52 protein-coding genes and 1 riboswitch (1 of these 53 only partly in view) are annotated in these 55,581 nt (G+C 71.4%); of the genes, 34 read left to right on the forward strand and 18 right to left on the reverse strand.

All coding sequences use genetic code 11. The features are described 5' to 3' along the window. Positions 1-168: 168 nt before the first annotated feature. Positions 169-597 carry a gamma-glutamylcyclotransferase family protein gene (locus tag FFT10_RS09615; protein ID WP_137732602.1) on the reverse strand — a complete coding sequence of 143 codons (429 nt, stop codon included), beginning with the start codon at positions 595-597 and terminating at the stop codon, positions 169-171. A gap of 56 nt (positions 598-653) precedes the next feature. Continuing rightward, positions 654-1,421, reverse strand: a complete 768-nt coding sequence (locus FFT10_RS09620) for a DeoR/GlpR family DNA-binding transcription regulator (RefSeq protein ID WP_137732603.1) — start codon at positions 1,419-1,421, stop codon at positions 654-656. Between the two features lie 124 nt (positions 1,422-1,545). On the opposite strand from FFT10_RS09620, the gene FFT10_RS09625 reads away from it, so the two are divergent. Beyond that, the gene (locus FFT10_RS09625) at positions 1,546-1,923 is read left to right on the forward strand and encodes a DUF4406 domain-containing protein (protein ID WP_137732604.1); all 378 of its coding nucleotides are present in this window, start codon (positions 1,546-1,548) and stop codon (positions 1,921-1,923) included. A 28-nt stretch (positions 1,924-1,951) separates the two neighbouring features. On the opposite strand, the gene gshA is transcribed toward FFT10_RS09625, so the two are convergent. From gshA to FFT10_RS09645, 4 genes are all read right to left on the reverse strand, one after another. Further along, the gene (gene gshA / locus FFT10_RS09630) at positions 1,952-3,511 is read right to left on the reverse strand and encodes a glutamate--cysteine ligase (RefSeq protein ID WP_162854854.1); all 1,560 of its coding nucleotides are present in this window, start codon (positions 3,509-3,511) and stop codon (positions 1,952-1,954) included. Positions 3,512-3,595: 84 nt separating this feature from the next. Continuing rightward, positions 3,596-4,489, reverse strand: a complete 894-nt coding sequence (locus FFT10_RS09635; RefSeq protein WP_137732605.1) for a DMT family transporter — start codon at positions 4,487-4,489, stop codon at positions 3,596-3,598. An 84-nt stretch (positions 4,490-4,573) separates the two neighbouring features. After that, entirely contained in the window at positions 4,574-5,005 is a 432-nt protein-coding gene (locus FFT10_RS09640; RefSeq protein ID WP_162520734.1) for a response regulator, read from the reverse strand. Between the two features lie 14 nt (positions 5,006-5,019). Beyond that, a complete protein-coding gene (locus FFT10_RS09645) occupies positions 5,020-6,096 on the reverse strand; it encodes an AraC family transcriptional regulator (RefSeq protein ID WP_137732607.1) in 1,077 nt (358 codons plus the stop codon). 204 nt (positions 6,097-6,300) lie between these two features. Here FFT10_RS09645 and FFT10_RS09650 point away from each other — a divergent pair, with 204 nt between their 5' ends. Further along, on the forward strand, positions 6,301-6,897 hold the full coding sequence (locus FFT10_RS09650) for an MOSC domain-containing protein (RefSeq protein ID WP_137732608.1): 597 nt from the start codon (positions 6,301-6,303) through the stop codon (positions 6,895-6,897). Here the strand turns inward: FFT10_RS09650 and FFT10_RS09655 are convergent. Beyond that, complete coding sequence (locus FFT10_RS09655) at positions 6,876-7,982, reverse strand: alkene reductase (protein ID WP_137732609.1); 1,107 nt, start codon at positions 7,980-7,982, stop codon at positions 6,876-6,878. The genes FFT10_RS09650 and FFT10_RS09655 overlap by 22 nt on opposite strands. Before the next feature lie 222 nt (positions 7,983-8,204). Between FFT10_RS09655 and FFT10_RS09660 the strand changes: the two genes are divergently transcribed. From FFT10_RS09660 to FFT10_RS09700, 9 genes are read left to right on the forward strand one after another with little or no spacing between them, the layout of a single operon-like run. Next, positions 8,205-9,263, forward strand: a complete 1,059-nt coding sequence (locus tag FFT10_RS09660; protein WP_162520735.1) for a methyl-accepting chemotaxis protein — start codon at positions 8,205-8,207, stop codon at positions 9,261-9,263. A gap of 22 nt (positions 9,264-9,285) precedes the next feature. Then, positions 9,286-9,657: a response regulator gene (locus FFT10_RS09665; protein WP_137732611.1), complete on the forward strand. Its 372-nt coding sequence runs from the start codon at positions 9,286-9,288 to the stop codon at positions 9,655-9,657. An 8-nt stretch (positions 9,658-9,665) separates the two neighbouring features. Further along, positions 9,666-10,037 (forward strand): STAS domain-containing protein, encoded by a 372-nt coding sequence (locus FFT10_RS09670; RefSeq protein WP_137732612.1) that lies wholly within the window; start codon positions 9,666-9,668, stop codon positions 10,035-10,037. Then, entirely contained in the window at positions 10,034-12,124 is a 2,091-nt protein-coding gene (locus FFT10_RS09675) for a chemotaxis protein CheA (RefSeq protein ID WP_228027040.1), read from the forward strand. Before FFT10_RS09670 ends, FFT10_RS09675 begins: the two co-directional genes overlap by 4 nt. A 24-nt stretch (positions 12,125-12,148) precedes the next feature. Beyond that, complete coding sequence (locus FFT10_RS09680; RefSeq protein WP_137732613.1) at positions 12,149-14,440, forward strand: methyl-accepting chemotaxis protein; 2,292 nt, start codon at positions 12,149-12,151, stop codon at positions 14,438-14,440. Positions 14,441-14,442: 2 nt separating this feature from the next. Further along, positions 14,443-14,961, forward strand: a complete 519-nt coding sequence (locus FFT10_RS09685; RefSeq protein ID WP_137732614.1) for a chemotaxis protein CheW — start codon at positions 14,443-14,445, stop codon at positions 14,959-14,961. Between the two features lie 11 nt (positions 14,962-14,972). Further along, complete coding sequence (locus FFT10_RS09690; protein ID WP_137732615.1) at positions 14,973-15,803, forward strand: CheR family methyltransferase; 831 nt, start codon at positions 14,973-14,975, stop codon at positions 15,801-15,803. Positions 15,804-15,817: 14 nt separating this feature from the next. After that, positions 15,818-16,894, forward strand: a complete 1,077-nt coding sequence (locus FFT10_RS09695; protein ID WP_137732616.1) for a protein-glutamate methylesterase/protein-glutamine glutaminase — start codon at positions 15,818-15,820, stop codon at positions 16,892-16,894. Positions 16,895-16,943: 49 nt separating this feature from the next. Next, positions 16,944-17,756 carry a DUF3047 domain-containing protein gene (locus tag FFT10_RS09700; RefSeq protein WP_162520736.1) on the forward strand — a complete coding sequence of 271 codons (813 nt, stop codon included), beginning with the start codon at positions 16,944-16,946 and terminating at the stop codon, positions 17,754-17,756. Here the strand turns inward: FFT10_RS09700 and FFT10_RS09705 are convergent. Next, positions 17,746-20,286 (reverse strand): ATP-binding protein, encoded by a 2,541-nt coding sequence (locus FFT10_RS09705; RefSeq protein WP_137732618.1) that lies wholly within the window; start codon positions 20,284-20,286, stop codon positions 17,746-17,748. The two genes, FFT10_RS09700 and FFT10_RS09705, sit on opposite strands and share 11 nt — an antisense overlap. Before the next feature lie 251 nt (positions 20,287-20,537). On the opposite strand from FFT10_RS09705, the gene FFT10_RS09710 reads away from it, so the two are divergent. Beyond that, positions 20,538-22,151 (forward strand): AMP-binding protein, encoded by a 1,614-nt coding sequence (locus FFT10_RS09710; RefSeq protein ID WP_137732619.1) that lies wholly within the window; start codon positions 20,538-20,540, stop codon positions 22,149-22,151. A 12-nt stretch (positions 22,152-22,163) separates the two neighbouring features. On the opposite strand, the gene FFT10_RS09715 is transcribed toward FFT10_RS09710, so the two are convergent. The 3 genes from FFT10_RS09715 to FFT10_RS09725 all read right to left on the reverse strand — a co-directional run bounded on the left by FFT10_RS09715 (position 22,164) and on the right by FFT10_RS09725 (position 25,261). Then, a complete protein-coding gene (locus FFT10_RS09715; RefSeq protein WP_137732620.1) occupies positions 22,164-22,652 on the reverse strand; it encodes a 6,7-dimethyl-8-ribityllumazine synthase in 489 nt (162 codons plus the stop codon). A 121-nt stretch (positions 22,653-22,773) separates the two neighbouring features. Continuing rightward, positions 22,774-22,941, reverse strand: a riboswitch (FMN riboswitch). Between the two features lie 219 nt (positions 22,942-23,160). Then, positions 23,161-23,925 (reverse strand): hypothetical protein, encoded by a 765-nt coding sequence (locus tag FFT10_RS09720; RefSeq protein WP_137732621.1) that lies wholly within the window; start codon positions 23,923-23,925, stop codon positions 23,161-23,163. A 181-nt stretch (positions 23,926-24,106) separates the two neighbouring features. Beyond that, positions 24,107-25,261: an NAD(P)/FAD-dependent oxidoreductase gene (locus FFT10_RS09725; RefSeq protein ID WP_137732622.1), complete on the reverse strand. Its 1,155-nt coding sequence runs from the start codon at positions 25,259-25,261 to the stop codon at positions 24,107-24,109. A gap of 76 nt (positions 25,262-25,337) precedes the next feature. On the opposite strand from FFT10_RS09725, the gene FFT10_RS09730 reads away from it, so the two are divergent. Beyond that, the gene (locus tag FFT10_RS09730; protein WP_137732623.1) at positions 25,338-25,661 is read left to right on the forward strand and encodes a 2Fe-2S iron-sulfur cluster-binding protein; all 324 of its coding nucleotides are present in this window, start codon (positions 25,338-25,340) and stop codon (positions 25,659-25,661) included. A gap of 25 nt (positions 25,662-25,686) precedes the next feature. Further along, the gene (locus FFT10_RS09735; RefSeq protein WP_137732624.1) at positions 25,687-26,931 is read left to right on the forward strand and encodes an NAD(P)/FAD-dependent oxidoreductase; all 1,245 of its coding nucleotides are present in this window, start codon (positions 25,687-25,689) and stop codon (positions 26,929-26,931) included. An 18-nt stretch (positions 26,932-26,949) separates the two neighbouring features. Here the strand turns inward: FFT10_RS09735 and FFT10_RS09740 are convergent, their stop codons facing one another. Further along, positions 26,950-27,687: a TetR family transcriptional regulator gene (locus FFT10_RS09740; protein ID WP_137732625.1), complete on the reverse strand. Its 738-nt coding sequence runs from the start codon at positions 27,685-27,687 to the stop codon at positions 26,950-26,952. A 122-nt stretch (positions 27,688-27,809) separates the two neighbouring features. Between FFT10_RS09740 and FFT10_RS09745 the strand changes: the two genes are divergently transcribed. From FFT10_RS09745 to FFT10_RS09765, 5 genes are read left to right on the forward strand one after another with little or no spacing between them, the layout of a single operon-like run. Next, positions 27,810-28,310: a TRAP transporter small permease gene (locus tag FFT10_RS09745; protein WP_137732626.1), complete on the forward strand. Its 501-nt coding sequence runs from the start codon at positions 27,810-27,812 to the stop codon at positions 28,308-28,310. A 1-nt stretch (position 28,311) separates the two neighbouring features. After that, positions 28,312-29,595 (forward strand): TRAP transporter large permease, encoded by a 1,284-nt coding sequence (locus tag FFT10_RS09750; protein WP_137732627.1) that lies wholly within the window; start codon positions 28,312-28,314, stop codon positions 29,593-29,595. A 44-nt stretch (positions 29,596-29,639) separates the two neighbouring features. Continuing rightward, positions 29,640-30,653: a TRAP transporter substrate-binding protein gene (locus FFT10_RS09755; protein ID WP_137732628.1), complete on the forward strand. Its 1,014-nt coding sequence runs from the start codon at positions 29,640-29,642 to the stop codon at positions 30,651-30,653. Beyond that, the gene (locus FFT10_RS09760; RefSeq protein ID WP_137732629.1) at positions 30,650-31,627 is read left to right on the forward strand and encodes an alpha/beta hydrolase; all 978 of its coding nucleotides are present in this window, start codon (positions 30,650-30,652) and stop codon (positions 31,625-31,627) included. Before FFT10_RS09755 ends, FFT10_RS09760 begins: the two co-directional genes overlap by 4 nt. A 7-nt stretch (positions 31,628-31,634) precedes the next feature. Further along, positions 31,635-32,111, forward strand: coding sequence for a DUF3237 domain-containing protein (locus FFT10_RS09765; protein WP_137732630.1), 477 nt, complete (start codon positions 31,635-31,637; stop codon positions 32,109-32,111). Here FFT10_RS09765 and FFT10_RS09770 read toward each other — a convergent pair. Continuing rightward, the gene (locus FFT10_RS09770; RefSeq protein ID WP_137732631.1) at positions 32,096-33,028 is read right to left on the reverse strand and encodes a LysR family transcriptional regulator; all 933 of its coding nucleotides are present in this window, start codon (positions 33,026-33,028) and stop codon (positions 32,096-32,098) included. The two genes, FFT10_RS09765 and FFT10_RS09770, sit on opposite strands and share 16 nt — an antisense overlap. A gap of 128 nt (positions 33,029-33,156) precedes the next feature. Here FFT10_RS09770 and FFT10_RS09775 point away from each other — a divergent pair, with 128 nt between their 5' ends. From FFT10_RS09775 to FFT10_RS09835, 13 genes are all read left to right on the forward strand, one after another. Beyond that, a complete protein-coding gene (locus FFT10_RS09775) occupies positions 33,157-34,131 on the forward strand; it encodes an MBL fold metallo-hydrolase (RefSeq protein WP_228027041.1) in 975 nt (324 codons plus the stop codon). 2 nt (positions 34,132-34,133) lie between these two features. Then, on the forward strand, positions 34,134-35,570 hold the full coding sequence (locus tag FFT10_RS09780; protein ID WP_137732632.1) for an FAD-binding oxidoreductase: 1,437 nt from the start codon (positions 34,134-34,136) through the stop codon (positions 35,568-35,570). Next, the gene (locus FFT10_RS09785) at positions 35,567-36,553 is read left to right on the forward strand and encodes a Bug family tripartite tricarboxylate transporter substrate binding protein (protein ID WP_137732633.1); all 987 of its coding nucleotides are present in this window, start codon (positions 35,567-35,569) and stop codon (positions 36,551-36,553) included. Before FFT10_RS09780 ends, FFT10_RS09785 begins: the two co-directional genes overlap by 4 nt. A 1-nt stretch (position 36,554) precedes the next feature. After that, complete coding sequence (locus tag FFT10_RS09790) at positions 36,555-38,030, forward strand: aldehyde dehydrogenase family protein (protein WP_137732634.1); 1,476 nt, start codon at positions 36,555-36,557, stop codon at positions 38,028-38,030. Positions 38,031-38,044: 14 nt separating this feature from the next. Continuing rightward, positions 38,045-38,986 (forward strand): DODA-type extradiol aromatic ring-opening family dioxygenase, encoded by a 942-nt coding sequence (locus FFT10_RS09795; RefSeq protein ID WP_137732635.1) that lies wholly within the window; start codon positions 38,045-38,047, stop codon positions 38,984-38,986. Beyond that, the gene (locus FFT10_RS09800) at positions 38,983-39,915 is read left to right on the forward strand and encodes a fumarylacetoacetate hydrolase family protein (RefSeq protein WP_137732636.1); all 933 of its coding nucleotides are present in this window, start codon (positions 38,983-38,985) and stop codon (positions 39,913-39,915) included. The genes FFT10_RS09795 and FFT10_RS09800 overlap by 4 nt, the downstream gene beginning before the upstream one ends. A 61-nt stretch (positions 39,916-39,976) precedes the next feature. Continuing rightward, the gene (locus FFT10_RS09805) at positions 39,977-41,371 is read left to right on the forward strand and encodes an MBL fold metallo-hydrolase (RefSeq protein WP_162520737.1); all 1,395 of its coding nucleotides are present in this window, start codon (positions 39,977-39,979) and stop codon (positions 41,369-41,371) included. Between the two features lie 14 nt (positions 41,372-41,385). Beyond that, complete coding sequence (locus FFT10_RS09810) at positions 41,386-42,123, forward strand: hypothetical protein (protein WP_137732638.1); 738 nt, start codon at positions 41,386-41,388, stop codon at positions 42,121-42,123. 57 nt (positions 42,124-42,180) lie between these two features. Then, positions 42,181-43,632, forward strand: a complete 1,452-nt coding sequence (locus FFT10_RS09815; RefSeq protein ID WP_137732639.1) for an aldehyde dehydrogenase family protein — start codon at positions 42,181-42,183, stop codon at positions 43,630-43,632. A 33-nt stretch (positions 43,633-43,665) separates the two neighbouring features. Next, positions 43,666-44,778, forward strand: a complete 1,113-nt coding sequence (locus tag FFT10_RS09820; RefSeq protein WP_137732640.1) for an ABC transporter substrate-binding protein — start codon at positions 43,666-43,668, stop codon at positions 44,776-44,778. Between the two features lie 103 nt (positions 44,779-44,881). Beyond that, positions 44,882-45,685 carry a 2-oxo-hept-4-ene-1,7-dioate hydratase gene (gene hpaH / locus FFT10_RS09825; protein ID WP_137732641.1) on the forward strand — a complete coding sequence of 268 codons (804 nt, stop codon included), beginning with the start codon at positions 44,882-44,884 and terminating at the stop codon, positions 45,683-45,685. Next, a complete protein-coding gene (hpaI, locus tag FFT10_RS09830) occupies positions 45,685-46,467 on the forward strand; it encodes a 4-hydroxy-2-oxoheptanedioate aldolase (RefSeq protein ID WP_137732642.1) in 783 nt (260 codons plus the stop codon). Before hpaH ends, hpaI begins: the two co-directional genes overlap by 1 nt. A gap of 91 nt (positions 46,468-46,558) precedes the next feature. Beyond that, positions 46,559-47,398, forward strand: coding sequence for a GNAT family N-acetyltransferase (locus tag FFT10_RS09835; protein WP_373282491.1), 840 nt, complete (start codon positions 46,559-46,561; stop codon positions 47,396-47,398). 37 nt (positions 47,399-47,435) lie between these two features. Here FFT10_RS09835 and FFT10_RS09840 read toward each other — a convergent pair whose 3' ends face one another. The 4 genes from FFT10_RS09840 to FFT10_RS09855 form a co-directional block, all read right to left on the reverse strand. After that, the gene (locus FFT10_RS09840) at positions 47,436-48,695 is read right to left on the reverse strand and encodes a glycerophosphodiester phosphodiesterase family protein (RefSeq protein ID WP_137732644.1); all 1,260 of its coding nucleotides are present in this window, start codon (positions 48,693-48,695) and stop codon (positions 47,436-47,438) included. Positions 48,696-48,723: 28 nt separating this feature from the next. Beyond that, a complete protein-coding gene (locus FFT10_RS09845; RefSeq protein WP_137732645.1) occupies positions 48,724-50,079 on the reverse strand; it encodes an esterase-like activity of phytase family protein in 1,356 nt (451 codons plus the stop codon). Positions 50,080-50,182: 103 nt separating this feature from the next. Then, positions 50,183-51,076, reverse strand: coding sequence for a UDP-2,3-diacylglucosamine diphosphatase (locus tag FFT10_RS09850; protein ID WP_137732646.1), 894 nt, complete (start codon positions 51,074-51,076; stop codon positions 50,183-50,185). Beyond that, entirely contained in the window at positions 51,033-52,301 is a 1,269-nt protein-coding gene (locus FFT10_RS09855; RefSeq protein WP_228027043.1) for a glycosyltransferase family 4 protein, read from the reverse strand. Before FFT10_RS09855 ends, FFT10_RS09850 begins: the two co-directional genes overlap by 44 nt. A 202-nt stretch (positions 52,302-52,503) precedes the next feature. Between FFT10_RS09855 and FFT10_RS09860 the strand changes: the two genes are divergently transcribed. Beyond that, positions 52,504-53,121 (forward strand): hypothetical protein, encoded by a 618-nt coding sequence (locus tag FFT10_RS09860; RefSeq protein WP_137732648.1) that lies wholly within the window; start codon positions 52,504-52,506, stop codon positions 53,119-53,121. Positions 53,122-53,127: 6 nt separating this feature from the next. Here FFT10_RS09860 and FFT10_RS09865 read toward each other — a convergent pair whose 3' ends face one another. Then, on the reverse strand, positions 53,128-54,777 hold the full coding sequence (locus tag FFT10_RS09865; protein ID WP_137732649.1) for an aminotransferase class III-fold pyridoxal phosphate-dependent enzyme: 1,650 nt from the start codon (positions 54,775-54,777) through the stop codon (positions 53,128-53,130). Between the two features lie 55 nt (positions 54,778-54,832). Between FFT10_RS09865 and asd the strand changes: the two genes are divergently transcribed. Next, positions 54,833-55,581 carry the 5' portion of an archaetidylserine decarboxylase gene (gene asd / locus FFT10_RS09870; RefSeq protein ID WP_137732650.1) on the forward strand. 130 nt of this gene lie beyond the right edge of the window, so only the first 749 of its 879 coding nucleotides appear in the window; it begins with the start codon at positions 54,833-54,835; the stop codon falls past the right edge of the window.

The raw sequence follows: 55,581 nt of genomic DNA on the forward strand, positions 1-55,581 counted from the left end.
GCGCTGCATGCGGTGATGGTGGCTGGACGAGGACAGTGGGTGACTGGCCGACGCAGGTAAGAGGAAGGAGGGCCGGCAGGCCCGGGGGGACACGGAGTCGGCCAGTTGCCCGCTGGCCTCGGCCTCGCGCAGATCAATGCATGTCCGCAGAGAGCCCAAACCGGCAGCTCAAGGCATGCGCAGCGGATGCTGGGCGGCCACGCTCAGCGAGTACTGGTCGATCGGGCCGGCGTGCACCGGCTGGTCGGCGAAACCGGCCTCGCTGCCGAAGTAGACCCACACCGTCTCGGCAGGGGCGTCGTCCGGACCGGGATGCGGGCGCACCTGGATCTGACGGCGCTCGTACCACAGCGGGTCGTCCAGGCGCTCCAGCCGGTCCATGTCGGCCAGGGTGGCATCGTCCACTTCGTAGAGCTGGCCGATCACCTGCACGCCCTGGCCCGGGCGGTTCAGCAGCCAGGGCAGGCGGTAGCGGCCGATCACGTACAGCGGGTGCGGCTGGGCGGTGATCCAGTGGTCGCCCACCCGCGTGCCGCGGTTGACGTGGAAGTTGCGGTGGCCGGCCTGCAGGGTGCCGAAGACGAAGATGCGGTGCATGGTGGTGGTGCGGATGGTGTGGCGGCTGACAGCGGCGGCATCTTAGGCCGGCAGGCTCAGCCGCGCCGGCCGGCCACCACCACCTGGGTGCCGGCGGCCTGCAGCGCCTGCACCGCGGCCGATGGCGCACCCGGTGTCACCACCAGCCGGCCCAGCTCGGCCAGTGGGGCGATCAGGAAGGGCGAGGCCGCGCCCAGCTTCTCGGCCGACGCCAGCACCACCGTCTCGGCGGCAGCCTGGTGCAGCGCCCGCTTGACGGCGGCCTCTTCATGGTCGCCGGTGGTCAGGCCGGCCTGGGCATGCACGCCGGTCACGCCCATCAGGTACAGGTCGGCGCGCAGCCGCGCCGCGGCCTCGAACAGCGCCGCGCCCATGTTCACCATCGAATGGCGGAACAACAGACCACCCAGCATCAGCACCTGCAGCCGCGGGTGCACCGCCAGCGCCACCGCCACCGTGGGGCTGTGGGTGACGATGGTGGCGGCCAGGTCGTCGCCGAGGTGGTGGGCCACCTGCAATGCCGTGGTGCCGCCGTCCAGGATCACCACCTGCCCCGGCTGCACCAGCGCCGCGCCGGCGCGGCCCAGCAGCTGCTTGTCGGCCGGAGCGATCTGCGCCCGCACCGCCATGTCGCCCACCGCGGGCGATGCCGGCAATGCGCCGCCGTGCACACGCTGCAGCTTGCCCTCCTGCGCCAGCTCGCGCAGGTCACGGCGGATGGTGTCCTCCGACAGGCCCAGCTCGGCGCTGAGCGACTTGGCCACCAGCTGGCCGTCCTGCGCCAGCCGGGCCAGCAGCAGTTGCTTGCGTTGGGAAGTGAGCATGCGGCGACTGTAGGAGATCACGGCGGGCCGGCCGGCGCAGGCTTGTCGAATGCATGAGTCTGCACCACAATGCACGACATTACCCGTTTCAGCGTGAATCCGCACATCTTCAAGGAGCCCGGCCATGTCCCAAGCCCCCCGCCCGCTGCTGGTGCTGATCGCCGGCCCGTACATGTCCGGCACCGATGGTGACCCCGCCAAGGTGGCCGCCAACCGCGCCCGGCTGGAGAGCTTCGCCCTGCCGATCTACCAGCGCGGCCACCTGCCGATGGTGGGTGAATGGCTGGTGCACCCGATCGTGGAAGCCGCCGGCAGCCAGGCCAGCGGCGATGCCGTGTTCAACGCCTACCAGTACCCGGTGGCCGAGCGTCTGCTGCAGCGCTGCGACGCGGTGCTGCGCATTCCCGGCGACTCCCGCGGGGCCGACATGGACGTGGCCCGGGCGCAGGCCCTGGGCCTGCCGGTCTATAACCGGGTGGAGGATCTGCCGGCCGCGGCCTGAACCACCGCGCGCCAGGCCTGGCGGCCGTTCAGGCCGGCGCCACCACCACCCGCTTGGGCTGCAGCCGCTCGGGCGACAGGTAGGCCTGGCGGTATTGCTCGAAGGGCATGGTGTCGGCCGCCTCGATGCGCTGCTGCTCGGCCAGCGAGTCCAGCGCCATGGCGGCATAACGCGCCGCCTGCGCGTCCGACCAGGGCAGGCCCAGCAGGTGGCTGCGGGTGGCGGCCGATTGCGCGCGGATGAACTGCACGTAGCTGCCGTTGAAGTCCTGCTGCATCGCCGCCAGCACCCGGGCCGACGGCAACCGCTCGGGCGTGTCCACCAGCGCGCGGGCGGCGGCCAGCGCGGCGGCGTTGGCCTCGCCGCCCTGGGCGGCGTCCAGCGCCTCGGCAATCGGCACGCACTCGTCCAGCAGGTGGCGGGCCCAGTCGGTCAGGGTGATGGTGTGCTCACCCTGCTCCAGCAGCAGGCCGGGCTCGCGCCCGCGCGCGGCCACGCGGTGCTGGTTGCGGCCCAGCGCGGCCACCTCGGCCGGCGTGTCGGGCGGGCTGTCGGCCAGCAGGCAGTGCAGCAGGAAGATGTCGATGAAGCGCATCGTCGGCGTGGCGATGCCCACCGGCTCGAACGGGTCGAGGTCCATGCAGCGCACCTCGATGTACTCCACGCCGCGCTCGCGCAGCGCATGCAGCGGCCGCTCGCCGGGGAAGATCACCCGCTTGGGGCGGATCAGCCCGTAGAACTCGTTCTCGATCTGCAGCAGCGTGGTGGCCAGCTGGTTGTAGTCGCCGCCCGGGTTGCGGATGCCCACCTTCTCATAGGCCGGGTAGGGCTTGGTCAGCGCCTCGTGCAGCGAGTTGGCGTAACTTTCCAGGCTGTTGCAGCTGACGTTCAGCGAGGCCTGCGCCTCGCTCTGGTAGCCCAGCCGGCCCATGCGCAGCGTGGTGCCGTGGGGCATGTGCAGCGTGCCATGGCTGCCCGGCACCGGCAGCAGCTGGTGGTCGCGCCCGGCCACGAAGCTGCCGCACACCGCCGGGCTGGCGCCGAACAGGTACAGCAGCACGAAGGCATGGCGGCGGAAGTTGCGGATCAGCGCGAAGTGCTGGTCGTTGTCCAGCCCCGGCAGGCTCCAGTTGTAGTGGATGCCGCTGATGGTCTGCATGCGGCGGCCGTAGCGGTGGCCCAGGCCCATGCGGTAGACGCTCTTGGCGCGGCCCACGTTGCTGCTGCCGTAGCGGCCCAGCGGGATGGTTTCATCGGTGGGCAGGCCGCAGGGCATGCTGCCCACCCACAACTGCTCGTCGCCGGACTCGGTGCCCATGGCGCGGTAGGTGGCCTGGTGGATCTCGGTCAGCTCGGCCAGCGCGGCGTCCACCGTGGGGTGCACGCCGGTGATCAGCTCAAGCTGGCTCTCGCTGTAGTCGGTGGTGATGTGCGGGTGCGTCAGGGCCGAGCCCAGGGCCGCCGGATGCGGCGTCAGCGCCAGGCCGCCACCGGGCAGTGCGCGCAGGCTTTCCTTCTCGATGCCGCGGCGGATGCCCGCCAGCCGTGCCAGCGGCAGGGCACGCAGGCGGTCGTGCAATGCTGTCACTGGCCGTCTCCTCGTTTTGAATCGGGTTGCCACCCTACCAGAGCCCGATGACCGGCGTGGGCCACCGGGTCAGGCCGGTTTGTGCTACGCCTTGCCCGGCGCCAAGGCCAGGCGCAGGGCGGCGGCGCAGCAGGCCATCGCCGCCCACTGGCTGGCGCCCAGCGGCTCGCCGTGCACCAGCGCGCCCACCACCATGGCCACCACCGGCACCAGGATGGCCGACAGCCCGGCCACGCTGGCCGGCAGCAGCCCCACTACCGCAAACCAGGCGGCATTGCCGATGGCCATCGGCACCAGGGCGATGTAGAGGATCAACGCCAGCGTGAAGGGCGACGGCAGCACCCAAGGCCCGGGTGGCGCCAGCCACAACGCGCCCACGGCGGTGGGCACGGCGGTGACCAGCAGCTGCCAGCCCGACAGCACCAGCGGGTGCACATCCACCTTGCCGCGCTTGAGGATCAGCGTGCCCACCGCCCAGCCGATGCCGGCGATCAGCCCCAGCGCCACGCCCAGCGGCGCCTGCGCATACACGCCCAGGCTGCGCCAGGCCAGCAGGGTGACGGCCGCCGCCCCCAGCGCCAGCGCCAGCAGCAGGCGGCGGCCCAGGCGCTCGCCCAGCACCGCCCAGCTGATCAGCGCCGCCCACAGCGGCATGGTGAAGCCCAGCACCGCCGCCTGGCCCGAGGGGATCATCACCGCCGCATAGGTGCTGGCGATGTTCCACAGCAGCAAGTAGCAGGCGGTGGCCAGGCCCACCATCAGCCAGTGCCGGCGCGGGATCACCAGCGACAGGCCGCGCCAGCGCGCCACGCCCAGCAGCACCAGACCGGCGATGAACACGCCCACCGCGCGGAAGGTCCACACCGACACCTCGCGCACCACCAGCGGAAACAGCGACCAGTTGGTGCCCCAGACCAGGGTGATGATGGCCAGCAGCACCAGGGCGCGCGGCGGGATGCGATCGGCAGGTGCGGACATGGGGCGCGGGCAGGCCCCGGCAGGGCCGCAGGCGGGATGGAGGGAGCGCTGGAGTATCCGCCGCGCTGTCGGCGGCACGGCCACTCAGCCGCGGCGGCCGTCCTGCAGCCAGCGCAGCACCGTGGCGAACAGCTGCGCCGGCTCCACCGGCTTGGCCAGGTAGTCGTCCATGCCCGCGGCCAGGCAGAGGCGGCGGTCGTCGGCGAAGGCCATGGCCGTCAGCGCCACCACCGGCAACTGGTCGGTGCCAGGCAGCGCCCGCAGGGCCCGGGTGGTGTCGAGACCGTCCAGGCCAGGCAGGCGCACGTCCATCAGCACCAGCGCATACGGCCGGGACGCCAGGCAGTGCAGGGCCTGCAAACCGTCGTCGGCCAGGTCCACCTGCAGGCCGGCCAGGCGCAGCAGTTCGGCCACCACCTCGGCGTTGGCCGGGTCGTCCTCGACCAGCAGCACCCGGGCACCATGGTGCCGGCCCTGCAGCACGGCTTCCAGGGAATCGGGCGCTGGTGTGTGCATGGCCCGCCAACACATCAGACCGGTCGGTCGTCCGCGGTGCCGCTGTCGGCAGCCAGCCGCGCGCAGGCCCGCATCTCCGTCGGCGGCACCCCGGTCCAGCGGCGGAAGGCCCGGCCGAAGGCATTGGTGTCGGCAAAGCCGGTGCGCTCGGCCACCTGCTTGAGCGGCAGGTCATCCTGCAGGACCAGGGCCAGCGCCAGCGATTGCCGGCAGGCATCGACCAGGCCGCGGTACTGCAGGCCGGCGCTGGCCAGCTTGCGGCGCAGGCTGCGTTCGCTCATGTGCAGCGACGCCGCCACCGCTGCGGGCGGCGGCACCGCGGGCATGGCCCGGCGGATCGCCTGCTCCACCGCCGCGCCGATGGCGGCGCGCTGCTGCGCGGGCTGCTGGCCGCCTTGCAGCAAGCGCGCCGCCAGGCGGCTGGCCATGGTGCTGGCTTGCGGCAGCACCGCGGCCAGCCAGCCGGCATCCGACACCAGCCGGTCGGCTGCACAGCCGAACTGCACCGGGCAGCCGAAGTGCTGGGCGTAGACCGCGTCGTCGGCCGGCCGGGCCCGGGTCAGCTGCACCAGCATCGGTGAATAGGCACCATCGGTCACCCGGCGCAGCAGGGTCACCAGGCCGGCGAACTGCAGGTCGACCAGGAAGCCCTGCACATCGTCTTCGCCGGCGTGCGGCTGCACCTGCAGGATGTGCTGGCGCTCGCCGTGCAGGGCCTGCATGTCCAGCAGGAAGCCGGCCCAGTGGGGGTACTGCAGCGCCAGCGCCAGCGCATCGCCCAGCGTCAGCGCGGCCAGCATGGCCAGGCCCAGCGCACCGCGGTCGGTCAGCCGGCTGAGGCGGCCGATCTGCAGGCCGGCGGCTGGGTCGGGCAGGATGCGCAACACGCGGCGCACCAGCGTCAGGGCCACGGCCCGGCTGACCAGGCCGCCGGGCTCGTCGACCACCTCGGCACGGGTGCCGAGGTTCTGGAACAGCGCCGCTGCCGACACGCCCTGCCCGGCCACCTGCACCAGCATCGGCTGCAGATCGGCCAGGGCGACCCAACTGGGTCGCCCGTCCTGGGCTTCGCCATCGGCCCGCTGGTCCACGTGATCTCCTCATCCGCGCCGCCAGAGGGCGCAGCCGGCATTGCAGCGCCCCGCGGCCGCGCGGAGGCGGCCGGCACGGCCAGCCAGCCGGCTGCGCCGGCCAGGTGGCCCTGAAAGCGCAACCATGGTGGACGCCAGGGATGCCCGCGTCGGTGCGCTGCGCCACGTGAGGCCCTATGCTGCGCGGCCCGCACCGAGCACCCCATGCCCCCCGTGCCCCTCCTGCCCGATCGACCTGCCACCGAGACCGACCTGCGCGCGCTGAGCCGCCGCTTCGCCAGCGCCGGCGCGCTGCAGGCCATCCTGCTGCGGCCGGGCCGCGGCCGGCCGGCGGTGGCGGTGCCGCGGGCCGAGGCCCATGCCGGCCAGGGCCTGGTGGGCGACCGCTCCTACCGCGTCGCCGGGCCGGGCAGCGGCAAGCGCCAGGTCACGCTGATCCAGGCCGAGCACCTGCCGGTGATCGCCGCGCTGGCCGGCGGCCGCTGGGCCGGCCAGGGCCTGGATGCGCTGCTGCTGCGCCGCAACCTGGTGGTTGCAGGGCTGAACCTGCTGGCGGCGCGCAGCCTGTTCAAGGACCAGCCGCTGGTGCTGCAGCTGGGCGAGGCCGTGCTGCTGGAGGTCACCGGCCCCTGCGAGCCCTGCAGCAAGATGGAGGCGCTGCTGGGCGCCGGTGGCTACAACGCGATGCGCGGCCACGGCGGCATCACCGCCCGGGTGCTGCAGGGCGGCTGGCTGGCGGTTGGTGATGCGGTGCGCTGCGTGCCGGCGCCGGCTGCAGATCAGCCCGTCAGCGCCGGGTAATCGGTGTAGCCCGCCGGGCCCGGCGTGTAGAACGTGGGCCGGTGGTAGGGCGTGAGCGCCGCGCCGCGGCGGATGCGCTCGGGCAGGTCGGGGTTGCTGATGAAGAAGCGGCCGAAGGCCACCGCATCGATCTGGCCGCCAGCCACCGCCTGCAGCGCGCCGGCGGGCTCGTAGCCGCCGGCATCGATCAGCACGCCCGGCCACAGCGGCCGGAAGAGGGCCGCCACGGCCGGCTGGCCGTCGCGCACGATGTCGGCCTTGCCGGTGCCGCTGGCGCGCGGCTCGATCAGGTGCAGGTAGACCAGGTTCAGCCGCGCCAGCCCGGTGATCAGGTGGGTGTAGAGCGGCAGCGGGTCGTCCTCGCCGCTGTCGTTGGCCACGCCCCAGGGCGACAGGCGGATGCCGGTGCGCGCCGCGCCCACTTCGTCGGCCACCGCGCTGGCGATCTCCAGGTGCAGCCGGCAGCGGTTGGCGATGGACCCGCCCCAGTCGTCGCCACGCTGGTTGCTGCGCGACTGCAGGAACTGCTCCAGCAGGTAGCCGTTGGCGCCGTGGATCTCCACGCCGTCGAAGCCGGCCGCCATCGCATTGGCCGCCGCCTGGCGGAAGCTGTCGACCAGGCCCGGCATCTCGTCGGCACGCAGCGCGCGCGGCACTTCATAAGGCACGGCGCGGCCGTCGCGGTCCATCGCCATGCCGCCCTGGGCGGCGATGGCCGATGGCGCCACCGGCGCACCGCCATCGGGCTGGTGGCTGCTGTGCGACACCCGGCCGGTGTGCCACAGCTGCAGGTAGATGATGCCGCCGCGGGCATGCACCGCGTCGGTCACCAGGCGCCAGCCGGCGACCTGCGCGGCCGTGTGGATGCCCGGCACCCGCGGATGGCCGTGGCCCTGCCAGGACACCGGCGTGGCCTCGGCGATCAGCAGGCCGCCGGGCGTGGCGCGCTGGGCGTAGTAGCTGGCATTCAGCGCGGTGGGGGCGTGGCCCTCACCGGCGCGCATGCGCGTCAGCGGGGCCATCACCACCCGGTGCTGCAACGTGGCGGCGCCCAGGGCGAGCGGGGTGAACAGGGCATCGGTCATCGGCATCGGCGCAGGGGTGGGTGGATCGGATGGCAGGGTGCCCGCCAGTGTCGCAGGCGGTGGCGCAGAGAGCTCCCCACAGGCGGACACCGGGGAACCTGGATCCGGCCTGTGGGGACAGCATGACACTTTTATCATTTTTTTACGTCTGACCCTCATGTTGGCCGTCACCGGCACCGATAGAAGATGCATCAATCGCCGATCAAACCGCCCGGCCGGACCATGACAACAACCACAAGCCCGCAGATCGCACCGGACGCGGATGTCCGCCCGGACACCGCGCCCCTTGGCTGGTGGCGCCGCTGGCGCGGCGGCAGTGCCGGCGCGGCGCTGGACGCGGCAGCGATGGCGGCGATGCAGCAGCGCCTGCAGGAAGCCGCCCAGCACTGGACCGCCCATGTCGGCCTGGCGCAGCAGCAGATGCAGGCGGCCACCGGCCAGCTGCTGGAGGGCTTCAACCAGATCCTGTCGGAACTGGACCACCTGGTGCTGCAGCCCGAGCAGAGCTGTACCGACGACGAGATGACGGCGCGCGCCAACATGCTGGCAGAGTGCGAGCAGAGGCTGCTGGGCCTGCTGAAGACGCTGGACGGCTTCGTGCAGTCGCGCAACGACATGCTGGGCTCGGTGCGGGCGCTGTCGCAGGCCTCGGGCAGCCTGGGCGACATGGCCGAGGACGTGGGCAAGCTGGCCCGCCAGACCAACCTGCTGTCGATCAACGCCGCCATCGAGGCGGCCCGTGCCGGCGAAAGCGGCCGCGGCTTCGCGGTGGTGGCCACCGAGGTGCGTCGCCTGTCCACCGCCTCGGGCGAGACCGGCCAGCGCATCAGCAGCCAGGTGCAGCAGTTCAGCAGCCACATGCAGGCCGCGCTGGCCGAGGCCGACGCGCAGGCCGTGCGCGGCAGCACCGCCATCAACTCCTCGGAGGAGACCATCCGCGGCGTGGTGGCCGATGTCGATGGCGCGGTGGCCCAGCTGCACGACCGCGCGGTGGAGCTGCGGCAGCACGGCGAGGTGGTGAGGACCCAGGTGCAGCAGCTGATGTTGGCCTTCCAGTTCCAGGACCGGGTGCACCAGATCCTGGACCAGGTGAACAGCTCGATCGCCAGCGCCGTGGGCCGGCTGCAGACCGCACTGGCCGACGGCCGCGTGCCCGATGCCGCCGAGTGGGCCGCGCTGCTGGGCGCCGGCTACACCACGCTGGAGCAGCAGGCGGTGTCCAGCAACGCCGACATCACCCCCCTGGCTGCCACCCGCAGCACCGAAACCACGTTCTTCTGACCGGCCCGTTGCGCCAACCACCATGCCCAAGACCATCCTCATCGTCGACGACTCGAGTTCCCTGCGCACCGTGGTGAAGATCGCCCTGGGGCGTGCCGGCTACGACGTGCTCGAGGCCGGTGACGGCAAGGAGGGGCTGACCCAGCTGGACAAGGCCGGCAAGGTGCACCTGATCGTCAGCGACGTGAACATGCCGAACATGGACGGCATCAGCTTCGTCACCGAGGTGAAGAAGCATCCGCGCCACCGTTTCACGCCGGTGATCATGCTGACCACCGAAGGTGCCGAGGGCAAGAAGGAGCAGGGCCGCGCCGCCGGCGCCAAGGCCTGGATCACCAAGCCCTTCAACCCGCCGCAGCTGCTGGACGCGGTCTCCAAGCTGATCCTGCCCTAGGAGGGCCCATGTCCATCGATGCCCCTGAGACCCTGGTGGACGACGCCGCCAGGCCGGCAGCGCTGTGCCTGCCGGGCGAGCTGACCATCTACACCGCCAGCGAGACCCGCGCCGCCTGGCTGTCCTGGCTGGCCACCGATGCCGCCGCCGGCCAGGGCGAGCCGCTGTGCCCGGTCGACGCCAGCGGCTGCGACGAGATCGACGCCGCCGGCGCCCAGCTGCTGGTGGCGCTGGCCCACAGCCTGGCCCGGCAGCAGCGCCAGCTGCAACTGCAGCAGCCCAGCTCGCCGGTGCGCAACGCCTGCCAGGACCTGGGCCTGGCTGCCCTGCTGCTGGCGGATGCCCACGGCGACGCCGGCCCCGACGGAGTGCGGACATGAAGCCGATGGACATGGACCTGCAGTTCGTCGCCGAAGCGCTGCCCGCCTTCCTCAGCGAGGCGCGCGAGCAGATCACCGCCATCGAGCAGCTGCTGCTGCAGCTGGAAGACGCACCCGAAGACCGCGAGCTGCTGGACGCGCTGTTCCGCTGCGCCCACACCGTCAAGGGCTCGGCCGGCATCTTCGGGCTGGATGCGGTGGTGGACTTCACCCACCATGTCGAGAGCCTGCTCGACCGGCTGCGCGACGGCCAGCTGCTGCTGACGCCCGTGCTGAGCACCCTGCTGCTGCGCTGCAACGACCAGATCCGCGCCCTGGTGGACGCCGCCACCCAGGCCGATGGCGGCAACGACCCCGACGGCGAGGCCGCACGCCAGGCCCTGGTGCAGCAGCTGCAGGCCGCCGGCGCCGGCCCGGCTGCCGCACCCGCGCCGGCGCCGGTGGCCGCAGCACCAGCCGCACCGAGCGGCGGCTGCTGGCAGATCGGCGCCAGCTTCGGCGCCGAGACCTTCCGCAACGGCATGGACCCGCTGACTATCCTGCGCTACGTGGCCGGTCTGGGCGCGGTGTCGCAGGTGCAGTGCGACACCGCCGCCGTACCCACGCTGGAGGCGCTGGACCCGGAGTGCTGCCACCTGGACCTGCGCTTCGCGCTGGACACACCGGCGCCGGCCAGCGACATCGAGGCCGCCTTCAGCTTCGTGCGTGACGACTGCCAGCTGCAGTTGCAGCCGCCGGCCCCGGCCCCGACCCCTGTGCACGACAGCGCACCGCCCGAGGCCGCCGCCGTCGACATCGCCCCGTTGGCCAGCCGCCTGGGCGAGCTGCTGGTGCAGGACGGCGCCGCCACCGCCGATGCGGTGCAGGCCGCGCTGCAGAAGCAGGCCCGCCAGCGCGGCGCCGGCACGCCGGCGCCGGCCGACGACAACCGCTTCATCCGTGTGCAGGCCGACCGGCTGGACGCGGTGATCAACCTGCTGGGCGAACTGGTGATCGCCGGCGCCGGCGCCCAGCTGCTGGCGCGGCAGACCAAGCAGCGCAACCTGATCGAGGCCAACACCCAGATCGGCCGGCTGATCGAGGAGATCCGCAACGGCACGCTGAAGCTGCGCATGGTGCCCATCGGCGAGACCTTCTCGCGCTTTCGCCGCGTGGTGCGCGACACCGCCGCCGAGCTGGGCAAGGACGTGGCGCTGGAGATCGTGGGTGGCGACACCGAGCTGGACAAGTCGGTGGTCGAGCGCATTGCCGACCCGCTGATGCACCTGGTGCGCAACGGCCTGGACCATGGCCTGGAGCCGCCGGCCGAGCGCACCGCCGCCGGCAAGCCGGCCCAGGGCCGGCTGGTGCTGTCGGCCTGCCACGAGGCCGGCGGCATCCTGATCCGCATCCAGGACGACGGCCGCGGCATCCACCGCGAGCGAGTGCTGGCCCGTGCCTGGGACCGCGGCATCGTCGAACGCGGCGTGACACCGCCCGACGACGCCATCCTGCAGCTGATCTTCGAACCCGGCTTCTCCACCGCCGAGAAGGTGACCAACCTCTCCGGCCGTGGCGTGGGCATGGACGTGGTGCGCCGCAACATCGAGGCCCTGCGCGGCACGGTGACGGTGCGCAGCACCGAAGGCGCCGGCAGCACCATCGACATCCGCCTGCCGCTGACCTTGGCCATCATCGACGGCTTCCTGATCGGCGTGGGCAGCACCAAGTTCATCTTCCCGCTGGATGCGGTGGTGGAGGTGATCGAGCAGCGCAGTGCCGCGCTGCAGCCCGACAGCCGCGGCCGCGCCTGCGTGGAACTGCGCGGCCGCGTGCTGCCGGTGGTGGACCTGCGCAGCCTCTACCAGCTCGACGGCACGCCGCCGCCGCGGGTGAGCGTGGTGGTGATCCAGTCGCAGGGCCGCGCCTTCGGCGTGGTGGTCGATGCCCTGCTGGGCCAGCACCAGACGGTGATCAAGCCCCTGTCCCCGATGTTCCGCAGCCTGCGCGGCATCTCCGGCTCGTCCATCCTGGGCAGCGGCGAGGTGGCGCTGATCTTCGACGCCGCGTCCCTGTCCCAGCTGGCCGCCCAACCCGCCCTGACCTGACCCCCTGCCCCGAAAGAACACACCATGAACCACTCCGAACTCTCGTGGATCACCCGCCTGGTGGCAGGTGCCGAACTGGACCAGGCCAACACCGCCCTGGATGCCGCGCAGCAGCAGCTGCAGCAGACGCGCAGCGCGCTGGCGGCGCAGGAAGCCGCCCGGGCCGAAGCGGAACGCGCGCGCGCTGATTCCGAACGCGCCCGTGCCGAGGCCGAACGCACCATCGCCGATGTCGACCGCGCCCGCGCCAACGCGGAGGCCGAGCGCGCCGACACCGCGGCCACGCTGGCCCAGCTGCAGGCCCGGCTGGAGGCCGCCGAGGCCGAGCTGAAGGTGCGCACCGACATCATGAACCTCACCAGCATCGTCTCCGAGGCCGACAAGAAGGGCGACATCCTGTCGGTCAACGAGAAGTTCCTGGAGGTCTCCAAGTACCCCAAGCATGAGCTGATCGGCCACGGCCACAACACCACCCGGCATCCCGACATGCCCAAGGCCGTGTTCAAGGAGATGTGGCAGACCATCGGCCGCGGCGACATCTTCCGCGGCGTGGTGAAGAACCGCGCCAAGGACGGCACGCCGTACTACGTGGACGCGGTGATCGCCCCGATCCTGGGCGAGAACGGCAAGCCGATGAAGTACCTGGGCGTGCGCTACGACATCACCGATGTCGAGCTGGAGCGTCAGAACGCACGCGGTGTGCTGACGGCCATCGACACCAACTACGCCTACATCGAGTTCGATCTCGGCGGCCATGTGCTGACGGCGAACCGCAACTTCCAGCAGGCGCTGGGCTACGCGCTCGACGAGATCCGCGGCAAGCACCACCGCATGTTCGTGGACCCGGGCTACGGCATGTCGCCGGCCTATGCCCAGTTCTGGCGCGACCTGAACGACGGCAAGCCGTTCAGCGATGTCTTCAAGCGCTTCACCAAGACCGGGCAGGCCATCTGGATCCAGGCGGTCTACGCCCCGGTCAAGGACGAGATGGGCCGGGTCTACAAGGTGGTGAAGATCGCCACCGACGTGACCGCCCAGGTCAACGCCAGCAACATGCTGAAGGAGGCGGTCGACCAGGCCCAGGGCGTGACTACCGCGGCCAGCCGCGGCGACCTGTCGCAGCGCATCCCGCTGGACGGCAAGGAAGGCCCGATCCGCACCCTGTGCGAGGGCGTGAACCTGCTGATGGAGACCACCTCGGTGATCTTCAACGATGTGGGCCGGGTGTTCGGCGCGCTGTCCGCCGGCGACCTGACGCAGCGCATCACCGCCGACTACACCGGCGTCTTCGGCAGCGTCAAGGACGACGCCAACGCCACCAGCGAGAAGCTCGCGGCCATCATCGCCGACGTGGGCCGCGTCTTCGGCGCGCTGGCCGCCGGCGACCTCAGCCAGCGCATCACCCGCGTCGCCGAAGGCACCTTCGACCAGGTCAAGACCGATGCCAACAGCACCAGCGAGAAGCTGGCGTCCATCATCGAGGAGGTGCGCGCCGCCGCCGATGCGCTGACCGGCGCGGCCAGCCAGGTCAGCGCCACCGCGCAGAGCCTGTCGCAGGCGGCCAGCGAGCAGGCCAGCTCGGTGGAGGAGACCACCGCCTCGATCGACCTGATGAGCGCCAGCATCTCGCAGAACAGCGACAACGCCCGCGTCACCGACGGCATGGCCACCAAGGCCAGCCGCGAGGCCGCCGACGGCGGCACCGCGGTGACCCAGACCGTGGCCGCGATGAAGCAGATCGCCGCCAAGATCAGCATCGTCGACGACATCGCCTACCAGACCAACCTGCTGGCGCTGAACGCCGCCATCGAGGCCGCCCGGGCCGGCGAGCACGGCAAGGGCTTCGCGGTGGTGGCCGCCGAAGTGCGCAAGCTGGCCGAACGCAGCCAGGAGGCCGCGCAGGAGATCGGCGACCTGGCCGCCAACAGCGTGAGCACGGCGGAACGCGCCGGCAAGCTGCTCGACGAGATCGTGCCCAGCATCCAGAAGACCAGCGAGCTGGTGCAGGAGATCGCCGCCGCCTCGGCCGAGCAGAGCCAGAGCGTGGGCCAGATCGGCAGTGCCATGGGCCAGCTGAGCAAGGCCACCTCGCAGAACGCCTCGGCGTCGGAGGAACTGGCCGCCACCTCGGAAGAGCTGTCGGGCCAGGCCGAGCAGCTGCAGGAATCGGTGGCCTTCTTCCACCTGGGCACGCCGGCGGCCGCGCCGCGCGGCCGCAACGAGCCACCGGCCCGCGGCCGCCCGGCCAGCACCCCGGCACGCAGCACGGCCGCCGCACCGCGCGCCGCGGGCCAGGGCAACTTCCGCCCGTACTGACCATGGCTGCCGCGCACCCCGCCACCGAGGCCGCACCGGCCGGCGACGGTGGCCACTTCCTCACCTTCCTGCTGGGCGAGGGCATGTTCGCCACCGACATCCGCATCGTGCGCGAGATCATCCAGCACGGCCCGATGACCGCCATGCCGCTGATGCCGCACTTCGTGCGCGGCGTCATCAACCTGCGCGGCGCGGTGGTGCCGGTGATCGACCTGCATGCCCGCTTCGGCCACGGCCCGGCGGCGCTGGGCAAGAAGAGCTGCATCGTGATGGTGGAGGTGCAGCGCGCCGGTGAACGCCAGGAGCTGGGCCTGCTGGTCGACGCGGTGAGCGCCGTGGTGGAGATCCCTGCCACCGCCATCGAGCCGCCGCCGGGCTTCGGCGCGCCGGTGCGGCGCGAGTTCATCCAGGCCATGGGCCGGATGGGCCAGCGCTTCGTCGTCATCCTGGCGCCGGACAAGGCCTTCGACATCGACGAGATGGCCCAGCTCTGCGAGGCCGCACTGGCCGAGGCAGCCTGAGGCGCACCACGATGGACACCTTGCAGGACCGCACCTTCCAGGCCTTCAGCCGCCTGATGCACGAGGCCATCGGCGTGCACTTCACCGCCGCCAAGAAGCCGCTGGTGGCCTCGCGCCTGGCCCCGCGCATCCAGAAGCTGGGCCTGGGCGGCTACGAGGACTACCTGGCGCTGATCAGCGGCCACACGGCCGGCGACGCGGGCGATGGGGCGACCGGCGGCGAGTTCCAGATGGCGGTGGACCTGCTGACCACCAACGAGACCTACTTCTTCCGCGAGCCGGCGCACTACACGCTGATCGAGCAGGAGATCACCCGCACCAAGCCGCTGAGCCTGGCGGTGTGGAGCGCGGCCTCGTCGTTCGGCGACGAGGCCTACAGCACGGCGATGCTGCTGGCCGACCTGCAGCTGCGCGGCACCCTGGGCAGCGACTGGCGGGTGCTGGGCACCGACATCAGCGACCGCGTGCTGCGCAGCGCCATCGAGGCCGTCTACCCCGAGGACCGGCTGCGCAACGTCACGCCCGAGCGGCTGCGCCGGCACTGCCTGCGCGGCAGCGGCGAGGCCGCCGGCATGGTGCAGGTCCACCCCAAGCTGCGCGAGCGGGTGCGCTTCGGGCAGCTGAACCTGTGCCAGCCGATCGAAGACATCGGGCCCTTCGACATCGTGCTGCTGCGCAACGTGCTGATCTATTTCGACGCCGCCACCAAGTCGGCGGTGGTCGACCGGGTGCTGACCCAGCTGCGCCCCGGCGGGCTGTTCTTCATCGGCACGGCCGAAGGCCGGGTGGCCTGCACCACACCCTTGCAGCCGATCGCCCCCGGGGCGTTCCGCAAGACCTGAACTGAAGGCAGACCATGGCGATCCAGGTGTATGTGGTGGACGACTCGGCGGTGGTGCGGCAGACGCTGCAGCACCTGCTGGCGGGCGATCCGGAGATCGTGTTGATGGGCAGTGCGCCCAACCCGCTGATCGCCGGCCCGGTGATCCGCAAGAACCGGCCCGACGTGCTGCTGCTGGACATCGAGATGCCCGGCATGGACGGCCTGACCTTCCTGCGCCAGGTGATGGACGAGGCCCCCATCCCCACGGTGATCTGCTCCACGCTGACCACCAGCGGCAGCCAGGTGGCGCTGGAGGCGCTGGCCGCCGGCGCGGTGGCCATCGTGGCCAAGCCGCGGCTGGGCCTCAAGCAGTTCCTGGAGGACTCGCGCCGCGAGCTGTTGCAGACGCTGAAGACCGCCGCCCGCGCCCGGCCCCGCGCCAGCGCCGCCGCCGGCCCGCGGCTGGCCAGCAGCCAGGCCGTGCGGCCGGCGGCCGGCCCGGCGCGCGCGCCTGTGGCCGGCCTGCATGCGCTGGCCATGAACAAGCCGGTGCTGATCGGCAGCAGCACCGGTGGCACCCAGGCCCTGGAGCTGGTGCTGACCGCCCTGCCCGGCGACGCGCCCGGCATCGCCATCACCCAGCACATGCCGGAGAAGTTCACCGCCATGTATGCCGAGCGGCTGAACAGCCTGTGCGCGGTGCAGGTGCGCGAGGCCCGCGACGGCGACCGGCTGGAGCGCGGCGTGGTGCTGATCGCTCCGGGCGGCCGCCACCTCAAGCTGCGCAAGGCCGGCGGCCAGTACTTCGCGGTGGTGCTCGACGGCCCGCCGGTGAACCGCCACAAGCCGTCGGTGGACGTGCTGTTCCGCAGTGCCGCCGAATGCGCCGGCCGCGATGCGCTGGCCATCATGCTCACCGGCATGGGCGACGACGGCGCCCGCGCGATGAAGGCGCTGCACGACCTGGGCGCCCGCACCATCGCCCAGGACGAAGCCAGCTGCGTGGTCTTCGGCATGCCCAAGGAGGCCATCGCCCTGGGTGCGGTGGACGAGGTCATGCCGATCGGCCAGGTGGCGCGTGCCATCCTGGCATTTGACGCACGCGGATGACGCAGCAGGGGGGATGACGTGTCACGTCGGCCTGATAACCTCGCGCCGCATGGGCCGCATCCAAACCCGCCTCCGCACATCGCCTGACACCCCCCTGCCCGGCCGCCGCGACCTGCTGCGCCTGGGCCCGGCCGCACTCGGCCTGGCCGCCACTGGCGGCAGCCTGCTGACGGCGGGCTGTGCCAGCACCGCGCCCGACGGCCCGGCGCGCAGCGATGTGGTGCCGTTCTCCACCAGCGACCGTGTCGGCGCCCTGCCCGAGGGCTGGCGCCTGCATGTCACCCGGCCCGACCGGCCAGTCACCGGCTACGGCCTGGCCCGCATCGACGGCCGCATGGCCCTGCATGCGCAGGGCACGGCCTCCACCTCCGGCGTGCGCTGCGATGTCGACATCGACCTGGCCGAGCGGCCCTGGCTGCGCTGGGAATGGCGGGTCGACCAGATCCCCGCCGACGCCACCGTGGCCGACGACGACCAGGACGACAGCCCGGCCCGCCTGGTGCTGGGCTTTGCCGGCGACAGCGGCCGGCTGTCGCTGCGCGACCGGCTGTTCGCCGACCAGGTGGAGCTGTTCACCGGCGGTACGCTGCCGTTTGCCACGCTGTGCTACGTGTGGGATGGCCAGGCCGCGCGCGACACGGTGCTGCCCTATGCCCGCAGCGGCCGCATCCGCTACCTGGTGGTGGAAAGCGGCCAGGGCAGCACCGGCCAGTGGCATGCCTACCGCCGCAACGTGGCGGCCGACTACCAGCGCGTCTACGGCGAGCCGCCGGGCCGGCTGATCGGCGTGGGCGTGCTGACCGACAGCGACGACCTGAAGGGCCGCGCCGAAGCCTGGTACGGCGATCTGGTCATCGAGTGAGCACCGGCGCGTCGGCGGCCGGCAGCCACTGCAGCACCAGCGCGAACAGCAGATCGGGGTCGATCGGCTTGGCGATGAAGTCGTCCATGCCGCCAGCCAGGCACTCGGCGCGGTTCTCGGCATAGGCGTTGGCCGTCAGCGCGATGATCGGCAGCCGTGCCCCGCCGGGCAGCAGGCGGATGCGGCGCGTGGCCGCGACGCCGTCGAGATGGGGCATCTGCATGTCCATCAGCACCAGGTCGGGCAGCCGCGATGCGGCCAGCTCGACGGCCTGCAGCCCGTCCACGGCCTGCACCACCTCCAGTCCGGCCGACTGCAGCAGGATGGACACCACCTCGCGGTTGATCGGCTCGTCCTCCACCAGCAGCACCATCCGTCCGGCGTGGTGGCGGCGCAGCAGTTGCTCGGCACCCAGGCCGGCGTCGGCAACTGGCGGTTGGGCGGCCTGGGCGCCGACGGCCGGCGCCAGGCGGGCCGTGAACCAGAACAGGCTGCCCTGCCCGGGCTGGCTGTGCAGGCCGGCATCGCCGCCCATCAGCGTCGCCAGGCGGCGCGTGATGGCCAGGCCCAGGCCGGTGCCGCCGTAGCGGCGGGTGGTGGAGCTGTCGGCCTGCTCGAAGGCATGGAACAGGCGCGGCTGCACCTCGGGCGCGATGCCGATGCCGGTGTCCTCGACCTCGAAGCGCAGCAGCACGCCGTCCTCGGCCTCGGACTCGACACGGGCCCGCAGCGTCACGCTGCCTGCCTGGGTGAACTTGATGGCGTTGCCGACATAGTTCAGCAGCGCCTGCTGCAGACGCGTGGCGTCACCCTGCAGCAGCAGCGGCAAGGCGCCGGACTCGACCCGCAGCTGCAGGCCCTTGGCCTGGGCGCGGTCGACCATCTGGATGCGCACCTGCTCCAGCAGCAGCGCCGGCGACAGCGGCGCGGCTTGCAGCGTCAGCCGGCCTGCCTCGATCTTGGACAGGTCGAGCATGTCGTCGATGATGGCCACGAGGTGCGCGCCGGCGGCATCGATGCGGTCCAGCCGCTCGGCCTGCTGGGGCGTCACCCCGCCGCGGCGCAGCAGATTGGCCATGCCCAGGATGCCGTTCATCGGCGTGCGGATCTCGTGGCTCATGTTGGCCAGGAAGGCGCTCTTGGCCCGGTTGGCAGCCTCGGCAGCGTCGCGGGCCTGGACCAGTCCCTGGTTGGCCACCTCCAAATCGGCGGTGCGCTGGCGCACCCGCAGCTCCAGCTCCGCATTGAGCCCGCGGATCGCTGCCTCGGCCTGCTTGCGCTCGGCGATCGGGCGGGCCGAGGCGAACACCACCGGCCGGTCGTCCAGCACCAGGGGCTGGCGGCTGATCTCCACGTCGACGAGGTGGCCGTCGCGGTGGCGCAGCTGGGCCTCGACCAGCTGATCGGCACCACCTGCCGGCCGCGGCGGTGCCGGCCCCTGGGCCGGCTCCACCAGCCACTGTGCCAGCGGCGTGCCCAGCACATCCGCACGCTCGCCGCCCACCAGTCGGGCGAAGGCATCGCTCGCCTCCACCACCCGGCCTTCGGCGTCGACGATGTGGATGCCGTCGCCAGCACCGCGGAGCAGGGCCTGGTTGCGCTCCAGCGCCAGGCGCTGCTGCCTGGCAGCACGCCACAGCAGCCAGCCGGCGCCGGTGCTGAGCAGCACGAACAGGCCCAGCTGCACCGCGGTGGCACGCAGGTCGGCATCCCAGGCCGCCAGCACGTCAGCCTCGCCCAGCCCCACCACCAGGATGAACGGTCGCCCTTCCAACAGGCGGTAGCCCACCACCCGCGCCTGACCGTCGGCAGTCTGCGCGGTGCGGTAGCTGCCCTCGCGCCGCCCGCTGGCCACGGCGGCGGCCAGCTCCGGCGGCACGGTCTGGTTGCCAATCTCGCCGCGGGGCCGCGCCGCCAGCGGCGGATGCCGGGCCACCAGCGTGAAATCGGCGCTGCGCAGCGCCACCACACCGTTGCGGCCGAGGTCGGGCATGGCCACCAGGCGGTTGAAGGCGTCGAGCGTCACCGACGCCGCCAGCACCCCGGCAAAGCGGCCATCGGGCCGGTTGACGCGGCGGGAGAACGACACCACCCACACGCCGCTGACCCGGCCGACGATGGGCGGACTGATGACGAGGCCAGCCGCCGGGTCATCACGCAGGGCGATGAAGGTCGGCCGGTCGGCCCAGCTGGCATGCTGGCCGGCCACCACGTCGGCACCCAGCACCACGGTTCCGTCGGCGTCGGCCAGGCGCATGCTGGCCAGGCCCTGCAGACGCTGGCTGTAGCGCAGGATCTCGGCATTGGCGCGCGGCGGGTCAAAGCCGCCGGCCGCCGCCAGTTGCCGCTCCAGGTCGTCGGCCACCGCCAGCAGTGCCAGGTCGATGCGGTCGATGGTGCCGGCGATGCCCTGCTCGAGCACCCGCGCCAGGTTCATCGTCCGCACCTCGGCCTGCTGCAGATGCAGCGAGCGCGACGCCAGTTGGCCGCTGACCACCCACACCACCAATGCCACATTGGTGAACAACAAGGCGGCGACGATCTGCAGGCCGAGCCGGCGGGGTAGGACCTGGTGCACATCAACCTCCGGCCGGCTTGGACAGACGGCGCCCTCTCGCCGAGCCGACCGAAGTCTAACCAGCGATCCTGACGCCAATCCGTCCAACCGGGCCCGGATTCGGGCAGTGCACGGCCGACCCGCTGCGGCGGGTCAATCCGCATGGCTGCGCGGGCCGGTCACAGGCACGATGACCGGCTGCCGAATCCGATCCGCCCTCGACCATGCCCCCTCTGCTGCACGCCACCGCCCTGCACCCGTTCAACCGCCTGGACGTGCCCACCCTGCTGGCCGACCGGGCGCGACGCCGGCGCGACCACCCCTTCATCGTCTGGGAGCCGTTCGACGGCCCCGGCCAGACCTGGACCTACGGCCAGTTCCATGCTGCGGTGGGCCGCATCGCCGGCGGCCTGGCGCGGCGCGGCGTGCAGGCCGGCGACCGGGTGCTGATCCACCTGGACAACTGCCCCGAGACCCTGCTGGCCTGGTATGCCTGCGGCTGGATCGGCGCGGTGGCCGTCACCACCAATGCCCGCGCCGCCGACGACGAGCTGGCCTACTACGCCGAGCACAGCGGCGCGGTGGCGGCCATCACCCAGCCGAAGTTCGCCGAGGCCGTAGCCCGCAACTGCCGCCACCTGACGTGGCAGGTGGTGACCGACACCGACAACGGCACGCCCTCGGCCCACCCGGTGCCGGCCGACCAGCGCTTTGCCACGCTGGACGCCGAGCCACCGCCGCGGCGCGCACCCGACCCGCTGGCGCCCTGCAGCGTGCAGTACACCAGCGGCACCACCAGCCGGCCCAAGGCTGTGCTGTGGACCCACGCCAATGCGCTGTGGGGCGCGCGCATCAACGCGGTGCATGAAGACCTGCAGGCCACGGACGTGCACCTGGTGCACCTGCCGCTGTTCCACACCAATGCCCAGGCCTACTCGGTGCTGGCCACGCTGTGGGCCGGCGGCACGGCGGTGGTGCTGCCGCGCTTTTCGGCCAGCCGCTTCTGGCCGATCAGCCTGAAGCACCGCTGCACCTGGGTGTCGATGATCCCGTTCTGCATCAAGGCGCTGATGGCGCACGAGGTGCCGCCACACCACTACCGGCTGTGGGGCGCCGCCGCCTGCGACCTGCCCACCGACCCGCACTTCAAGGTGCAGACCATCGGCTGGTGGGGCATGACCGAGACCATCACCCACGGCATCGTCAGCTGCCGGCATGTGCCCAGCACGCCGCTGTCCATCGGCCGGCCTGCGCCGGAGTACGGCATCGCCATCGTCGACGACGACGAGATCCCGGTGGCCGACGCGCGCGCGGTGGCACCCGGCGGCTCGGGCCAGCTGCTGGTGAAGGGCATCCGCGGCCTGAGCCTGTTTGCCGAGTACCTGGGCAATGCCGCGGCCACCGAGGGCAGCTACACCGCCGACGGCTGGTTCCGCACCGGCGACCGGGTGGATCTGCTGGAGGACGGCAGCATCCGCTTCGGCGACCGCACCAAGGACATGCTGAAGGTGGGCGGCGAGAACGTGGCCGCCAGCGAGATCGAGCGTGTCATCGCCACCGTGCCCGGCGTGCATGAGTGTGCCGTGGTGGCGCGCAAGCACCGCATGCTGGACGAGGTGCCGGTGGTCTTCGTCCTGCCGCTGGAGGCGCTGCGCGGCAACCCGCAGGCCGGCGCCGAGCTGGCCGAGCAGGTGCGCGCCGCCTGCCGGCAGCAGCTGGCCGACTTCAAGCGCCCGCACGAGGTGCGCCTGGTCGACAGCCTGCCGCGCAGCACGCTGGAGAAGATCGCCAAGGCGCAGCTGCGGGCCGCGCTGGCGGAGGAAGGGCCGCTGGGCTGAGCCCAGCGGCGGTCAGCGCTGCAGCTGGTGCAGGCTGGCGACGGTGCGCAGGCAGGCCTGCGCCACCTCGGTGCCCTTGACCACGAAGTGGTCGGCGAAGTAGCGCTGGTGCTCGGCATGCTCGTGGAAGTGGTGCGGCGTCAGCACGGCAGAGAACACCGGCACGCCGGTGTCCAGCTGCACCCGCATCAGGCTGTCGATGACGGCGGTGGCGACGAAGTCATGCCGGTAGATGCCGCCGTCGACCACCAGGCCGCAGGCCACGATGGCCGCATGCCGGCCGGCGCGCGCCAGCACCTGGGCATGCAGCGGGATCTCGAAGGCGCCGGGCAGCGGGATCACGTCGATCTGCGTGGCCGGCACGCCGTGGCGGGCCATCTCGGCCAGGAAGGCATCGCGGCCGCGGCCGACGATGTCGGCATGCCAGGTGCCGTGCACGAAGGCATAGCGCAGGCCGGCGGGCGGCAGCGCCGCGGCGGGGATGGTGGAAGCTGGTTGCATGGTGAGGACCTGAAGGATGACGTTGTGCCAACCTCGGGGCGCACGCAGGCCGGCCACCCTGCCGTTCCGCCGTTGCAGGCGAGAACGCCCACACCGGCGGCCCGGCGGGGCAGCCTGCACCACGCGCTCTCTTTCATCCGGACTGTGACCGTCGGCCCCGGATTCACACCGGGTCTGCTGACCCCGGCCGGTGGCCCGGCCGGGCGCTCGCGGGCTGGTGCCGCCGCAACCATCGGCTGCAGCGGCCATCACCGCCGGTGGGGACTTCCACCCCGCCCTGAGAACGCTGTGGCGGGCCACAGGCCCGCCACGCCGCGATCGTAGCCAGGGCAGAGCGGGCGGCGCTTCGCCGATGCGACACGCCCGGCTCACATCCCCGAACCGGACGACGCGAGACCGGCGACGCATGCACCGACCGATTCAACGGCGATGGCGCCAGTCCGAGTCCGGCGGCCGGCAGCATGACGGTGCGGTGCAAATCGGCAGTGACGCTGACCACGCCTTCGCGTCAAGGAGGACTTGAATGAACAACGGGCTGCGCACCACTCCATCTCTTGAGCGCCTGGTAGCAGAGTTCGCCAGAAACCCAGGCATCTCTCGCGTCTTCGCCGTCCCACACGGCTGCATCTGCCAAGGCGGCAAGTGGCCCCTCAGCGTGCAGCGCATACCGGGTTTGGGAAAGATCCCGCGCAGCGCTGACAAGCGACAGCGCGTAGGTCTGGATCAAGGCGTCCCGCTTCTCCCTGCTGAAACGCCCTCGGTCGGTGTCCCGGCCAACGGTGGCTTCGAAGCTGCGGGCCTTTGCGCGTTGATCTGCAGTCGTTTTCGTGGCGTCGACCAGCGCATGGCGCAATGTCTTGTCCGAACTCTTCAGACCCTGCGCCAGGGAATCTTGGAATTCGCCCAAAGGCCGCTCCCCAATGTTGCGGCACATGCCTTCAAATTCTTCGCGAAGAATGAAGAGAGGCACCAACTTGAATGGTTCAGGCGCAGCCAACCGACGGATTGGACCGCTTGGAAATCGGGCTGTGGCAGTCCAGTCGCTGGTGTCACTCTTTGCCGTCTGCTCCGGCCGGACCTTGATCTCCAATCCCTCCGCCATGAGGTGATCCAGCATCTCGGCGCCTGGGTCAACCAATCGAACGCTGCGCCCGCCATTGCGGCTGCGCAGGCAATCCAACTGGCTGAGCTGCCTGAGCGACTGGAGAAGGCAGGCGCGCCCAACGCTGTCTTCTTCCGTTTGCAGTTGCGCTGCGGCGGTCAGGGTGCCCATGACAGGCAAACCGAAGGGGCACAACAGGCCTTTGTCGTGGGCGCCGTCCACATGCAGCTGCAGGCTCGTGGCCAACCTGGCCGGGGCACCTGCGACCATGGGCATCACCACGACACTCGAACCCGGAGAAATGCGTTGTCCGGTGGCTGCGCAGCAGGGGGAATTCATCGATGCCACCATCTCAGCCGCGCAGCCGCTGCACCGCCAGCGCCGCCGGATCCACGCCCTCGTCCACCAGTCCCGCCGGCAGCGGTGCCCCGCTGAGCAACGCCGCGGCCAGGGCTGCCGCACCGGCCGCGCTCTGGATGCCGTAGCCGCCCTGCCCCACCAGCCAGAAGAAGCCGGGGCATGCATCGTCGAAGCCGATCACCAGCTCGCCGTCGGGCACGAAGCTGCGTAGCCCCGCCCAGGTGGCGGTGGGCCGGCCCACGGTGAGCGTGGTGGCCGTCTCGATGCGGTGCACGGCCAGCGCGATGTCCAGCTCCTCGGGCCGCACGTCCTGCGGCACCGTATCGTCGGCGTTGGCGGGTGAACCCAGCAGCTGGCCGGCATCGGGCTTGACATACCAGCCCTCACCCTCGGCGTCGACCGAGGCCACCAGGGGCCAGGCGCGGGTGTCGGCGCCCGCGGGGCCGCGGAAAGTGAAGGCGCTGCGCCGGCGCGGCACCAGGCCCACCGGCGCGGCACCGCAGCGTGCGGCCAGCACATCGCCCCAGGCGCCGGCGGCATTCACCAGCACGGCTGCGTTGATGCGCGTGCCATCGGCCAGCTGCAGCTGCCAGCGGTGGCCGTCGCGTTGTGCGGCCACCAGCTCGGCATCGCAGCGCAGTTGGCCACCGGTCCGCCGGAAGCCGCGCAGGTAGCCCTGGTGCAGCGCATGCACGTCGATGTCGGTCGACTCCGGATCCCACAGGCTGCCGATCAGCTGGTCGGCACGCAGCCAGGGTGCGCGGGCCAGCGTGGCGGCCGCATCCAGCCGCAGCAGGCCGGCGCAGCAAGGCGTGAGCTCGCGTTCCAGGTCGTCCAGGGCGGCTTCCTGGCCCGGCGCCGCCACGTACAGCACGCCGCGTGGCGGCAGCAGCGGCACGTCGGTGAAGCCGGGCGGCGGCGCGGCATAGAAGGCACCGGCCGCGCGGGTCAGCGCGCGCACCGCTGGCGGGCCGTAGCTGGGCATCCACATCGCCGCCGAGCGGCCGGTGCTGTGCATGCCGGGCTGGCTTTCGCGCTCCAGCAGCAGCACCCGGGTGGGATCCGCCTGCTGCGCCAGCTGCCAGGCGAGGGAGGCACCGGCGATGCCGGCGCCCACGATCACGGTGTCGACGTCCAGAAGTTCCATCGCCGGATTCTCGCCGTGCGCGGACCCGGCATGATGGCGGCCCGGCCAACCCTCCGCAGCCCCCTGCCCTGCCCCCATGCCCGACATCACCTTCATCGCCGCCGACGGCACCGAGACCGGCTTCGAGGCGCCCGACGGCGTCAGTCTGATGGCCGCGGCCACCGGCTTCGGCGTGGCCGGCATCCTGGCCGACTGCGGCGGCTCGGCCAGCTGCGGCACCTGCCATGTCATCGTCGATCCGGCCTGGGCCGACCGCCTGCCCGCGCCCGAGCCGGTCGAGCGCATGGTGCTGGAAACCACCGCCGTGCCGGCCGGCCCGACCAGCCGCCTGGCCTGCCAGGTCCACCTGACACCGGCGCTGCAGGGTCTGGTGGTGCACCTGCCCGAGCGCCAGGTGTGATCCCGGCTCGCTGACAATCCCGCCCATGAACTCCATCGTCATCGTCGGCGGCGGCCATGCCGCAGCCCCCCTGTGCGCAGCCCTGGCCGAGGCCGGCCTGGGTGCCCAGGTGCACCTGGTTTGCGGCGAGCCGCACCTGCCCTACCAGCGCCCGCCGCTGTCCAAGGCCTACCTGAAGAACCCGGCCGAAGCGCTGCAAGGCCACCGAGGCGAGGCCTGGTATGCCCAGGCCGGCATCACGGTGCACAGCGGTGATCCGGCCGTGTCCATCGACCGCGCGGCCCGCACCCTCACGCTGCGCTCGGGCGCGGTGCTGCCCTACGGCCAGCTGGTGCTGGCCACCGGCACGCGGGCGCGTCGCCTGCCGCAGCTGCAGACCCCGGCTGGAGGCCTGGCCAACGTGGCGGTGCTGCGCGACGCGGGGGATGCCGAGCGCCTGCGCGGCCTGCTGGCCGGCGCGACCTCACTCACCGTGCTGGGCGGTGGCTTCATCGGCCTGGAGGTGGCGGCCACCGCCCGCGCCCAGGGGCTGGTCGTGCGGGTGGTGGAGGTGGCGCCGCGGCTGCTGGGCCGCAGCGTGTCGGCCGAGCTGGCCGCCCATGTGCTGGCGGTGCACCGCGCCAGCGGCATCACCGTCGACCTGGGCGCGCAGCTGGGCGCCTTCGAACACGACGGCCAGCGCCTGCAGGCCATGACCGTGGACGGCCAGCGCCTGCCGGTCGACCTGCTGCTGCTGGGCATCGGCGCCGAGCCCGAGGACACGCTGGCGCGCGCCGCTGGCCTGCACTGCGACAACGGCATCGTCGTCGATGCGTCGCTGCGCACCAGCGACCCGGCCATCCTGGCCATCGGCGACGTGGCGCGCTTTCCGGTCAGCACCCATTGGGCGCCGGCAGGTGGTCTGCTGCGGCTGGAATCGGTGCAGAACGCGACCGACCAGGCCCGCGCCGCCGCGCTGACGCTGCAGGGCCAGAGCCCGGTCTACGGCGCCCTGCCCTGGTTCTGGAGCGAGCAGGGCGCGCTGCGCCTGCAGATGACCGGCCTGATGCCGGCGCCCGACGCACCCGGCGTGCAGCGCCACCGCCGCCCCGGCCCGGCCGAGGGCAGCTTCTCCATCCTGCACTACCTGGGCGAGCGGCTGCTGTGCGCGGAATCGGTCAACGCGCCGATGGACCATGTGATGTCGCGCAAGCTGATGGAGGCCGGCCGCAACCCGCCGCCGGCGGTGGCCTGCGACCCGGCCGTGGCGCTGAAGAGCCTGCTGGCCTGACGTGCCTCTGACGCGGCTCTAACGCGCCTTGGGCGCGGCCGCGGCATAGCGGCAGACCAGGTCCACCACCAGCTGCCGGCGCAGGCCGGCCTCGGTGTCGCCCAGCATGTCGACACCCAGCGCCGCCTGCACCGAGCTGCGGTTGGACACCGCATGGAAGCTCATGCCCACCACGGTGAGGAACAGGTCGAGCACGCGGAAGTCGCGCCGCATCACGCCGGCCTGGCGGCCGGCCTGCACGATGGTCTCCAGCGAGCGCAGATTGTCGGCGCTGATCGCCGCGATGGCCTTGGACTGCCGCGCCACCTGGGCGCCGGCCAGGTTCTCGAACAGCACCAGGCGCACGAAGTCCTGGTGCTGCATGAAGTTGTCGAAGGCGTCCTGCGCGTACTGGCGCAGCGCGTCCATCGGCGCCACGCCGGCCAGGCCGTCGGGCGGATCGATGCGGCGCACCCGGGCATAGGCCGCCTCCAGCACCGCCACATACAGCTGCTGCTTGCCACCGAAGTGGTAGTACAGCATGCGCTTGCTGCTGCGCGTCTGCGCCGCGATGGCCGCGATGCTGGCGGCCTCGTAGCCGCTGCGGGCGAACTCGGCGGTGGCGGCCTGCAGGATGTCGTCGCGGGTGGCTTCGGTCACCGCCTCGGCGTTCATCGCGCCTTGCAGGCGGCGGCGGCCGGGGGCCTGCTGCCGCGGCAGGCGGTCGGTGGCGGCGGTCTGGGTGGGCGTGTTCTTCTCGGCTGTCTCGGCAGGCATGGCGGCAGTGTCGGGAGACAACCCCGTCTTGACAAGACCGGGTCTGCATGTAATTGTTCACCCCGGTACAAAAACAGCGTCAGCCAAGGCAACACCGGTCCGGCGCGCACCGAAGGAGACACGTGCACCCGCTCGCCCATGCCTACCTGCGCCTGCTCAAGGGCGTGCTGGTGCTGCTGGCCATCGCCATGGTCGGCATGGTCTTCACCAACTTCGTGCTGCGCTATGGGTTCGACTCCGGCATCGCGGTCACGGAGGAGCTGTCGCGCTGGGCGCTGGTGTGGGGCGGGTTCATTGGCGCCACGGTGATGCTGATCGAGCGCCGCCACATGGCGGTGCTGGGACTGCTGCAGCCGCTGCCGGCGCCGCTGGCCAAGGCGGTGCTGCTGCTGGCGCAGGCGCTGAGCCTGGGCGCCAGCGGCTTCTTCCTGGTCGGCGCCTGGCGCCAGGTGCTGCTGAACATGAACATGGCCGGCGCCATCACCGGCTGGCCCACCGGCATCGCGCTGTACGGCGCCGGCCTGTTCTTCGCCGCCCATGCGGTGCCGGTGATCGCCTGGCAGATGCTGCAACTGCTGCGCAGCAGCGGCCGCCCCCAGTGGCAGCTCGAGGGAGACGCCTGACATGGTGATGCTGGTCTTCATCGGCACCCTGCTGCTCACGCTGGCGATGGGCATGCCCATCGCGTTCTCGCTGCTGGTCAGCGGCATCGCGCTGATGTTCTGGCAGGGCATGGCCGATCCGCAGATCCTGGCGATGACGGTGATCAACGGCAACGACAACTATGCGCTGCTGGCCATCCCGTTCTTCCTGCTGGCCGGCGAGGTGATGAACGCCGGTGGGCTGTCGCGCCGCATCGTCGACCTGGCCGCCGGCCTGGTGGGCCACTTCCACGGCGGCCTGGGTTATGTGGTGATCCTGGTGGGCGTGGTGCTGGCCGCGCTGTCGGGCTCGGCGGTGGCCGATGCGGCGGTGATGGCCGCCTTCCTGCTGCCGATGATGAAGGCCGAAGGCTACGACCAGCGGCATTCGGCCGGCCTGGTGGCCAGTGCCGGCCTGATCGGCCCGGTGATCCCGCCCAGCCTGGCGCTGATCTTCTACGGCATCCTGTCCAACACCTCGGTGGCCAAGCTGTTCCTGGCGGGTGTGTTCCCAGGCATCCTGATGGCCACCGCGCTGGCCATCACCTGGGCCTGGCTGATGCGCAAGGCACCGCGCAACCCGCGGCCGCGCACGCCGGCCACCGAGGTGCTGCGCCGGCTGCGTGCCGCCGGCTGGGCGCTGGGCCTGCCATTCATCATCATCTTCGGGCTGAAGTTCGGCATCGTCACCACCACCGAGGCGGCGGTGGTGTCGGCGGTCTATGCGCTGTTCGTCGCCGGCGTGGTCTACCGCGAGCTGCCGCTGGCCCGCCTGCCCCAGCTGCTGCTGGCCGCGATGATGAATTCCGCCGGCGTGATGCTGATCGTGGCCTGCGCCATGCTGGCCAGCTGGATGATCACCGTCTCGGGCATGGCCGCGCAGATCGTCGGCCTGGTCGAGCCGCTGCTCGATGACCCGCGCCTGCTGGTCGGCGCCATCTGCGCCCTGGTGCTGGTGCTGGGCACGGCGCTGGAAATGGGCCCGATCCTGCTGATGCTGACGCCGCTGGTGATGCCCGTCGTCAAGCAGGCCGGCATCGACCCGGTGTACTTCGGGATCGTCTTCGTCATCAGCGGCGTGATCGGCCTGATCACGCCGCCAGTGGGCTCGGTGCTGGCCGTGGTGGCCAGCGCCGGCAAGCTGCCGATGTCCACCGTGAACCGCGGCGTCACGCCCTTCGTCATCGCCCTGGTGGCGGTGCTGGGGCTGATGGTCGCCTTCCCGGCGCTGGTGACCGAGCCCGCCGCCTGGCTGTCACGCCGCTGACCGCCTCTCCCTCCTCCCCACGCCGCACAAGGAGTGCCGCCACCATGCTGAAGACCCTGCTCCGCCATACCCTGGCCACCGCCACCCTGCTGGCCGCCGGCCTGGCCGCCACCACGGCGCACGCCCAGGTGCGCGACCACACCTTCAAGCTCAGCTTCGCCATCGCCGGCGACAACGCCCAGAGCCGCAGCGCCGCCTTCTTCAAGAGCGAGGTCGAGCGCCTGTCGGGCGGCAAGATGAAGGTCACCCTGTTCCCTGGCTCGCAGCTGGGGCCGGACCTGCAGGTGCTCAGCGGCCTGCGCGCCGGCGCCATCGAGGCGCAGATCGGCACCACCAGCCTGCTGGGCAGCATCGACCCGGCCTTCAACCTCTACGACATCCCGTTCCTGTTCCGCAGCTTCGACGAGGTGTATGCGGTGGCCGACGGCGAGCCGGGCAAGCGCTTCGCCGCCATCGGCGAGAAGAACGGCTTCATCCTGCTCAACACCCACTCGGGCGTGTGGCGCAACCTCACCAACCGCAGCCGGCCGGTGGCCAGCGCGGCCGACATCAAGGGCCTGAAGATCCGCACGCTGCAGAACACGGTGTTCATCGACTTCTGGAAGGCGCTGGGCGCCAACCCGGTGGCCATCCCCTTCCCCGAGCTGTACTCGGCGCTGGAAGGCGGCACGGTGGACGGCCAGGAGAACGCCAACGGCGTGACGGTGTTCGCCAAGCTGATGGAGGTGCAGAAGCACTTCACGCCCACCCAGCATGGCGCCTACGTGGGCGTGGTGATGTTCAGCGGCCCGGTGTGGGCCAGGCTGAACGAGGACGAGCGCAAGGTGCTGCGCGAGGCCGGTGCCACCTCCGGCGCGCAGTGGCGCAAGGCCTTCGCCGAGGAGGACGTGATGCTGAACAAGCGCATCGGCGAGAAGCTGACCATCACCCCGCTGAGCCCCGCCGCCCGGGCCGACCTGGAGAAGCTGGCCCAGCCGGTGATCGACAAGCACCTGGCCAGCTTCGACCCCGCCCTGGTGCAGCAGGTGCGCGCCGCCATCGCCACGGTGCGCAAGTGAGTTCCACCGCCCCCGCGCTGCACCCCGGCATCGATGCCGGCGTGCGCGACTGGCTGGCGCTGTGGGAGCAGGCCTGGGCCGCGCTGCCGCCCGGCGCCGGCCATGCCGAACGGCGCCACCTGTTCGAGACCCTGGCGCGCCAGCAGCGCCAGCCCACGCCGGCCGACATCACGGTCAGCGAGCTGTATGCGCCGCATGGCACGCAGTTCGTGCGGCTGCGGGTGTTCCGACCGCAGGCCGACGGCCCCACGCCGGCCGTGCTGATGCTGCACGGTGGTGCCTGGATGGAAGGCAGCCCCGAGACCCACTGGGACAACGCGGTGGCCGTGGCCAGCCGCACCCGCGCCACCGTGCTGAGCATCGCCTACGGGCTCACGCCCGAGCACCCGTTTCCCACCGCCATCGAGCAGTGCCGATCCGTCGCGCTGTGGGTGCACGACCACGCCGCCACGCTGGGGCTGGATGCCATGCGCCTGGCGCTGTGGGGCGACAGCGCCGGCGCCAACCTGGCCGCTGCCCTGGCCCTGGTGCTGCGCGATGCCCGCGTGCCGGTGGCCGGCCAGGTGCTGGTCTACCCCGCGCTGGCCTTCGACCGCAACCGCCCCAGCTACCGCGAGAACGCCGACGGCCCGGTGGTGCTGGTCAAGGCGATGGACTTCGTCGACAGCCTGTACTGCCGCCGGCCCGAAGACCGGCAACACCCGCTGGCCGCGCCGCTGCTGGCCGCCAGCCATGCCGGGCTGGCGCCGGCGATGGTCGCCGTGGCGCAGTTCGACCCGCTGCGCGACGACGGCGTGGCCTATGCCGAGGTGCTGCGCGCTGCCGGCGTGCCGGTGCAGCTGCACCCGGGCGCCGGCCTGGTGCACGGCTACATGCGGGCCGTGCCCTGGTCGGCGGCGGCCCGGCAGGCGCAGGACACCTGCCTGGACTGGCTGGCCGCCCGGCTGGCAGCCGCGGTGCCTGCCGGGGCATGATGGCGCCATGACCGACCTTCCCGATCCCAGCATCCCCGGCCTGCAGCACGCGTTCGACATCCATGCCGAGGTCAACGCCCCGCTGACCTCCGGCCCGGGGACGAACGGCGAGCGCAAGCACATCGTCATCACCGGCGGCTGGCTGCGCGGGCCGCTGCTCAACGGCCGCATCCTGCCCGGCGGCAGCGACTGGCTGTGGCAGCGTCCCGACGGCACGGCCGAGATCAACGCCCACTACACCGTGCAGCTGGACGACGGCACGCCGGTGTACCTGCGCAACCTGGGCCTGCGCCATGCAGAGCCGGCGGTGCTGGCGCGGCTGCTGGCCCGCGAGCCGGTGCACCCGTCGGAGTACTACTTCCGCACCGCGCCGGTGTTCGACGCCCCCGACGGCCCGCATGCCTGGCTGCGCAATCGCTGCTTCGTCGGCAGCGCGCGGCCCGGGCCGGGCCATGTGCGCATCGCCGTCTACCTGGTGACCTGAGCCGCGGTGGCCGACCACCGCGTGATCCAGGGCCCGAGGAACGCCGCGAAGCCCTCCGCCGCGGGCGACAGGGCCCGTACCGCCGGCATGTAGAGGCAGACCTTGCGCATCGACTCGGGATCCACCACGCGCTTCATGATCAGGCCGGCTGGCCTGGCCAGCACGCCGACATAGGCCGGCGCCAGGGTCACGGCCAGGCCCTGCGCCGCGATGCCGATGGCCGTCGAGATGTTGTCGACCACGTCCACCGGTGTCACCCGCGTGCCGGCGGGCAGGTCCTGGTGCATCTGGGCCACGTTGAACTCGTGGTCGCGGCCGGCTGAGACGATGGGCACACCGGCCAGCTCGGCCCAGCGCAGTGCACGCCGCCGCCTGGCCAGCGGATGGCCGGGCGCGCACCACAGCACCCAGGCACTGTCGAACAGCGGCAGCGCGGTCACGGCATCGCCGGTGTGGCGGTCCGGGCCGATGGCCAGGTCCACATCGCCGTCGGCCACCCGGTCGACGAGGTGGTCCACCGGCACGTCGCGCAGGCGCACCACCACCTTGGGCTTGGACTTCTGGTAGCCGCGCATGGCCATCGGCAGCACCGCCGATGCCAGCACCAGCGGAGCGCCGACCCGCACCACCCCGGACGCCCGGTTGCGCACATCGTCGGCTGCGCTGTCGGCCGCCCGCACATGGCGCAGCAGGGTGGCGGCCGGTCCGAGGAAGTCGCGCCCGGCGCTGGACAGCGCCACCTTGCGCGTCGTGCGGTCGAACAGGCGGAAGCCGACGATGGTCTCCAGCTCGGCCACCAGCTGGCTCACTGCCTGCGCCGTGAGGCCCAGGCGGGACGCGGCGACGGTGAAGCTGTGCGCCTCGGTCACGGCGATGAAGGCCTCGATCTGGCGCAGGGTGAAGCGGGTCAGCGGCATGGGTCCATTATCAAGCTGGCGTTGACAACTGCCCAGCAAGCATTGGTTGTGAACCGCGGCACCGGGCGCTGACACTTTGTCCCGCATCAACACGGCCCGCGCAGAACGGGCCCCGCCGGAGACCATCGTTGTCCACTGCCGCCCGAATCGCCCGCCACACTGCGCTGGCAGCCTGCCTCGCCGCCGCCGCCGGCCAGGCCGTTGCGCAAGACCCGCTGACCACCCGCTGCGAATCGGCGCCGATCGCCGCGCTGTTTAAGGTGTTCGGCGACACCGGCCGCATGCCGCCGGACCTCGGCCGCTTCCTCCAGACCGCTGCGCTGCAGAAGATCGAGCCCTACAAGGCCTTCGACAACGTCCACTATGTCGGCATCTGCTGGGTCTCGGCCTGGCTGATCACCTCGCCGCAGGGCCATGTGCTGATCGACACCCTGTACGGCCCGTACACCACGCCGATGCTGGACAACATCCGCCGCCTGGGCTTCGATCCGCAGGACATCCGGCAGGTGGTGATCACCCATGGCCACTTCGACCACGCTGGCGGCGCGGCCACGCTGAAGGCGGCCCTGCCCAACGCCCGCTTCGCGATGACGGCCGAAGGCTGGCGCGAGGCCGCCGAGTCCGCGGCCCAGTCGGCCAGCCGGCCCGACCGCTGGTCCATGGTGGACAAGGACATCGTGCTGACCGATGGGCAGGTGCTGGAGGTCGGCAGCATCCGGCTGCAGGCCTTCGAGACACCGGGCCACACCATGGGCACCAGCTCCTTCGCCTTCGATGCCTTCGACGGCGGCAAGCGGTATCGGGCCTTCACCGTCGGTGGCCTGGGTCTCAATGCGATCAAGGGGCCCGAGCAGGTCGAGGCCTTCATCGCCAGCCTGCAACGCATCCGCAGACTGACCGAAGACCCGAAGGACCCGGTCACCACCCACCTGACCACCCACGCCTTCTCCAACGGCCTGACCGAAGCCAAGGCGCTGATCCAGGGCCGGCCGCCGGGCGCGCCGCATCCGCTGGTCGACCCCAACGGCTTCCGGGCGCAGTTGGACGCCCTGCAGGCCGGCGCCGCGCAGCGCCTGGTGGTCGAGCGCGCGAAGAAGAACTGACGATGGACCTCGCCGACCTGCGCGCCGCGTTCGCCGGCCGCCTGCTGGCCGATACCGACGCCATGGCGCCGCACCTGACCGACTGGCGCCGCAAGTGGACGGGCCGGGCCATCGCCGTGGCGCAGCCCGACACCGCCGCCGGCGTGGCCGCGGTGGTCCGCTGGTGCAAGGCGCAAGGCGTGGCCGTGGTGCCGCAGGGCGGCAACACCGGTCTGTCGGGTGGTGCCACGCCGGCGGCCGATGGCCGCAGCCTGGTGCTGTCGACCGCCAGGCTGCAGCGCATCCGTGCGCTCGATCCCATCGGCCAGACCATCACTGCCGAAGCCGGTGTCACGCTGCAGCAGCTGCAGGACACCGCCCGCGAGGCCGGCCGCCTGTTCCCGCTGAGCCTGGCCGCGCAGGGCACCTGCACCATCGGCGGCAACCTGGCCACCAATGCCGGCGGCGTGCAGGTGCTGCGCTACGGCAATGCCCGCGACCTGTGCCTGGGCCTGGAAGTGGTGACGGCCGAGGGCGAGCTGTGGGACGGCCTGCGCCCGCTGCGCAAGGACAACACCGGCTATGCCCTGCGCGACCTGTTCATCGGCAGCGAGGGCACGCTGGGCGTGGTCACGGCCGCGGTGCTGAAGCTGTTCCCGCTGCCGGCGGCCCAGGTGGCAGCCTTCGTGGCCGTGCCGTCGCCGGCGGCCGCGCTGGCGCTGCTGGCAGGGGCCCAGGCCCGCCTGGCCTCGGAGCTGTCCGCGTTCGAGATGCTCAGCGAGACCTGCCTGCAGCTGGTGCTGCAGCATGTGGATGCCGCCCGCCGCCCGCTGGCCTGGCCATCGCCCTGGTACGTGCTGCTGGAAGTCAGCAGCGCCCAGGGCGAGCAGGCCGCCACCGAGGCCATCGAAGCGGTGCTGGAAGCCGCGCTCGAGGCCGGCCATGCCAGCGATGCCGCCCTGTCGGCGAGCCTGGCCCAGTTCCGCAGCCTGTGGGCGCTGCGCGAGGACATCTCCGAAGCGCAGGGCGCCGCAGGGCCGACGATCAAGCACGACATCGCGCTGCCGATCGGGCGCATTCCCGAGTTCATCGAACGCACCGATGCGGCCCTGGCGCAACACCACCCGGCGCTGCGCCTGGTGGTCTTCGGCCACCTGGGCGACGGCAACCTGCACTACAACCTGTCGCCACCGGCCGCCGGCATGGCGCGCGAGGCCTTCACCGCGCTGGAGGCGCCGGTCAACCGCCTGGTGCACGACATGGTGCATGCGCTGGGCGGCTCCATCTCCGCCGAGCACGGCCTGGGCGTGCTGCGGCGCGATGAATCGGCCCGCTACAAGCCCGCCGTCGAACTGCGCCTGATGCAGGCCGTCAAGCAGGCGCTGGACCCGCTGAACCTGATGAACCCGGGCAAGTTGCTCGGCACCCCGATCCCCCCCAACAACGCTCCGGAGACATGAGCATGCAACGCCGTCACTTCATCCTGTCCGCCGCTGCAGCGGCCACCACGCTGGCCCAGCCGCTGGCACGCGCCCAGGGCCTGCCCGATCGCGCCACCATCCTGGCCGGCTTCGCGCCCGGTGGCACGGTGGATGTCACCGCTCGCCGGGTGGCCGACAAGCTGCGCGACACGCTGGCCAAGGTGGTGGTGGTGGAGAACCGTGCCGGCGCCGGCGGCCAGATCGCCCTGTCGGCCCTGAAGACCGCGCCCGCTGACGGCCTGACCCTGCTGGTCACGCCGATGTCGATGCTGGGCATCTACCCGCACACCTACAAGAAGCTGCCCTACGACCCGGTGGCCGATTTCCAGCCGGTGTCGCAGGCGGTGCGCTTCGACTTCGGCTTCGCCGTCGGCCCGATGGTGCCGGCCAGCGTGAAGACGCTGGCCGAGTTCGTTGCCTGGTGCAAGGCCAACCCGCGCGATGCCAACTTCGGCAGCCCGGCCGCCGGCTCGGTGCCGCATTTCACGGCCGAGCTGTTCGGCCGCGCCGCCGGCATCGACTTGAAGCATGTGCCCTACCGCGGCACGCAGCCGGCCATCACCGACCTGATCGGCGGCACGGTGGCTGCGGTGTCCGGCCCGGTGGGCGAGTTCCTGCAGCACCTGCCGGGCGGCAAGGTGCAGCTGCTGGCCACCTCGGGCGCGGCACGCAGCAAGTTCGCGCCGGCGGTGCCCACCTATGCCGAGCAGGGCTTCAAGGACATCGTGTTCGACGAGTGGTTCGGCATCTTCATGCCCGCCAAGGTGCCGGCCGAGGCGCTGAACCGGGCGGCCACCGCCATCCGCAGCGCCCTGGCGGCGCAGGACCTGGTGGACGCGCTGGCGCAGATGGGCCTGGAGGCCCGGCCGTCGACGCCGACGGAGCTGGCCGCGCTGCTGAAGAAGGACAGCGAGCGCTGGGCACCGCTGATCAAGTCCATCGGCTTCACCGCCGACTCCTGACATGGCATCGCAGCCCCTGCAGGTGGCGGGCGTCGCCGTCTCGCCCGACCACTACATCGATGGACAGCGCGTCGCATCGGCCAGCCGCTTCGCGCTGCACAGCCCGATCGACCAGCGCCTGCTGGGCGAGGTGGCCGAAGGCGAGCCTGCCCATGTGGAGGCGGCGATCGCCGCGGCCGAACGCGCCTTCCCGGCCTGGGCGGCCCTGACCGCGGCCGAACGCCAGCCCTATCTCGACCGCTTCGCCGACGAGATCGGCCGCCGTGCCGAGGCCTTCTGCCTGCTGGAGAGCAACGACGCCGGCGTGCTGCTGTCGCGCATGCAGCACGGCGTGGTGCCGCGGGCGATGCAGAACATCCGCTGGTTTGCCGCCCACGCGCTGGGCCTGCAGGACCGCCCGATCGACACCGAGCAGGCGCACCACCGCGTGCGGCATGACCCGGCCGGCGTGGTGGTGGTCATCACGCCCTGGAACGCACCGCTGATGCTGTCCACCTGGAAGCTGGGGCCGGCCCTGGCAGCGGGCAACACCTGCATCCTGAAGCCGCCGGAGTGGGCGCCGCTGACCTGCTCGCTGCTGGCCGATGCAGCCCATGCCGCCGGCCTGCCGCCGGGCGTGTTCAACGTGGTGCAGGGCGCCGGTGCCACCACCGGCGCGCAGCTGGTGGCCGATCCGCGCATCGCGCGCGTCTCGTTCACCGGCAGCGTGCCCACGGCCAAGCGCATTGCCCAGGCGGCCGGCGCCAACCTGGTGCCCTGCAGCCTGGAGCTGGGCGGCAAGAGCCCGTTCATCGTGCTGGAAGATGCCGACATCGACGCCGCCGCCGCCACCGGTGCGCTGATGTACCGCAACGCCGGCCAGGTGTGCCTGGCCGGCACCCGCTTCCTGGTGCACCAACGCGTGGGCGACCGCTTCGTGGCCGCGATGCGCGCCACCGTCGAGCGGCTGCAGGTGGGCGATCCGCGCGAGCCGTCCACCGAGGTCGGGCCGATCATCCATCCGCGCCAGGTCGAGCGGGTGCTGGGCTACATCGACCGCGCGGTGGCCGGCGGTGCGCAGCTGCTGTGGGGCGGCAAGCCGCATCCCTTCGGCGCCCAGTATGTGCAGCCGACCATGCTGACCGGCCTGCAGCAGAGCGACGAGATCGTGCAGAACGAGGTGTTCGGCCCGGTGCTGACGCTGCAGACCTTTGCCGGCGACGACGAGGCCGTGGCCCTGGCCAACGGCACCGACTACGGCCTGGGCGGCGTGTGCTACGGCGAGACCACCCATGCCACCGCAGTGGCCGACCGGGTGCGCACCGGCTTCATCTGGATCAACAGCTTCGGCATCCGCGATCTGGCCGCGCCCTTCGGCGGCATCAAGCGCAGCGGCATCGGCCGCGAAGGCGGCGACTGGAGCTTCGAATTCTTCTGCGACGTGAAGGACGTGGTGGTGCCGAAGAAGCCCTTCACGCCCAGCTTCAGCCACCGCTGAAAAGGATGGAACTGATGAACGGAAAAGTTGCCGGTGCGGCCCTGGTGTCGCACCACCCGGGGCTGATGCAGTGCGAGGAGTTCCGCGTGCTGCAGGGCGCGGGCGCCGACTCGGACCTGATCGCCGGCTATGCCCGGCTGCGCCAGAAGATCGCCGACGCCAGCCCGCAGGTGGTGGTGATCTTCGACTCGCACTGGTTCACCACCGGCTACCACCTGGTCGATGGCGGCGAGCGCTACAGCGGCACCTACATCTCCGACGAGATGCCCTGGTACCTGCACGGCGTGCCCTACGACTACCGCGGCCACCCGGATCTGGCCACGCTGATCGAAGCCGTCTCGCGCGAGCGCGGTGGCTACAACCGCGTCATCGCCCATCCCGATCTGGGCAAGCAGTACGCCACGATCAACCTCGTCAAGCAGCTGCGGCTGGAGCAGGCCGGCCTGCCGGTGGTCACCGTCAGCTCATGCCAGAACTGCGACTGGCAGCACTTCCTCGCGTCCGGCGCGGCCATCGGCGAGGCCATCCGCCGCAGCGGGCTGCGCGCGGTGCTGCTGGCCTCGGGCGCGCTGAGCCACAAGTTCAATCCGATCGACTGGAAGCCGAACCATCCGCGCATCTTCCACGAGACCAATGTCTCGCGCCCCGAGAACATCGCCAGCGACAAGCAGGCCATCGAGCGCTTCTGCCAGGGGCGGCACGACGAGGTGCTGGCCCACTGGGACGAGGACTACCGCAGGAAACCCTGGGAGGCCTTCGGCGCGCACTACCTGCAGATGGTGGGCGCGATGGGCGGTGCGGACTGCAGCGCGCGCGGCGAGCCGCTGTCGGCCTACGAGAACGCCCGCGGCACCGGCAACATCCACATCTGGTTCGACACCGAGCCCCACCTGCGCACGCGCGGTGCCGCCGGCACCAGCGAGTTCGGCTTCAGCACACAGCAGGTGGGCGCATGAATTTCGAATTCCCGCTGCAGGAACTGCCCGCCGTGATGCGCGGCCCGCGTGTCGAGCGGCGCCGCGTGCTCGTCGGCGGCAGCGCCTTCTGGGGCACGATGCGCGACGAGGCCACCCTGGTGCTGGACGACGGGCGGGAGGTGGACGCGGCATCCGCCAGCTACCTGCCACCGGTGAGCCCCAGCAAGATCATCGCGGTGCACATCTCGTACACCTCGCGCAGCATCGAGACGCGCAACAAGCCCAAGCCCACCGAGACACCCACCTACTTCACCAAGCCGCCCTCATCGCTGAACGGGCATGGCGGCCAGATCCTGAAGCCGGCGGACTGCCAGTACCTCAACTACGAGGGCGAGTACGCGGTGGTCATCGGCCGCACCTGCCGCAACGTGACGCCCGACGAGGCCTGGGACCACATCGCCGGCTTCTGCCCCGCGCTGGACATGGGCCTGCAGGACTTCCGCGACACCGACCAGGGCAGCATGCTGCGGGTCAAGGGTGCTGACACGCTGCTGCCGATCGGCCCGGGCATCGTGCGCGGTGTGAACCTGTTTGAGCAGACCCTGCGCACCCATGTCGACGGCCTGGTGGTGCAGGAGGCGCACATCGGCGACGAGACGATCTGGGGCCCGCACTACGTGATTGCCGACATCGCCCGCCACATCACCCTGGTGCCGGGCGACGTGATCCTGATGGGCACGCCCTGCCACTCGCGCAGCGTGGACCCGGGGCACCACGTCGAATGCGAGATCACCAACATCGGCCGCGTCGGTGGCACGGTGGTGGCCATCCCCGCGCCCCGCGCGGCCGCCCTGGGCGTGGGCCATGCCCCCACCGACACGCCCGAGGTGCGCCGCGTCGCCCTGGGCTTCGACGAGCGGGTGCCCGAGCGCTTCAAGGACAACCTGCGCCGCACGCGCCAGCGCTGACCAGGCACCGCCGCGCCCGCGGCGGCCGCTGTCCGGACTTCAACAAGGAGGAGACCCCACCATGCCACACCCTTCCATCCACCGGCTGGCCCCGGCTGCACTGGCCGCTGCCACACTGCTGGCCGCCTGCGGCGGCGGCGGCAGCGACTTCGCCACGCCCTTCGTCGACAGCGCACTGGTGCTGCCGACCGCAGCCGCACCCCGCTTCACCGAACCGCCGGCTGGCACCAGCGAGTACCAGCGCCATCTGGACACCGCCACCGCCAATGCCGGCACCGAGTTCGCCGGTGAACAGCGCCGCCAGTGGTGCTACTCGGTCGAGAACGTCGGTGCACCGCCGGAACTGCAGAACACCACGGTCGTGCCGATGACCAGGCTGTTCGACAACCTGTACTACGCCGGCCGGCGCTGGGTGGGCGTGTATGTGCTGAAGACGGCCAACGGCTACTTCCTGCTCGACGGCCAGAACACCCTGGCCGATGCCCGCGAGATCACCGTGCCCGGCCTGGTGGCCATGGGCATCGACCCGGCCAGCTTCAAGGCCGGCATGCCCACGCACGGCCATGGCGACCACTACAACGGCCTGAAGCACATGCAGGATGCCTACGGCGGCCCGGTCTACATCGGCTCGGCCGATGCGGCGGCGCTGTCGGCCACCAACCCCCGCAACACCACCGCCTTCGCCGGCTCGGCCACCAACTTCATCACCACCACGGCGCTGCCCACCGAGGTGCTGACACCGCAGACCATCACGGTCGACGGCCAGGCGCTGACCGTGCTGTCGACGCCCGGCCACACGCCCGGCACCGTCTCGGGCATCCTGCCCGCGACGATCGGCGACAAGACCTACAAGCTGGTCTACTGGGGTGGCACCGGCACGCCGACCACGCTGCCGCTGGCCAAGCAGTATCTGGATGGCGCGGAGCGCACCTACCAGCTGGCCAAGGCCGAGAACGTGGACGGCACCATCCACACCCATCCCTTCGTCGATGGCTCGCTGGCCAAGGTGGATGCGATACGGGCCGGCACCGCCGGCGGCCGCAACCCGTTCCTGATCGGCAACGCCAGCACGCTGCGCTCGCTGTCGGTGCTGCGCGAGTGCTCGGCCGCCAAGGTCAACGCGCTGGATGCCACCGTGGTCAACCCGGTCTGGCTGACCACCACGGTGGAGATGGTGGTCTCCAGCCTCACCAGCGGCTCGGGCGACAACCACAACGTCTCGGCCCGGGTGCGCATCAGCGATCCCTACGGCCCGGTGGCCAACGCAGCGGTCACGCTGCGCCTGGCCGGCACCACCGGCACCTGCACCGCCACCACCGACAGCACCGGGGTGGCCGCCTGCGGCCTGCTGACCTACCTGCCCACCAAGGGCAAGACGCTGCAGGCCAGCTTCGACGGCACGTCGACCGCTGCCAAGGTCTGGCTGGGCAGCGGCGCGTCGGCGGTGCTGAACTGACACCGGCTGCAGCCATGCGCCCGCGGCCCCACCGTTCCTTTGCTGCCGTGGCGGTGGCGCTGCTGCCACTGGCCTGCCTGTCGGGACCGACCGACGCGGCCTTGGCCGACCGCCTCGTGCCTGCAGGCACGACCGGTGTCCCGTCGGACAGCCACCTGCGCGCGGCACAGCGGCAGGCTCGCGGGCAGCCCGCACTGGCGGCCCTGGTGCGACACCATTGTGCGCAGACGGCCGCCCCGAAGACCGCTGCCCTGGCACGGCAGGCCCTGGAACAGGCCGAAGCAGCCCATCGGGCCGAGCGCGCGCTGCCGCGCCCGGAGCCCGACCGCCTGCTGCAGCACGTGGTGCTGCGCAGCTGCGCGGCACACCACGCCACCCGTTTGCAGCCAGGCGCATCGTTTGCGGTGTGGTGGCACACCCGGCTCGCCATCGACAGCATGCGCCCGACCGCCACCGGCTTCGAGGCCCTGGCACGCGCCAGCACGGTCAACGGCGCCGTGGCCAGCAGCCGGGTCACCTTGGCGCGCGGGCTGCACCATGCTTGCTTCATGGCCACCGATGCCACCGGACAGGCGGCCTGCGTGCTGGTCGACACCCATCCCCACGGCGGCCGGCCCGATGCCTGGGCCGAGGCCCACGAAGGTCCGGTGATCGCCACCTTTGCCGGCAGCGTGTCGCCGGACCGGGTGGAACTGCCCGCCGTTGCCTTCCGCGACATGCCGGTCTTCGCCAGCCCGCCGGCCTGGCGCTGATCCCTCCCCCTGCCCCACTTCGCCGCCGCCGCGCTGGCACCCACCGACCCAACCGCCATGACAACCCACCCCAACTACATCGCCGGTGACTGGATGGACGGCGCCGATGCGGCCGACAACACCAACCCGTCGGACACCCGGGATGTGATCGGCAGCTATGCCCGGGCCAGTGCGGACCAGGCCCGAGAGGCCGTGGCGGCCGCCCAGTCGGCGCAACCGCGCTGGGCCGCCAGCACGCCGCAGCAGCGTGCCGATGCGCTGGATGCCATCGGCCGCGAAATCGCCGACCGGCAGGCTGCGCTGGCCGACCTGCTGGCCCGCGAGGAGGGCAAGCCGCTGGCCGAGGCACGTGGCGAGGTGCTGCGGGCCTCGCACATCTTCCGCTTCTTCGCCGGTGAGGCCATGCGCCAGCGCGGCGAGCTGCTGCCGTCCACCCGTCCCGGGCTGACGGTGGAGGTGACGCGCGAGCCGGTCGGCGTGGTGAGCATCATCACGCCCTGGAACTTCCCGATCGCCATCCCGGCCTGGAAGATCGCGCCCGCGCTGGCCCACGGCAACGCGGTGGTGTTCAAGCCGGCCGAGCTGGTGCCCGGGTCGGCCTGGGCGCTGGCCGAGATCATCAGCCGCGCCGGCCTGCCCGCCGGCACCTTCAACCTGGTGATGGGCCGCGGCCGCGACCTGGGCGAGGTGCTGCTGGGCGACCCCGGCGTGCAGGCCGTGACCTTCACCGGCTCGGAGGCCACCGGCCGCCGGGTGGCGCAGGCCTGCATCGGCCGGTCCGGCGCGATGGCGAAGTTCCAGCTGGAGATGGGCGGCAAGAACCCGCTGGTGGTCCTGGACGACGCGGACCTCGAGGTCGCCGTGGCCTGCGCCCTCAACGGTGCGTTCTTCTCCACCGGCCAGCGCTGCACTGCGTCGTCGCGCCTGGTGGTGACCGACGGCATCCACGACCGCTTCGTCGCCGCCCTGGTCGCGCGGATGGGAACCCTGGTCGTCGGCGATGCCCGCGACCCGCGCACCACCATCGGCCCCGTGGTCGATGCCAGCCAGCTGCAGCAGGACTGCGGCTACATCGCCATCGGCCGCAGCGAGGGCGCGCGCCTGGCCTTCGGCGGCGAGGCACTGCCCGCCATCGACGGCAAGCCCGGCTTCTACCTGCAGCCGACACTCTTCGTCGACACCCACAACGGCATGCGCATCAACCGCGAAGAGATCTTCGGCCCGGTGGCATCCGTCATCCGCGTGCGTGATGCCGACGAAGCGCTGGCGGTGGCCAACGACACGGCCTTCGGCCTGTCGGCGGGCGTGTGCACCACGTCGCTGAAGTGGGCCGCGCACTTCAAGCGCCACCTGCAGGCCGGCATGGTGATGGTGAACGCACCGACAGCCGGCGTCGATCCGCATGTGCCCTTCGGCGGGCGCAAGGGATCGAGCGCCGGCCCGCGCGAGCAGGGCCGCCACGCCGCCGAGTTCTACACCACGGTCAAGACGGCCTACGTGGCAGCCTGACATCCGATCCTCTCCCACCTGGACGACACCACCATGCCCATGACCTTCCACCGCCGCCTGCTCCTGCGGGCAGCGCTGCTCGCCGCCACCGCCGTGGCCATCGCCGCCGGAGCGCAGACCCCTGCCACCGCCCCGCCTGCGGTCGCTGAGCGCGACGGATCCGGCCAGACCCTGCAGGACCTGTACCAGGCCGCGCTGAAGGAAGGCGGCACGCTGACGGTGTATGCCGGCGGCGACGAGGTGACGCAGGGCTTCGGCATCAAGGCCGGCTTCGAGCGCCAGTTTCCCGGCATGAAGATCCACATCGTGGTCGACCTCAGCAAGTACCACGATGCCCGCATCGAGGAGGAGCTGCTGCGCAAGGACCTGAAGGCCGACGTGGCGCATCTGCAGACCCTGCACGACTTCGACGACTGGGCGCGCCGCGGCCTGCTGCTGGCCTACCGGCCGGTGGGCTTCGACCAGGTGCCCGATGCCTACAAGGATCCGCAGGGCCGCTTCACCGGCCTGTTCATGCTGACCTTTGCCAACAGCTACAACAAGCTGCAGGTGGATGCCGCCGATGCGCCGCGCGACTACGCCGACTTCCTGAAGCCGCAGTTCAAGAACCGCATCGTCATCGCCTACCCGCACGACGACGATGCGGTGCTCTACATCTTCGACAAGATGATCCAGAAGCACGGCATCGGCTTCATCGACCAGCTCAACGCGCAGGGCGTGCAGTGGGTGCGTGGCACCCAGACGCCGCGCGACGCGGTGGAGGCCGGCAAGTACGCGGTGTCGGCAGCCACCTCGGGCGCCTTCGTGCCGGTGGAATCGGCCAACACCCGCTTCGTGCTGCCCACCAGCGACCCCTTCCTGACCTGGGCGCAGACCGGTGCCATCTTCAAGGACGCCAGGCATCCCGCGGCAGCCAAGCTCTACATGAGCTGGATGCTGTCGCTGCCGATGCAGTCGCAACCGCGGCAGTTTCCGTTGCGCAAGGATGTCGCCCCCTTGCCGGGCTTCAAGCCGCTGGCGCAGTACAACACCGATCCGCTGGACTTCCTGGCCTTCATGCGCGACCGCGCCCGGGTCGAGCGCCTGAAATCCCTGATGGAACGCCTGATCGGACCGGTGCAGGGCATCTCGCCGCTGAAGGACTGAGCGGTTGTCGATCCTTGCTTGAGCATCCAGCGGATTCCGTGGCTTGTGGCGGCGCGCCAGCGCGGCCAGCGTCGCGGGTTCCACCACAACAGAGGCCACCACCATGCTAGAGACAAGCCAACACGCCGCGCTGGCGCGTGAACTCGATGCCGCCGAACGCACCCGGGTGCAGGTGGCGCAGTTCTCGCGCCGGCATCCCGACATGACGATCGCCGACAGCTACGCCATCCAGCGCGAATGGGTGCGGCTGCAGTGCGCGGCCGGGCGCCGCGTCATCGGCCACAAGATCGGCCTGACGTCGCGGGCGATGCAGATCGCCTCGCAGATCACCGAGCCCGACCACGGCACCCTGCTCGACAGCATGCTGCTGCGCGACGGCAGCGAGGTGGAGGCGGCGCGCTTCATCGTGCCGCGCTTCGAGGTCGAGTTCGCCTTCATCCTGGCCAAGCCGCTGGCCGGCCCCGGCGTCACCGTGTTCGACGTGCTCAATGCCACCGACCATGTGGTCCCGGCGCTGGAGCTCATCGATGCCCGCATCGAACAATTCGACCGCCACACCAAGGCGCCGCGCAAGGTGCTGGACACCATCGCCGACAACGCGGCCAACGCCGGCATCGTGCTGGGCGGCCGGCCGATGCGCCCGGATGCCGTGGACTGGCGCTGGGCCGGCGCGCTGCTGTTCAAGAACGGCGTGATCGAGGAGTCGGGCCTGGGCGCGGCGGTGCTCAACCACCCGGCCAATGGCGTGGCCTGGCTGGCCAACACGCTGGCGCGGCACGGCGAGAGCCTGGCCGCCGGCGAGATCGTGCTGGGCGGCAGCTTCATCCGCCCGGTGGCCTGCGCCGCCGGCGACACCTTCCATGCCGACTATGGCCCGCTGGGCTCGATCTCGGTGAAGTTCGTCTGATGCGCACGCCAGCCAACACCTTCAAGCAGGCACTGACCGCACCCGGTGCACGCATCGGCCTGTGGCTGGGGCTGGCCGACCCCTATGCGGCCGAGCTGTGCGCGACGGCAGGCTTCGACTGGCTGCTGATCGACGGCGAGCATGGCCCGAACGACCTGCGGTCGATGCTGGGCGCGCTGCAGGCGGTGGCACCCTATCCCTCGCACCCGGTGGTGCGCATCCCGCAGGGCGATGCGGTGCTGATCAAGCAGGTGCTGGAGATCGGCGCCACCACGCTGCTGGTGCCGATGGTGGAGACCGCCGCGCAGGCGCGTGACCTGGTGCGGGCCACCCGCTACCCGCCGCAGGGCGTGCGCGGCGTGGGCAGCGGGCTGGCGCGCTCGTCGCGCTGGGGCGCACGCCCGGACTATCTGCAGCAGGCGAACGACAGCGTGTGCCTGCTGGTGCAGGTGGAGACCGCATCGGCACTGGCGCAGCTCGACGCCATCGCCGCGGTCGAGGGCGTCGACGGCGTGTTCATCGGGCCGGCCGACCTGTCGGCATCGATGGGGCACCTGGGCGACCCAGGCCATCCGGATGTCCAGCGGGCGATCGACAGCGCCATCGATCGCATCCTGGCCGCCGGCAAGGCGCCCGGGATCCTGGCGGTGGACGACGCCCTGGCGCGCCGTTACATCGGGATGGGCGTCCGCTTCGTGGCGGTCGGCGTCGAGGCCACCCTGCTGGCCCGCGCGGCACGCGCACTCGCCACGCGGTTCACGGCGGCTGGCGTGCCGCCCTGATCAGGCGGCCTGCAGGGCGGGCGGGCCACCATCACCGAACTGACATGCCGGGGTCATGGCGAGGACACGGCGGCCGGCCAGCATGGCCGGCATGCAGAACCTCGCACCCGCGCAGACACGCCACCCCCACCCCAGCGCGCCAGCGGCGCAGGCCCACCGCAGCGCCCCACGCACCCCGGTGCCCGGGGCCGACAACCTGCGGCTGGAGGCCGTCTGGGCCTGCCATGCCGACGAGGTGCGCGAGGCCCAGCGCCTGCGGCACCGGATCTTTGCCGGCGAAATGGGCGCCCGCCTGCCGGTGCTGCCCGGCACGCCACCGGGTCTGGATGTCGACACCTTCGACGCCCATTGCGAACACCTGCTGGTGCGCATCGCCGAGACGGCCGACAGCCCGGCCCGGGTGGTCGGCACCTACCGGGTGCTGACGGCCGCCGCCGCCCGCCGTGCCGGCGGCCTGTACAGCGACCAGGAGTTCGACCTCTCGGCCCTGGACGCGCTGCGCCCGCGCATCGCCGAACTGGGCCGCAGCTGCACCGACCCCGCCTTCCGCCAGGGCGGCGTGATCCTGATGCTGTGGTCGGCGCTGGCCGACTTCATGGTGCGCAACCAGCTCGACCTGACGGTGGGCTGCGCCAGCGTGCCGATGGCCGACGGCGGCCACACCGCCGCCAGCCTGTGGCAGCAGCTGCGCCGCAGCCACCTGGCACCGGCGCCGCTGGTGGCCGTGCCGCGCCTGCCGCTGCCGGTGGACAGCCTGCGCGGCGACCTGCCGGTGGAAGCGCCGCCGCTGATCAAGGGCTACCTGAAGTGCGGCGGCCGGGTGCTGGGCGCACCCGCCTGGGACCCCGATTTCCGCACCGCCGACCTGCCGATGATCATGGACCTGGCGGATCTGCCGGCGTCCTACCGCCGGCGCTTCCTGCCCAGCTGAGGGGCAGGCGCCGCCGGCCGCAGCCCGCGGCAGCCGTTCAGGCGGCTTGACGGCGGCGCGCCGCCGCACCCACCAGGCCCAGGCCGCCCAGCAGCAGCGCCCAGGTGCCGGGCTCGGGCACGGCCGACACGCCCAGGTCCGGGTGGTCGGTGAAGAAGCCGTCCATGCCCAGCGCCACGAAGGCCTTCACCTGGCCGGCCATGTCGCCGAAGGCCGCCGGGTCGGTGCTGCTGTCGAACTCGTTGGGCAGGAAGATGTTCTCGGCGCGGAAGGTCCAGCCATGCACCTCCAGGCCCAGGCTGTGGGCATCGGCCACCAGGGTGGTGGGCGTGCCCAGTTTGCCTGCCACCAGCGGGATCATCAGGTTGGTGTTGGCGCCCACGCCGTCGGCATAGGTGTCGATGAACTGCAGGCCGGCGGCATTCAGCTTGGCCAGATCGGCGTAGGTGCGCGTGTCGCCGCTGACCGCGAAGTCATAGGGCCGGCCACCACTGCTCAGCAGCTGGGCGATGCGGATGTCGGTGATGCTGTTGACGTACTGCAGGTTGCCCACCTCGAACGACTGGATGTAGACCGGCGCGCTGGCGGTGTTGCCGTAGTTGGCATGCAGGATCGAGACCAGCTTGTCCTCCATGCGCTGCACGCCATTGGCCTGGGCCACCGCGGCAAAGTAGGTGGGGTGCTTGGTCTCGGGGTAGATGCCGATGGTGCGGCCCAGCGTGGCCGAGCGCGCCTTGGCCAGGTCGATCACCTCCTGCAGCGTCGGGATGCGGTCCTGGTCGTTGTAGGCGTTGTTGCCGGTGCGCAGATCGCGCAGACGCTCCTGCGCAAAGATGTCGGTACGGATCTCGGCGGCGGTGAAGTCCTCGACCCACCAGCCGCCCACCTTCTGGCCGTCCAGCGTCTTCACCTGCAGGCGGCCGGCGTACTGCGGCAGCTGCCAGACATTGGTGCTGGTGTCGGTGCGGTTCAGCTCGGGCGCGCCGTTCACATACTTGATGCTGCCGTCCGCGTTGAGGTTGACCCGCGCCAGCATCGGCTCATGCCGGGCCAGCAGCTCGCCGTCCTTGGTCATCACCAGGTCGGGCTCGATGAAGTGGGCGCCCTGGCGGATGGCCAGGTCGTAGGCGGCCAGGGTGTGCTCGGGCCGGTAGCCCGAGGCCCCGCGGTGGCCGATGACGATGGGCGCGGCGCCCGACAGGGTGTTCCAGCCGGCGGCAGCCGCCGGTGCGCTGGCGCCCAGGCCGGCGGCGGCCAGCGCGGCGCTGGCCAGCAGGGTGGGAAGGAAGTTGTGCATGGTGGGGGTCCTCGGGATGTTGATGGGTTCAGGTGCTGCGACGGCGGGCCAGCGCACCCACGGCCAGCAGGCCGGCGGCCATCAGGGCCCAGGTGCCGGGCTCGGGGATGGGCGCGGTCAGGCTGATCTTCAGGAACTCGGTGTTGTCCGACTGCAGGTTGCGGCCGCCACCGCCGGGGAAGTTGTTGTCGTTGACCACCAGCAGGGTCTGGCTGTCGAGGATCAGCACGTCCTCGATGGTGACGTAGGGGAAGGTGAAGGTGGTGCTGCCGTCGCCGTTCAGGTCGTCGGGGTCGGCGATGTTCATCAGATCGACCAGCTCGGTCTTCTTCGCAAAGCCGTCGGCATCCTTCTGGCTGCTGTCGATCAGGAAGATCTTCTTGAACGGCGTGCCGCTGGTGGCGGTGCCGCCGTTACGCTCGATCACCACGAAGCGGTGGTCGTCGATGGCGGTCATGTCGCCGATGTTGGTGCCCAGGGTGTCGAGCTTGTAGCCGAACCAGCTGCCGTCGAAGGACTCGCTGGCCAGATCGAAGGATTGCACCAGCAGGCGCTTCTGGTCGGTGTCGGAGCTGACAGGCCGCTCCAGCAGGGTGTGCAGCTTGGTGCCGCTGGCGTTCAGCGCCATGCCCTCGAAGCCGCCCGAGCCGGGCAGGTTGTTGGCGCCGGTGGGCATCGGGTTGGACGGCGACTGCACCCAGGGGTTGGCATCCAGGCCCAGCACATTGGGCGTGCGGAACACCTTCTGCACCGTGCCGCTGGCATCGGCCTTCACCAGGAAGGGGCCGAACTCCTCGCCGAACCACAGGTTGCCGCTGCGGTCGCGGCGCACCGACTCGATGTCCAGGTCACCGCCGGTCAGCAGCCGGCCCTGGGTGATGGCCGCATCCACCGCGATGGCGCTGCCCGGGTAGTTGGCGCCGTCGGCCACGATGCCGAAGGGCATCCTGCGCTGGGCGTCGTTGAGGGTGATGCGGCTGGCCGCGGTGTAGCCGGGCAGCACAGCGCCGGTCTGGAAGTCAGCGGCGGCCACCGACCTGCCGGCCCAGTCCACCTGCACCGCGTACATGCGCAGCAATGCGTCGGCCGAGTTGCCCTTGGCGCCGAAACCGTTGTCCACCAGCATCTGGAAGCTGCCGTTCGCGCCCTGCAGCACGCCCGAGAAACCCTGCACCGGCTGCTTGCCGATGTACGGCGGGTTGTTGGCGGGGCTGTTGGCGTTGCTGAAGGCGAACTGGCCGGAGGTGGGCCCGTCGCTGAAGGTGGCGGCGGGCAGCAGGGCCCAACCGGTCAGGGTGTTGGCGGCTGCGGGGGCCACGGCGGCGGCCGCGGCAGCGGCCAGGGCCAGCAGGCGGAAGCGGCCGGCCAGGGTGGAAGCGGTCATCGGGTGTTCTCCTCGGGGACAGGGTTGTGATCGGTGGCACCTGCGTGGCCACGCAGGCATGCCGCTGATCCTGCCCGTTGGGTGCGACAGTCCGATGAAAGACTCAAGTCAGGCGACGGGCCAGCGCCGGCGGGGCGTGCACGGGCTCCAGCGCCTCGGGCTCCTCGGCTGCATCGGCCCCGGCAGTCTGCCGGGAGGGCAGCTGCACCGCGCGCTGCGCCGACCAGTCGGCGATCTCCAGCCGGCCGTCGTGGTGTTCCACCAGCGCGGTGAGGCTCTCGACCCAGTCGCCGTCGTTGCAGTACAGCACGCCCTCCACCTCGCGGATCTCGGCATGGTGGATGTGGCCGCACACCACACCATGCAGGCCGCGCTGGCGCGCCTCGCGCGCCACGGCGGCCTCGAAGTCACCGATGTAGCTGACCGCCCGCTTGACCTTGCCCTTCAGGTACTTCGACAGGCTCCAGTACGGCAGGCCCAGGCGGGCCCGCGCGCGGTTGAACCAGCTGTTGACCTGCAGCGTGCGCTCATAGGCCCAGTCGCCCACATGGGCCAGCCACTTGGCGCACTGGATCACGCCGTCGAAGTGGTCGCCGTGCGTCACCCACAGCCGGCGGCCGTCGGCGGTGGTGTGCACCGCCTCGTCGACCACGTCGACACCACCGAAGTTGTGCTCCACATAGCGCCGCGCGAACTCGTCGTGGTTGCCCGGTACGAAGACCACCCGCGTGCCCTTGCGCGCCTTGCGCAGGATCTTCTGCACCACGTCGTTGTGCGACTGCGGCCAGTACCAGCTGCGCCGCAGCTGCCAGCCGTCGATGATGTCGCCCACCAGGTACAGCGTCTCGCAGTCCACCTGGCGCAGGAAGTCGAGCAGGGCGCGCGCCTGGCAGCCGGGCGTGCCCAGGTGCAGGTCGGAGATCCAGACGGTGCGCACCCGCAGGCTGGCGCCGTCATCCAGGGGGTGTTCTGGCACGGTGCAGTGCGGTGGATGCATGGACTGCCATGGTGCTGGCGTCCGATGACAGGGGCAGGACGGTTGGATGACGGTTCAGCGCCGCGCGCATCAGCCCGTCCACCTGGGCCACCACCTGCTCCCACTGGCAGCCCAGCGTGGTCTGGCGGGCGCTGGCACCCCAGATGCCCGCCCGGTGGGCATCGGCCACCAGGTCGGCAGCCAGGGCCACGAAGCCGGCGGCGTCGCCCAGCCGGGCCAGCAGGCCGTTGTGGCCGCTGCGGATCAGCTGGCCGGCGGCGGCATGGTCGTAGGCCAGCACCGGCAGGCCGCTGGCCATGGCCTCGGGCACCACATTGCCGAAGGTCTCGGTCATGCTCGGGAAGACGAAGGCATCGGCGGAGGCGTAGTGCGCCGCCAGGTCGCTGCCGCTGCGCATGCCGGCGAACACCGCATCCGGGCAGCGTGCCTGCAGCGCGGCGCGCTCCGGGCCATCGCCCACCAGCAGCAGCCGGCTGTCGGGCCGCACCCGGCGCACCGCGTCGAAGGCCTGCAGCAGCAGACCCAGGTTCTTCTCGGCTGCCAGCCGGCCCACATGGGCCACCACGCAGGTGTCGGGGCCGGCGCCCCAGGACGCGCGCAGCGCCGTGCTGCGCTGGGCCGGGCCGAACTGGGCGGTGTCCACGCCGCGGGCCACCACGCTGACGTTCTCGAAACCCGCGCGCATGAGCGCCCGCTGCAGCACGGGCGTGGGCACCATCGTGGCCTGGGTGCGGTTGTGGAAGTGGCGCAGGTAGGCCAGGATCGGCCGCTCCAGCCAGCCGATGCCGTAGTGCTGGCTGTACGCCTGGAAGTTGGTGCGGAAGTCCGAGGTCACCGGCAGCCCCAGCTGCCGCGCCGCCCGCAGGGCCGACCAGCCCAACGGCCCCTCGGTGGCGATGTGCACCAGATCGGGCCGCTGCTGCTGCCACCGCGCCCGCAGCACGCCGGTGGCCGGCAGGCCCATGGTCAGCTGCGGATAGCGCGGGATGGGCAGGCCGGGCAGCTGCAGCTCGTCCAGCAGGCCGCTCGCCTGGCTGTCTGGCGGCGCGTCAAGCCGCGGGCGTGGGCGCACCAGCTGCAGCCGGTGGCCACGCGCCTGCAGGCCCCGCACCAGGCGGGCCACCGTCAGCGCAACGCCATTGACCTCGGGTGGATAGGTTTCCGTCACCACGGCGATGTGCAGCGGTGGCAGCCCGGGTGGATCGCCGCAGTGGGCAGGTTGCATGGCCATGGCCCATGCTGGCAGCCGCCGGCAACAGTTTGATGACGTGGCGGCAGGCGCACTGCCATCGGCCCGACACGGCACCGTCACCACCGCTTCATCACCCGGCGCCAGCATGCGCCCCGCGGGCCTGGCCCGCACGCCCGGCCACACACCCGATGTGCGCCAGGCGGCCCCTCCACCGAACCCCCAATGGACGGCACGCATGACCACCTTCGGCGACGCATTGCGCCAGCAGCGCTGGGACGACCACCGCTACTACCACCACAGCCGCATCAACCAGACGCTGCACCTGGTCAGCGCCATCAGCTTCGTCATCGCCTACGGCGTGCTGTTCGTCGACCCGCCACTGGCCGCGCTGATCGGCTGGCTGGTGTCGATGACCACCCGCCAGAGCGGCCACTTCTTCTTCGAGCCCACCGGCTACGACCATGTCAACCAGGCCACGCATGCGCACAAGGAGGCGATCAAGGTGGGCTACAACCTGCGCCGCAAGGTGGTGCTGCTGGCGGTGTGGGCCGCGGCGCCGCTGGCCGTGGCACTGCAGCCCGGCCTTTGGGGCCTGCTGACGCCGCACACCGACTTCGCCGGGTATGCCCGCAACGTGGGCTGGATCTGGCTGTGGCTGGGCGTGGCCGGCCTGGTGTTCCGCACGCTGCACCTGTTCATCCTGAGCGGCGTGCAGACCGGCCTGGTGTGGGCCACCAAGATCCTGACCGATCCGTTCCACGACATCTGGCTGTACCACCGCGCGCCGCTGCACCTGCTGCGCGGTGAATTGATCGACCCGATGCACCACGCGGCCGCGGGCCGCGGGCACTGAGGGCTGTCAGAACCGCTGCGCCAGCAGCTCGCGCAGGATGCCCCGGCGGATGGTCTGGTTGGTGCGGCGCGGATCGTGCCACCACCAGCCATCCGCCTGCATCTCCTTGCAGGCTGCCACGATGCGATGCGCCACCTCCCTGAAGTCGTTGTCGCTGTAGTCCAGGCTGAACACCAGCCGGCCGGTGCCCACCCAGCTGAGCGCCAGGCCATGGGCCCGCAGGTAGAACTGCAGCATCCAGTTGTACCGCGCCGGCTGGGTGTAGAACAGGGTCCACACCGAGCTGATGTTGGCCACCTGCACCGGCACGTCGGCCGCCAGCAGCTGCTGGTTGAGCTGGGCGGCGCGGGCGTTCCAGCGCGCATCCAGGCCGTCGTAGACGGCCTGCACGGCCGGGCTGTCGAGCCGCTCCAGGAAGACCTGCATCGCGCACATCACCATCGGATGGGCATTGAAGGTGCCGCGGGCAAAGCAGATGTCGGCCGGCCGGTCCTCGCGGTAGCGCTTCATCAGGGCGCGCCTGCCGCACACCACGCCCACCGGCAGGCCACCGCCCAGCGTCTTGCCGTAGGTCACCATGTCCGCCCGCACGCCGAAGTAGGCCTGGGCACCGCCGAGTGCCAGCCGGAAGCCCATGAACACCTCGTCGAAGATCAGCACGATGCCGCGCTCGGTGCACACGGTGCGCAGTTCCTGCAGCCAGGCGGTGTAGGCGCTGCGGTCGAAGCCGGCGCGGCGGCTGCTGTCGACCAGCGACGAATCACCCGGCGCCGCGCTGTTGGGATGCAGGCCCTGCAGCGGGTTGACCAGCACGCAGGCGATGTCGGTGCGGGTGCGCAGCACCCGCAGCGTGTCGGCGTCCATCTCCTTGAGGGTGTAGGTGTCGCGCGGCTTCACCGGGTTGCCCGGGCCGGGCTGCACGTCCTCCCACCAGCCGTGGTAGGCGCCGCAGAAGCGCACCAGGTGGGTCTTGCGGGTGTGGTAACGCGCCAGGCGCACGGCCTGCATCACCGCCTCGGTGCCGCTCATGTGGAACGAGACTTCGTCCAGCCCCGAGATCTGGCGCAGCCGCTCGACGTTGAAGGCCACCGCCGGGTGGTACGACCCGAGCAGCACGCCGTGGCTGCTGGCACGGGCCGTGGCCTCGGCCATCACCTGCCGGTAGAAGTCATGCCCGAAGACGTTGACGCCGTAGGAGCCGGTGAGGTCGTAGAAGGTCCGGCCGTCCAGGTCGGTCACCGTCACGCCGTCGGCCCGCTGCACGAAGCTGGCCACCTGCAGGTGCTTGCGCAGGTAGGGGCTGTACTGGAAGGGCACCCGGTAGGCGCTGGTGAACTGCAGGTCCGACAGGCCGTCGGCCGCCTGGCGCGTGAGCGCCAGCGACCGGGCATGCCGATCGCCCAGCTGCTGCGCCAGCTTCTGCAGCGCTGCCCGCCGGCGCGACACCGCCTCGGCCGGCGCCTGGTCGCTGTTGAAGAAGCGCTCGGCGTCGTAGGCATAACCAGGCAGCAGCGCGGCCACGCGCTTGGCCATGCGGGCATGGCCGGTCAGCGAAGGGTGCTTGGCGATCGACAGTTCCAGCCGGCGCTTGGCCGCCGGCAGCACCAGCGCCGCCGAGGCCAGGGCCACGGCGGTGAGTGCAAGGGTTTCATTCATCGGGTGGGCCTCCTTGGCGTCCACCCGCTTTCTAACCACCGGCTTTGACACCCGCATGAATTTCCAGCACTGGCGTGACCGCATCCTGCAGCAGGAGGACCTGAACTTCCTGCTGACCAACCGCGTGCCGCGCATCGCCCTCACCCGCTTCATGGGCTGGTTCAGCCAGATCCGGCAGCCGCTGGTGCGCGATGTCTCGCTGTGGATCTGGCAGCTGTTCGGCGACCTGGACCTGCGCGACGCACGCAAGACGCGCTTCGACAGCATGCACGACTGCTTCATCCGCGAGCTGCAGCCCGGCGCGCGGCCGGTGGATGCCGACCCGCAGGTGCTCTGCAGCCCTTGCGACGCCATCCTGGGCGCCTGCGGGCCGGTGCAGGGGCTGACGGTGTTCCAGGCCAAGGGCTTTCCGTACACCCTGCCCGAACTGTTCGGGGATGACCCGCAAGCCTTTGCACCGTACCGCGACGGCGTCTTCGCCACGCTGCGGCTCACCTCGGGCATGTACCACCGCTTCCATGCGCCGCATGATTGCCAGGTGCACCATGTCACCCACCACAGCGGCGACACCTGGAACGTCAACCCGATCGCGCTGAAGCGGGTGCAGAAGCTGTTCTGCCGCAACGAGCGCGCCGTGGTGCACACCCGGGTGGGTGCGGCGGGGCACCCGGTGGCCCTGGTGCCGGTGGCCGCCATCCTGGTGGCCAGCCTGCGCCTGCACTGGCTGAGCCCGCTGCTCGGGCTGGACTACCGCGGGCCCGATGAACTGCCCTGCGACGCCCACTTCGCCAAGGGCCAGGAAAT

This window comes from Pseudaquabacterium pictum (assembly GCF_005403045.1).
Taxonomy (GTDB): Bacteria; Pseudomonadota; Gammaproteobacteria; order Burkholderiales; family Burkholderiaceae_C; genus Pseudaquabacterium; species Pseudaquabacterium pictum.

Excerpts from the sequence above, each read along its gene's own strand:
- FFT10_RS09780 (WP_137732632.1), top strand. The coding sequence starts at position 34,134 with ATGGACCTCGCCGACCTGCGCGCCGCGTTCGCCGGCCGCCTGCTGGCC.
- FFT10_RS09625 (WP_137732604.1), top strand. The coding sequence starts at position 1,546 with ATGTCCCAAGCCCCCCGCCCGCTGCTGGTGCTGATCGCCGGCCCGTAC.
- FFT10_RS09850 (WP_137732646.1), bottom strand. The coding sequence starts at position 51,076 with ATGCATCCACCGCACTGCACCGTGCCAGAACACCCCCTGGATGACGGC.
- FFT10_RS09740 (WP_137732625.1), bottom strand. The coding sequence starts at position 27,687 with ATGCCTGCCGAGACAGCCGAGAAGAACACGCCCACCCAGACCGCCGCC.
- FFT10_RS09725 (WP_137732622.1), bottom strand. The coding sequence starts at position 25,261 with ATGGAACTTCTGGACGTCGACACCGTGATCGTGGGCGCCGGCATCGCC.
- FFT10_RS09690 (WP_137732615.1), top strand. The coding sequence starts at position 14,973 with ATGGACACCTTGCAGGACCGCACCTTCCAGGCCTTCAGCCGCCTGATG.
- FFT10_RS09805 (WP_162520737.1), top strand. The coding sequence starts at position 39,977 with ATGCCACACCCTTCCATCCACCGGCTGGCCCCGGCTGCACTGGCCGCT.
- FFT10_RS09855 (WP_228027043.1), bottom strand. The coding sequence starts at position 52,301 with ATGCAACCTGCCCACTGCGGCGATCCACCCGGGCTGCCACCGCTGCAC.
- FFT10_RS09640 (WP_162520734.1), bottom strand. The coding sequence starts at position 5,005 with ATGCACACACCAGCGCCCGATTCCCTGGAAGCCGTGCTGCAGGGCCGG.
- FFT10_RS09700 (WP_162520736.1), top strand. The coding sequence starts at position 16,944 with ATGGGCCGCATCCAAACCCGCCTCCGCACATCGCCTGACACCCCCCTG.
- FFT10_RS09620 (WP_137732603.1), bottom strand. The coding sequence starts at position 1,421 with ATGCTCACTTCCCAACGCAAGCAACTGCTGCTGGCCCGGCTGGCGCAG.
- FFT10_RS09665 (WP_137732611.1), top strand. The coding sequence starts at position 9,286 with ATGCCCAAGACCATCCTCATCGTCGACGACTCGAGTTCCCTGCGCACC.
- FFT10_RS09810 (WP_137732638.1), top strand. The coding sequence starts at position 41,386 with ATGCGCCCGCGGCCCCACCGTTCCTTTGCTGCCGTGGCGGTGGCGCTG.
- FFT10_RS09710 (WP_137732619.1), top strand. The coding sequence starts at position 20,538 with ATGCCCCCTCTGCTGCACGCCACCGCCCTGCACCCGTTCAACCGCCTG.
- FFT10_RS09680 (WP_137732613.1), top strand. The coding sequence starts at position 12,149 with ATGAACCACTCCGAACTCTCGTGGATCACCCGCCTGGTGGCAGGTGCC.
- FFT10_RS09685 (WP_137732614.1), top strand. The coding sequence starts at position 14,443 with ATGGCTGCCGCGCACCCCGCCACCGAGGCCGCACCGGCCGGCGACGGT.
- FFT10_RS09785 (WP_137732633.1), top strand. The coding sequence starts at position 35,567 with ATGAGCATGCAACGCCGTCACTTCATCCTGTCCGCCGCTGCAGCGGCC.
- FFT10_RS09865 (WP_137732649.1), bottom strand. The coding sequence starts at position 54,777 with ATGAATGAAACCCTTGCACTCACCGCCGTGGCCCTGGCCTCGGCGGCG.
- FFT10_RS09770 (WP_137732631.1), bottom strand. The coding sequence starts at position 33,028 with ATGCCGCTGACCCGCTTCACCCTGCGCCAGATCGAGGCCTTCATCGCC.
- FFT10_RS09750 (WP_137732627.1), top strand. The coding sequence starts at position 28,312 with ATGGTGATGCTGGTCTTCATCGGCACCCTGCTGCTCACGCTGGCGATG.
- FFT10_RS09735 (WP_137732624.1), top strand. The coding sequence starts at position 25,687 with ATGAACTCCATCGTCATCGTCGGCGGCGGCCATGCCGCAGCCCCCCTG.
- FFT10_RS09730 (WP_137732623.1), top strand. The coding sequence starts at position 25,338 with ATGCCCGACATCACCTTCATCGCCGCCGACGGCACCGAGACCGGCTTC.
- FFT10_RS09615 (WP_137732602.1), bottom strand. The coding sequence starts at position 597 with ATGCACCGCATCTTCGTCTTCGGCACCCTGCAGGCCGGCCACCGCAAC.
- hpaH (WP_137732641.1), top strand. The coding sequence starts at position 44,882 with ATGCTAGAGACAAGCCAACACGCCGCGCTGGCGCGTGAACTCGATGCC.
- FFT10_RS09815 (WP_137732639.1), top strand. The coding sequence starts at position 42,181 with ATGACAACCCACCCCAACTACATCGCCGGTGACTGGATGGACGGCGCC.
- FFT10_RS09795 (WP_137732635.1), top strand. The coding sequence starts at position 38,045 with ATGAACGGAAAAGTTGCCGGTGCGGCCCTGGTGTCGCACCACCCGGGG.
- FFT10_RS09675 (WP_228027040.1), top strand. The coding sequence starts at position 10,034 with ATGAAGCCGATGGACATGGACCTGCAGTTCGTCGCCGAAGCGCTGCCC.
- FFT10_RS09820 (WP_137732640.1), top strand. The coding sequence starts at position 43,666 with ATGCCCATGACCTTCCACCGCCGCCTGCTCCTGCGGGCAGCGCTGCTC.
- FFT10_RS09655 (WP_137732609.1), bottom strand. The coding sequence starts at position 7,982 with ATGACCGATGCCCTGTTCACCCCGCTCGCCCTGGGCGCCGCCACGTTG.
- FFT10_RS09860 (WP_137732648.1), top strand. The coding sequence starts at position 52,504 with ATGACCACCTTCGGCGACGCATTGCGCCAGCAGCGCTGGGACGACCAC.
- FFT10_RS09660 (WP_162520735.1), top strand. The coding sequence starts at position 8,205 with ATGACAACAACCACAAGCCCGCAGATCGCACCGGACGCGGATGTCCGC.
- FFT10_RS09650 (WP_137732608.1), top strand. The coding sequence starts at position 6,301 with ATGCCCCCCGTGCCCCTCCTGCCCGATCGACCTGCCACCGAGACCGAC.
- hpaI (WP_137732642.1), top strand. The coding sequence starts at position 45,685 with ATGCGCACGCCAGCCAACACCTTCAAGCAGGCACTGACCGCACCCGGT.
- FFT10_RS09755 (WP_137732628.1), top strand. The coding sequence starts at position 29,640 with ATGCTGAAGACCCTGCTCCGCCATACCCTGGCCACCGCCACCCTGCTG.
- FFT10_RS09715 (WP_137732620.1), bottom strand. The coding sequence starts at position 22,652 with ATGCAACCAGCTTCCACCATCCCCGCCGCGGCGCTGCCGCCCGCCGGC.
- FFT10_RS09840 (WP_137732644.1), bottom strand. The coding sequence starts at position 48,695 with ATGCACAACTTCCTTCCCACCCTGCTGGCCAGCGCCGCGCTGGCCGCC.
- FFT10_RS09670 (WP_137732612.1), top strand. The coding sequence starts at position 9,666 with ATGTCCATCGATGCCCCTGAGACCCTGGTGGACGACGCCGCCAGGCCG.
- FFT10_RS09765 (WP_137732630.1), top strand. The coding sequence starts at position 31,635 with ATGACCGACCTTCCCGATCCCAGCATCCCCGGCCTGCAGCACGCGTTC.
- FFT10_RS09635 (WP_137732605.1), bottom strand. The coding sequence starts at position 4,489 with ATGTCCGCACCTGCCGATCGCATCCCGCCGCGCGCCCTGGTGCTGCTG.
- FFT10_RS09800 (WP_137732636.1), top strand. The coding sequence starts at position 38,983 with ATGAATTTCGAATTCCCGCTGCAGGAACTGCCCGCCGTGATGCGCGGC.
- FFT10_RS09835 (WP_373282491.1), top strand. The coding sequence starts at position 46,559 with ATGCAGAACCTCGCACCCGCGCAGACACGCCACCCCCACCCCAGCGCG.
- FFT10_RS09695 (WP_137732616.1), top strand. The coding sequence starts at position 15,818 with ATGGCGATCCAGGTGTATGTGGTGGACGACTCGGCGGTGGTGCGGCAG.
- FFT10_RS09845 (WP_137732645.1), bottom strand. The coding sequence starts at position 50,079 with ATGACCGCTTCCACCCTGGCCGGCCGCTTCCGCCTGCTGGCCCTGGCC.
- FFT10_RS09720 (WP_137732621.1), bottom strand. The coding sequence starts at position 23,925 with ATGGGCACCCTGACCGCCGCAGCGCAACTGCAAACGGAAGAAGACAGC.
- FFT10_RS09790 (WP_137732634.1), top strand. The coding sequence starts at position 36,555 with ATGGCATCGCAGCCCCTGCAGGTGGCGGGCGTCGCCGTCTCGCCCGAC.